The 41,973-nt window shown below is 71.2% G+C and carries 39 protein-coding genes and 2 pseudogenes (1 of these 41 cut by a window edge); 19 read left to right on the forward strand and 22 right to left on the reverse strand.

Features of this window, described 5'->3' with window-relative positions; all coding sequences use genetic code 11:
- Positions 1-173: the final stretch of a hypothetical protein gene (locus ACGFIV_RS26500; protein WP_358550357.1), read on the forward strand. Its footprint begins 211 nt before the window's first position; the window shows 173 of its 384 coding nt (coding positions 212-384); its start codon lies beyond the left edge, outside the window; the stop codon is at positions 171-173.
- Positions 174-274: 101 nt separating this feature from the next.
- On the opposite strand, the pseudogene ACGFIV_RS26505 reads toward ACGFIV_RS26500, so the two are convergent.
- Positions 275-1,135: pseudogene (locus ACGFIV_RS26505) on the reverse strand (DMT family transporter); the annotation flags it as partial.
- Positions 1,136-1,257: 122 nt separating this feature from the next.
- Between ACGFIV_RS26505 and ACGFIV_RS26510 the strand changes: the two are divergent.
- Positions 1,258-2,625: a magnesium transporter MgtE N-terminal domain-containing protein gene (locus ACGFIV_RS26510; protein ID WP_358550359.1), complete on the forward strand. Its 1,368-nt coding sequence runs from the start codon at positions 1,258-1,260 to the stop codon at positions 2,623-2,625.
- On the forward strand, positions 2,615-3,106 hold the full coding sequence (locus tag ACGFIV_RS26515; RefSeq protein WP_358550361.1) for a DUF1003 domain-containing protein: 492 nt from the start codon (positions 2,615-2,617) through the stop codon (positions 3,104-3,106). Before ACGFIV_RS26510 ends, ACGFIV_RS26515 begins: the two co-directional genes overlap by 11 nt.
- Here ACGFIV_RS26515 and ACGFIV_RS26520 read toward each other — a convergent pair.
- Positions 3,091-3,540 (reverse strand): MarR family transcriptional regulator, encoded by a 450-nt coding sequence (locus ACGFIV_RS26520; RefSeq protein WP_358550419.1) that lies wholly within the window; start codon positions 3,538-3,540, stop codon positions 3,091-3,093. The genes ACGFIV_RS26515 and ACGFIV_RS26520 overlap by 16 nt on opposite strands.
- A gap of 122 nt (positions 3,541-3,662) precedes the next feature.
- Here ACGFIV_RS26520 and ACGFIV_RS26525 point away from each other — a divergent pair, with 122 nt between their 5' ends.
- On the forward strand, positions 3,663-4,802 hold the full coding sequence (locus ACGFIV_RS26525; protein WP_392838050.1) for an Mrp/NBP35 family ATP-binding protein: 1,140 nt from the start codon (positions 3,663-3,665) through the stop codon (positions 4,800-4,802).
- A gap of 118 nt (positions 4,803-4,920) precedes the next feature.
- Here the strand turns inward: ACGFIV_RS26525 and ACGFIV_RS26530 are convergent, their stop codons facing one another.
- The 4 genes from ACGFIV_RS26530 to sigE all read right to left on the reverse strand — a co-directional run bounded on the left by ACGFIV_RS26530 (position 4,921) and on the right by sigE (position 8,377).
- A complete protein-coding gene (locus ACGFIV_RS26530) occupies positions 4,921-5,292 on the reverse strand; it encodes a sec-independent translocase (RefSeq protein ID WP_358550365.1) in 372 nt (123 codons plus the stop codon).
- Positions 5,293-5,412: 120 nt separating this feature from the next.
- On the reverse strand, positions 5,413-7,029 hold the full coding sequence (locus tag ACGFIV_RS26535) for a S1C family serine protease (protein WP_392838051.1): 1,617 nt from the start codon (positions 7,027-7,029) through the stop codon (positions 5,413-5,415).
- Between the two features lie 164 nt (positions 7,030-7,193).
- On the reverse strand, positions 7,194-7,721 hold the full coding sequence (locus tag ACGFIV_RS26540; RefSeq protein ID WP_358550369.1) for an anti-sigma factor: 528 nt from the start codon (positions 7,719-7,721) through the stop codon (positions 7,194-7,196).
- Positions 7,718-8,377, reverse strand: coding sequence for an RNA polymerase sigma factor SigE (gene sigE, locus ACGFIV_RS26545; protein WP_358550371.1), 660 nt, complete (start codon positions 8,375-8,377; stop codon positions 7,718-7,720). Before sigE ends, ACGFIV_RS26540 begins: the two co-directional genes overlap by 4 nt.
- Before the next feature lie 189 nt (positions 8,378-8,566).
- Here sigE and ACGFIV_RS26550 point away from each other — a divergent pair, with 189 nt between their 5' ends.
- Positions 8,567-9,217: an O-methyltransferase gene (locus tag ACGFIV_RS26550; RefSeq protein ID WP_358550373.1), complete on the forward strand. Its 651-nt coding sequence runs from the start codon at positions 8,567-8,569 to the stop codon at positions 9,215-9,217.
- 65 nt (positions 9,218-9,282) lie between these two features.
- Here the strand turns inward: ACGFIV_RS26550 and ACGFIV_RS26555 are convergent, their stop codons facing one another.
- Positions 9,283-10,725, reverse strand: coding sequence for a leucyl aminopeptidase (locus ACGFIV_RS26555; RefSeq protein WP_392838052.1), 1,443 nt, complete (start codon positions 10,723-10,725; stop codon positions 9,283-9,285).
- 107 nt (positions 10,726-10,832) lie between these two features.
- Complete coding sequence (locus ACGFIV_RS26560; RefSeq protein WP_114033903.1) at positions 10,833-11,000, reverse strand: DUF3117 domain-containing protein; 168 nt, start codon at positions 10,998-11,000, stop codon at positions 10,833-10,835.
- Positions 11,001-11,180: 180 nt separating this feature from the next.
- Here ACGFIV_RS26560 and ACGFIV_RS26565 point away from each other — a divergent pair, with 180 nt between their 5' ends.
- Positions 11,181-11,969, forward strand: coding sequence for a PaaX family transcriptional regulator C-terminal domain-containing protein (locus ACGFIV_RS26565; RefSeq protein WP_358550377.1), 789 nt, complete (start codon positions 11,181-11,183; stop codon positions 11,967-11,969).
- A complete protein-coding gene (locus ACGFIV_RS26570) occupies positions 11,969-12,862 on the forward strand; it encodes an enoyl-CoA hydratase-related protein (protein WP_392838053.1) in 894 nt (297 codons plus the stop codon). Before ACGFIV_RS26565 ends, ACGFIV_RS26570 begins: the two co-directional genes overlap by 1 nt.
- 13 nt (positions 12,863-12,875) lie before the next feature.
- Here ACGFIV_RS26570 and ACGFIV_RS26575 read toward each other — a convergent pair whose 3' ends face one another.
- Both ACGFIV_RS26575 and ACGFIV_RS26580 read right to left on the reverse strand, forming a co-directional pair.
- Positions 12,876-13,433: a DNA-3-methyladenine glycosylase I gene (locus tag ACGFIV_RS26575; protein WP_358550381.1), complete on the reverse strand. Its 558-nt coding sequence runs from the start codon at positions 13,431-13,433 to the stop codon at positions 12,876-12,878.
- 48 nt (positions 13,434-13,481) lie between these two features.
- Positions 13,482-14,339 (reverse strand): hypothetical protein, encoded by an 858-nt coding sequence (locus ACGFIV_RS26580; protein WP_358550383.1) that lies wholly within the window; start codon positions 14,337-14,339, stop codon positions 13,482-13,484.
- 106 nt (positions 14,340-14,445) lie between these two features.
- Between ACGFIV_RS26580 and ACGFIV_RS26585 the strand changes: the two genes are divergently transcribed.
- On the forward strand, positions 14,446-14,730 hold the full coding sequence (locus ACGFIV_RS26585; RefSeq protein ID WP_358550385.1) for a hypothetical protein: 285 nt from the start codon (positions 14,446-14,448) through the stop codon (positions 14,728-14,730).
- Here ACGFIV_RS26585 and ACGFIV_RS26590 read toward each other — a convergent pair.
- The 3 genes from ACGFIV_RS26590 to ACGFIV_RS26600 all read right to left on the reverse strand — a co-directional run bounded on the left by ACGFIV_RS26590 (position 14,707) and on the right by ACGFIV_RS26600 (position 19,406).
- Complete coding sequence (locus tag ACGFIV_RS26590) at positions 14,707-15,294, reverse strand: TIGR00730 family Rossman fold protein (protein WP_358550421.1); 588 nt, start codon at positions 15,292-15,294, stop codon at positions 14,707-14,709. The two genes, ACGFIV_RS26585 and ACGFIV_RS26590, sit on opposite strands and share 24 nt — an antisense overlap.
- A 72-nt stretch (positions 15,295-15,366) precedes the next feature.
- Entirely contained in the window at positions 15,367-18,864 is a 3,498-nt protein-coding gene (locus ACGFIV_RS26595) for a BTAD domain-containing putative transcriptional regulator (protein WP_358550387.1), read from the reverse strand.
- A gap of 59 nt (positions 18,865-18,923) precedes the next feature.
- Entirely contained in the window at positions 18,924-19,406 is a 483-nt protein-coding gene (locus tag ACGFIV_RS26600) for a hypothetical protein (RefSeq protein ID WP_358550389.1), read from the reverse strand.
- Positions 19,407-19,571: 165 nt separating this feature from the next.
- Between ACGFIV_RS26600 and ACGFIV_RS26605 the strand changes: the two genes are divergently transcribed.
- Positions 19,572-20,972: an FAD-binding oxidoreductase gene (locus tag ACGFIV_RS26605; protein WP_392838054.1), complete on the forward strand. Its 1,401-nt coding sequence runs from the start codon at positions 19,572-19,574 to the stop codon at positions 20,970-20,972.
- 198 nt (positions 20,973-21,170) lie between these two features.
- On the opposite strand, the gene ACGFIV_RS26610 is transcribed toward ACGFIV_RS26605, so the two are convergent.
- A complete protein-coding gene (locus ACGFIV_RS26610; protein ID WP_358550424.1) occupies positions 21,171-21,440 on the reverse strand; it encodes a hypothetical protein in 270 nt (89 codons plus the stop codon).
- Between ACGFIV_RS26610 and ACGFIV_RS26615 the strand changes: the two are divergent.
- Together ACGFIV_RS26615 and ACGFIV_RS26620 are read left to right on the forward strand one after the other, a co-directional pair.
- Positions 21,345-21,728, forward strand: a pseudogene (locus ACGFIV_RS26615) (AMP-binding protein); the annotation flags it as partial. The gene ACGFIV_RS26610 and the pseudogene ACGFIV_RS26615 overlap by 96 nt on opposite strands.
- A 247-nt stretch (positions 21,729-21,975) precedes the next feature.
- A complete protein-coding gene (locus ACGFIV_RS26620; RefSeq protein ID WP_358550392.1) occupies positions 21,976-23,220 on the forward strand; it encodes a cytochrome P450 in 1,245 nt (414 codons plus the stop codon).
- Between the two features lie 71 nt (positions 23,221-23,291).
- Here the strand turns inward: ACGFIV_RS26620 and ACGFIV_RS26625 are convergent, their stop codons facing one another.
- The 3 genes from ACGFIV_RS26625 to ACGFIV_RS26635 all read right to left on the reverse strand — a co-directional run bounded on the left by ACGFIV_RS26625 (position 23,292) and on the right by ACGFIV_RS26635 (position 26,255).
- Positions 23,292-24,080, reverse strand: a complete 789-nt coding sequence (locus ACGFIV_RS26625; RefSeq protein WP_358550393.1) for a TIGR00730 family Rossman fold protein — start codon at positions 24,078-24,080, stop codon at positions 23,292-23,294.
- 272 nt (positions 24,081-24,352) lie between these two features.
- Positions 24,353-25,426 carry a succinyl-diaminopimelate desuccinylase gene (dapE, locus tag ACGFIV_RS26630; protein ID WP_358550395.1) on the reverse strand — a complete coding sequence of 358 codons (1,074 nt, stop codon included), beginning with the start codon at positions 25,424-25,426 and terminating at the stop codon, positions 24,353-24,355.
- Entirely contained in the window at positions 25,419-26,255 is an 837-nt protein-coding gene (locus ACGFIV_RS26635; RefSeq protein WP_358550397.1) for a 2,3,4,5-tetrahydropyridine-2,6-dicarboxylate N-succinyltransferase, read from the reverse strand. Before ACGFIV_RS26635 ends, dapE begins: the two co-directional genes overlap by 8 nt.
- Before the next feature lie 107 nt (positions 26,256-26,362).
- Here ACGFIV_RS26635 and ACGFIV_RS26640 point away from each other — a divergent pair, with 107 nt between their 5' ends.
- Positions 26,363-27,142, forward strand: a complete 780-nt coding sequence (locus ACGFIV_RS26640; RefSeq protein ID WP_358550399.1) for a hypothetical protein — start codon at positions 26,363-26,365, stop codon at positions 27,140-27,142.
- Positions 27,143-27,210: 68 nt separating this feature from the next.
- On the opposite strand, the gene ACGFIV_RS26645 is transcribed toward ACGFIV_RS26640, so the two are convergent.
- From ACGFIV_RS26645 to fdxA, 3 genes are all read right to left on the reverse strand, one after another.
- The gene (locus tag ACGFIV_RS26645) at positions 27,211-27,870 is read right to left on the reverse strand and encodes a DUF4178 domain-containing protein (protein WP_358550401.1); all 660 of its coding nucleotides are present in this window, start codon (positions 27,868-27,870) and stop codon (positions 27,211-27,213) included.
- Positions 27,871-27,881: 11 nt separating this feature from the next.
- Positions 27,882-28,961: a succinyldiaminopimelate transaminase gene (dapC, locus tag ACGFIV_RS26650; protein WP_358550403.1), complete on the reverse strand. Its 1,080-nt coding sequence runs from the start codon at positions 28,959-28,961 to the stop codon at positions 27,882-27,884.
- Between the two features lie 122 nt (positions 28,962-29,083).
- A complete protein-coding gene (gene fdxA, locus ACGFIV_RS26655; RefSeq protein ID WP_358550405.1) occupies positions 29,084-29,410 on the reverse strand; it encodes a ferredoxin in 327 nt (108 codons plus the stop codon).
- A gap of 174 nt (positions 29,411-29,584) precedes the next feature.
- Here fdxA and ACGFIV_RS26660 point away from each other — a divergent pair, with 174 nt between their 5' ends.
- From ACGFIV_RS26660 to cysS, 7 genes are all read left to right on the forward strand, one after another.
- Positions 29,585-29,737, forward strand: a complete 153-nt coding sequence (locus ACGFIV_RS26660) for a hypothetical protein (RefSeq protein WP_358550407.1) — start codon at positions 29,585-29,587, stop codon at positions 29,735-29,737.
- Between the two features lie 104 nt (positions 29,738-29,841).
- On the forward strand, positions 29,842-30,924 hold the full coding sequence (locus ACGFIV_RS26665) for an ABC transporter substrate-binding protein (RefSeq protein ID WP_358550409.1): 1,083 nt from the start codon (positions 29,842-29,844) through the stop codon (positions 30,922-30,924).
- Between the two features lie 140 nt (positions 30,925-31,064).
- Positions 31,065-31,847 (forward strand): class I SAM-dependent methyltransferase, encoded by a 783-nt coding sequence (locus ACGFIV_RS26670; protein WP_358550411.1) that lies wholly within the window; start codon positions 31,065-31,067, stop codon positions 31,845-31,847.
- Positions 31,848-31,916: 69 nt separating this feature from the next.
- Positions 31,917-34,370: a hypothetical protein gene (locus ACGFIV_RS26675; protein WP_392838055.1), complete on the forward strand. Its 2,454-nt coding sequence runs from the start codon at positions 31,917-31,919 to the stop codon at positions 34,368-34,370.
- 11 nt (positions 34,371-34,381) lie between these two features.
- Complete coding sequence (locus ACGFIV_RS26680) at positions 34,382-36,451, forward strand: UvrD-helicase domain-containing protein (protein WP_358550415.1); 2,070 nt, start codon at positions 34,382-34,384, stop codon at positions 36,449-36,451.
- Positions 36,452-36,520: 69 nt separating this feature from the next.
- Positions 36,521-38,380, forward strand: a complete 1,860-nt coding sequence (locus tag ACGFIV_RS26685; protein WP_392838056.1) for a sigma factor-like helix-turn-helix DNA-binding protein — start codon at positions 36,521-36,523, stop codon at positions 38,378-38,380.
- Positions 38,381-38,450: 70 nt separating this feature from the next.
- Positions 38,451-39,839, forward strand: coding sequence for a cysteine--tRNA ligase (gene cysS, locus ACGFIV_RS26690; RefSeq protein ID WP_358561549.1), 1,389 nt, complete (start codon positions 38,451-38,453; stop codon positions 39,837-39,839).
- A gap of 236 nt (positions 39,840-40,075) precedes the next feature.
- On the opposite strand, the gene ACGFIV_RS26695 is transcribed toward cysS, so the two are convergent.
- Complete coding sequence (locus tag ACGFIV_RS26695) at positions 40,076-41,344, reverse strand: hypothetical protein (protein WP_392838057.1); 1,269 nt, start codon at positions 41,342-41,344, stop codon at positions 40,076-40,078.
- A gap of 345 nt (positions 41,345-41,689) precedes the next feature.
- Complete coding sequence (locus ACGFIV_RS26700) at positions 41,690-41,833, reverse strand: hypothetical protein (protein ID WP_392838058.1); 144 nt, start codon at positions 41,831-41,833, stop codon at positions 41,690-41,692.
- Positions 41,834-41,973 lie beyond the last annotated feature (140 nt).

Below are 41,973 nucleotides of genomic sequence, written 5' to 3' on the forward strand. Positions count from 1 at the left end.
CCTTCGACGCCCATGTTCACCTGGTCGATCAGGCGTCCTTGTCGGAGGCCGAGTCCGGGGCCGTGGCGGCCCTGGCGAAGGAGCGGCTCAACGCGGTCGACGCGGCGGGGCTTGCGGCCCGCTGGGCCTCCGGGTCCTCGATCGTGCGGCTGACGCCAGAAGCGGCCGTCTGATCCACCACCCCCCCGACCGTACGACCGGCCTGAGCGGCTGGCCCGGCTTCCCCGACCGTACGGCCGGCGCCCGAAGTGGCGGTCTGAGCCAGTAGCGCCCCTACCAGTACGACGGCGCCGCCGGTGATCTGGGCCGTGCCGAGGTGCTCGCCGAGAAGGAACCAGGCGATCACCGCGCCCGTGACGACCTCCAGGGACGCCACAGTGGCCCCGACCGCCGCCGACAGCTTCCGGACCGCGATGACCCCGGTGATGTAGCCAAGCACGGTGGAGATCGCGATGAGCCACAGGGCGGCGGCGATCACGGGCAGGGTGTGCCCACCGAGCGTCACGCTCGTCCCGAAGGCCCCCCAGGGGATGTCCCAGGGCCGGGAGATCGGCACGAGGACCACGGCGGCGCCCGCGAGCCCCCAGGCGATGAGGCCGAGCGGGTCGACGTCGCCCCCGAAGCCGTCGCTCATGAGGAAGTAGCCCGCGGAGCAGGCCGCGGCGAGGAGGGCCAGGATCAGCCCGATGCCGTCCAGGCTCATCCCGTGCCAGACCTCGACGACGACGGCGAGCCCGACCAGAACGATCACCGCCCCCGCGTACGCCGAGCGCGGCAGCCGTACCTGCCTGACGAGCCGCACCCAGAACACGACGAGCACCGGCGAGGAGTACTCCAGCAGGAGCACCACCCCGACGGGGAGCCGCGAGATGGCCAGGAAGAACAGCGCCTGGACCCCCGCCACCGCGATCAGCGCGTACGCGGCGAAGAACCCTCGCCTGCCCGGAGGGACGCGCAAAGCCTTCGGCCGGAACGCGGCGAGGACCACGATGAGCAGGACGGCCGCGCCCGCCATCCTCACCCACACCGCCTGCAGGGGCGTCAGACCGCCCGCGCCGACGAACTTCGCCATGGACCCGGAGAAACCGAAGCACCAGGCCGACCCGACCGCCACAGCCAGCGCCGCGCGCCTCATCTGCCACCATCCCCGTAATTACCGTTAGATGGTTTTGATGCTGTCATAGGGCGAATGGTGAGATCAAGGCGCGACCGTACGTTGAGACGGCTTTTAGGGCAGTCCCACGCGGCGCACCCACTATGACCTCGTACGCTGCGATAGTGAGGATCTTCGTCGCTCGGCTGGCCGGAACTCCGGTCTTCGACCCCGCCGGCGACCAGATCGGGCGGATCCGGGACGTCGTGGTCGCCATCCGCGCCCAAGATCCGCCCCGCGTACACGGCCTGGTCGTCGAGGTCCAGCCGCGACGGCGCGTGTTCCTGCCCATCACCCGGCTGCAGAACATCGAGGCCGACGCCGTCGTCTTCACGGGCAGCATCAACCTGCGGCGCTTCGAGAAGCACGCGACCGAGTCCCTGGCCATCGGAGAGCTGCTCGACCTGACCGTGGAGGTCGGCGGCGAGAGGGTCACCGTGCTCGACCTCGCCATGGAGCGCAGCAAGAGCGGCGAGTGGCTGATCACCAAGGTCGCGGTGATGCGCGGCGGTGCCGCGCGCGGGCTCCGCCGCAGGCGCGGCGAGACGCTGGTCGTGAACTGGTCGGAGGTCGGCGGGTTCGGCGCCGTGCAGAAGGACCAGGGGGCCGCGAATTTGCTGGCCGCCTTCGAGGAGACGCGCCCCGCCGACCTCGCCAACGCCCTGCGCCACCTGCCCGACAAGCGCCGGGCGGAGGTCGCCGCCGCGCTGGACGACGACCGGCTCGCCGACGTGCTTGAGGAACTGCCCGAACGCGACCAGATCGGCATCCTGAGCCGCCTGGACGCCGAGCGCGCCGCCGACGTGCTCGCTGCCATGGACCCCGACGACGCCGCCGACCTGCTTCAGGACCTGCCGCCCGGACAGGCCGAGGCGCTGCTGACGCGCATGGAGCCCCGCGAGGCCGCGCCCGTCCGGCGCCTGCTGACGTACGCCGAGAACACCGCGGGCGGCATGATGACCAGCGAGCCCGTGGTGCTGCCGCCCCACGCGACGATCGCCGAGGCCCTCGCCGAGATCCGCCGTCAGGACATCACCCCGGCGGTCGCCGCGCAGGTGTACGTCACCCGGCCTCCGGTCGAGACGCCCACCGGCAAGTACCTGGGCGTGGCCCACTTCCAGCGGCTGCTGCGCGAACCGCCCTCCACGCTGGTGGGCGGCGCGATCGACAACACGATCGACCCGATCCGCCCGGACCTGTCCCTCCACGGCGTCACGTCGTACCTCGCCACCTACAACCTGGTGGCCGCCCCGGTGGTGGACGAGCTCGGACGGCTCGTCGGGGCCGTCACGGTGGACGACGTGCTCGACCACCTGCTGCCCCCCGACTGGCGCGAGCGCGACGAGCAGACACCGGGGCCCAACGGACCGGACGACCGCACGCCCGAACCCGTACGGCCGGACGACCGCACGCCCGAATCCAGGCGGCCGGACCCGGACGAGGGCACGCCCGGGGTGACCGGTGGCGGTTAATCGGCTGGACCAGCCCCGGGAGCTCCGCCGCATCATCCGCCCGCACTACGACCCAGAAGCGTTCGGACGCCTGTCCGAGCAGATCGCGCGCTTCCTGGGCACGGCGCGCTTCCTGGTCTACATGACCGGGTTCATCGCGGTCTGGGTGACCTGGAACGCGCTGGCGCCCAGGAGCCTCGCCTGGGACCCCTACCCGTTCATCTTCCTCACGCTGATCCTGTCCCTTCAGGCCTCGTACGCCGCTCCGCTGATCCTTCTCGCGCAGAACCGCCAGGCCGACCGCGACCGCGTGCAGAGCGAGCAGGACAGGATGACCACCGAGCGCAACCAGACCGAGGTCGAGTACCTCACGCGGGAGATCGCCGGGCTGCGCCTTGCCCTCGGCGACCTGGCCACCCGCGACTACATCAGGGGCGAGCTGGAGCGTCTGCTGGACGAAATACGCGAGTCCCCCCCAGAGCGGGGTCAGGCCGACACCTGAGGGAAGAACTTCGTGAGCATGTCGGCGCACTGCCGCAGCTCCTCCTCGTCGAGCAGGTCGAGGAACTGCCCCCGTACGGCGCGAAGGTAGGTGGGGGTGGCCTCGGAGAGACGTTGGTCACCCGCTTTGGTGAGCACGGCGAACAGACCCCGCGCGTCGCTGGCGCAGGCCTCGCGCTCGACCAGCCCGTCGCGCTGGAGGCGGTCGATGAGCCGCGTCAGCCCGCTGCGGGACAGCAGCACCCGCTCGGCCAGATCGTTCATGCGCAGCCTGCGCCCCGCGGTCTCGGAGAGCTGGAGCAGCACGTCGTAGGCGGCCGGCGCCAGATCGTGCCGGCTCAGCAGCTCGCCCTCAAGACTCCGGGTTATGTGGACCTGGGCCCGCTGGACCTTGCGCCAGACGATGAGCTGCTGCGGGGTGATCTCCGCCGTCATGGACGTCACGCGGTCATCCTAGAAGGTTGCATAAGCGCGTACACCTCCCTCTTAGGCTCTCTTGGCCCCTACCAGAGGGTGCGGAGTTCGTCGGATCGGTCCTGGGTTCGTAGCATGGATCCATGGCACCAACCCCTGAATTGGTGACGGCCGCGTTGGCGACGGTCAACGACCCGGAGATCCGCCGGCCGATCACCGACCTTGACATGGTCAAGAGCGTCGATATCTCCCCGGACGGGGTGGTGCGAGTCGGGGTCTACTTGACCGTCGCGGGCTGCCCCATGCGCGACACCATCACCCGCGAGGTGACCGCCGCCGTCTCCAAGGTCGACGGTGTCACCGGCGTCCAAGTTGATCTCGACGTCATGAGCACCGAGCAGCGCAAGACCCTGCAGACCAAGCTGCGCGGCAACCGGGGGCCCGAGAAGGAGATCCCGTTCGCCAAGCCGGGCTCGCTGACCCGGGTCTTCGCCGTCGCGAGCGGCAAAGGCGGGGTCGGCAAGTCGTCGGTCACCGTCAACCTCGCGGCCTCGATGGCGGCCTCGGGTCTCAAGGTCGGCGTCCTGGACGCGGACATCTACGGCCACTCCGTCCCCCGCATGCTCGGAGTGGGCGACCGTCCGACCAAGGTCGAGGACATGATCATGCCGCCGGTGGCGCATGACATCAAGGTGATCTCGGTCGGCATGTTCAAGCCCCCGGGCAACAGCCCGGTGGTCTGGCGCGGGCCGATGCTCGACCGGGCGCTGCACCAGTTCCTCGCCGACGTCTACTGGGGTGACCTCGACGTCCTCCTCATGGACCTGCCCCCGGGCACGGGCGACATCGCGATCTCGGTGGCGCAGCGCATGCCCGGCGCGGAGATCCTCGTCGTGACCACCCCGCAGCAGGCCGCGGCGGAGGTCGCGGAGCGGGCCGGGTCCATCGCCACGCAGACCCACCAGCAGATCGCCGGCGTCATCGAGAACATGGCCTGGCTCCCCTGCCCGCACTGCGACGAGCGCATCGCGGTCTTCGGGGAGGGCGGTGGCCAGACCGTCGCCGACGGGCTGACCCGCACCCTCGGGTCCCGTGTCCCGCTGCTCGGCCAGATCCCGATCGACCTGCGCCTGCGCGAGGGGGGCGACAACGGCAAGCCGCTCGTGCTCACCGACCCCGACTCTCCGGCCGCGACCGAGCTCCGGCGGATCGCCGAAAGCCTGAGCAAGAAGTCGGGGAGCATCAAGGGCCTCCAGCTCGGGCTGTCCCCTTCCGGCCGCTGAAGCCCCGCAAGGGGGCTCCCAGGGCGCCGCACACGAAATACCACAGCACAGGGCACTCCACGTGAAAGAGGGCCGTCCCAGTGAAGGGACGGCCCTCTTTCACATGTTCTCGAAAGGCTCAGGTCGCCTCGGAGTCGTACGGCGGGATCTCGCCGTACCCCAGCTCGCCGGCGCCCGCCGTCGCATAGGAGCCGACGGGGGAATAGGAGTCCGGGGAGTTCTCGGCGGCCGGCCGGTTCCAGTCGTCCTCCAGATCCTGCAGGAGGTGCTTCCTGACGAAGTTCTTCGGATGCAGGTCGGTGGGGTCGAAGTTGGCGAACTCGGGACCGAGGTTGTCCTGGAGGTCGGCCTTGGCGTTGTTGGCCATCTGACGGACCTGACGCAGCATGCCACCCGCCTGCTTGGCGGCCTGGGGAAGCTTCTCAGGCCCGAAGACGAGCAGGGCGATGACCACGAGTGCCAAGACCTCAGGCCAGCCGAGTCCGAACACGTGATCTCCTACGCTCTCCTACGCCGACGCCTGCCGTTGACCGGGACCGTCCAACAGCGACCTGGCTACCTCTCAGACTAATACGCCGGTCCGGCAATGGGCACCAAACAGGACACCCGATCACGACGGCTGCGGCGTCGGGACCGGAACCGCGTCGATGATCACGGTGGCGGTCTTCTCCTGTCCACCACGCTGGTACTTGACGGTCACCTTGTCGCCGGGCGCCTTGCTCCTGATCGTGACGATCAGCTCGGACGGCTGGGTCATGGGCGTGCCGTCGATCTCCAGGATGACGTCGCCCGCCTTCAGGCCCGCCTTGTCGGCCGGGCCACCGGGGATCACCGGCTCCTGCCCCTGCTGCGTGGCGGTGGCGATGCGGACCCCGTCGCCCTGGTAGTTCTCGTCGAGCTGGACGCCGATGCGGGACTTCTTGGCCGAACCGGTGGTGACCAGCTCCTCGGCGATCCGCCGCACGTGGTTGACCGGGATGGAGAAGCCCAGCCCGATGCTGCCGCTCTGCGCGCCGAACGAGCTGTTGCCGAGCGTCGCGATGGCGGAGTTGACGCCGATCACCTCGCCGGCGGCGTTCACGAGCGGGCCGCCCGAGTTGCCCGGGTTGATCGCCGCGTCTGTCTGGATGGCGTTGATGAACGAGGACTCGGACCCGCTCTCGCCGCCCGCGGTCACCGGACGGTTGAGCGAGCTGACGATGCCCGTCGTCACGGTGCCGGTGAGCCCGAGGGGCGAGCCGATCGCGATGACGGGATCGCCCACCACGACCCGGTCGGAGTTGCCCAGGACGATCTCGGGGGCGCCGAAGGTCTGGTCGGGCTTGACCACCGCGATGTCGGAGCTCGGGTCACGCCCGACGATCTTGCCGTTGGTCGTCTTCTTGGTGCTGAAAGTCACCTTGATGTTGCCGGTCTGCGCCGCCGCGGCCACCACGTGGTTGTTGGTGACGATGTAGCCGCCCTTGATCAGGAAGCCGGAGCCGGTGCCCGCCTCGCTGTTGCCCTTGACGTCGAGCGAGACCACGCTCGGGAGGACCCGTGAGGCGACGCCCGCCACCGAGTCGGGCGCGCGGTTGACGATCGCGCCCGTCGGCGTGCCGAGGCTGTAGGTGGGGTCGACGCCCGAGCCGTTGCGGGTGAGGAGGTAGGTGCCGACGCTTCCGGCCGTGGAGGCCACGAGGGCGATCACGACGGCGAGGGCCGCGAGGATCCCGGTCTTCGGCGCCCGCGCGCCCGCCTGCTCCGTGCGGGGGGCGCCGGGGGGCGGGGCCCAGCCAGGACCCATGCCGAAGGGGTTGATCGGAGGGGGCGGAGTCGGCCCGTATGGGCCGACGGGCGAGGGAGGGAGGGGCCCGCCGGACGGGTTGCCCCAGCCGAACATCCCCTCGTCGCCACCGTGGCGCGGCGCGTCGGACGCGAACGGGATCGGCCCGGTGCTGTCGCTGCCGAAGGGGTCGCGCCCCGCGTCAGCGGCGGGGGCGAAGGGGTCACGGCCCGCACCGCCCGCGGGGGTGAAGGGATCGTGCCGTCCACCGCTCGCCGCGAAGGGGTTGGGCCCGGTGAACGCGTCGGGCCCGCTGGCGGGCCACCCCTCGGAGGCGGGCAGGAACTCTGGTCTGACGCGCATCCCGCTGGAGCCGGTGGACCCCGACGCCGAGCCTTCCCAGGAATGCTGGGAGGGATCGGCCACGTCCCCTGAGTCGAAGGTACGTGTCTCGTCGGTCATCGAACGCTCACTCCCGAGGCCAGTCAACGTGGGCTACGCCAGATTCTCGCTCGGACCCCATACGAGCGCCGTAAGCCCACGGCGCCCGACAGGGTCCATCCGATCGTATGCCCGCGTCGCCGTGAACGGCACGGACGGGGGGAGTGACGGGCCGTGTCCCCGGGTCAGGGTTGCCGGGAGGTGGAGCCCGCGCGCCCCGGCAGCACCGAACCGGCCGGAGTGGTGGTGCGGTGCTGGTTGGCGAACATCTCGACCGGCGGAGCCGACGGCCTGCTGTCGGAGCCTCCCACCATGAACAGCGTGCCGAGCGCGACGGCGGCCGACGCGACGCCGACCGCCACATAACCCGCCCGGCGGTTGCCCCCCGAGCGTCCCGGCCCCGAGAACCCGCCGCTGCGCCGCGGCCTGTTGTCGATCGGGGCGCTGGTCAGAGAATAGGTCGGGTTCGGAAACGGACGCACCCGCGGCGGGAGCGGCCCGCCTGGCTCGGACATCCGCAGAAGGGACATCGTGAGATCCGCCGGGACGGCGGGCGGGTCGAGTGATCGAAGACGGCTTTTGAGCGCCCTGATCGCGTCGAGCTCGGCGCGGCAGTCCGCGCAGAACGTCAGATGCGCCAGAGCACGTTCTCGCTCGGCGTGACCAAGCTCACCGTCAATGAGCGCGGAAGCGCGCTCTCCGAGATGGCTCATGCTCCCTCCCTGCTAACGGTCGGGGGGAGTTCGTCGCGACGGGGTGCCCGGTGTTCGAGTGCCTCCCGCAACTGGCTGCGACCGCGATGGATGCGGCTGCGCACGGTGCCCAGCTTGACGCCTAGCGTCGCCGCGATCTCCTCATAGGACAGGCCCTCGATGTCGCACAGCACCACGGCCGCGCGGAACTCGGGCTGGAGCGCGTCGAGGGCCGCCTGGATGTCGGGCTCCAGCTGGGAGTCGTCGAACACCTGGGCCGGTGACGGCTCACGCCCGCGCAGACGCTCGGCGGCGTCGTCGCCGAGCCCCTCGAACCGGATGCGCTGCCTGCGCCGCGCCATGTCCAGGAAGAGGTTCGTGGTGATGCGGTGAAGCCATCCCTCGAAGGTGCCCGGGGTGTAGCTGGACAGCGAACGGAACACCCGGACGAAGACCTCCTGAGTGAGGTCCTCGGCGTCGTGGATGTTGCCGGTGAGCCTGTAGGCCAGCCGGTAGACGCGCGCCGAATGGTCGCGGACGACCTCCTCCCATGTCGGGGGTGTCCAGCCCCCATCGGGCAGCCGGGGGTCTCCCCCCGGGAACGCGCTATCGGGAGTATCAGCCTGGTGGTAGTCGTCCACCAGCACTCCTCTCTCCGGGACCACCGCTACAGCCATAGTGCCTGCTTTCGCCCCTTCCTGCGTACCCACGAACCAACGAGGCCGGACTGTGTTCTTTGACGCCCTTGAACAAAGGTCGTTCAAAGCGTGCAACGTACCCGTTGTGGCGTGAGTTCCCGTTCGGCCCCGACTCCCCTAGGCTGCGACCAATACGTGCGTACGGCGAAAGCGGGGAGGGAGAGGCCGATGGCCCCGACGCCGACTGATCCGGTGGAGGCCACGCTGGCCTACGCGGAGGAGTTCCATCCCGAAGACGAGGTGCTGCGCGCCGCGAGGCGGCGTGGCATCGAGGTCGGGGCCGTTCCCATCCTGCCCGGCGGCGGCGCGGCGCTGTGCTTCATGGCGACCGCGATCAGCGCGAGGTCCGTGGTCGAGGTCGGCACCGGATGCGGTGTCTCGGGACTGTGGCTGCTGCGCGGCATGCGTCCGGACGGCACGCTGACCAGCGTCGACGCCGAGCCCGAGCACCAGCGGCTGGCCCGCCAGACCTTCGCCGAGGCGGGGTTCTCCGGCAGCAAGATCCGCCTGATCGGCGGGCGTGCCCTGGACGTGCTCCCCCGGCTCGCCGACGGCGGCTACGACCTGGTGTTCTGCGACGCCGCCAAGCAGGAGTACGGCGACTACCTGGCCGAGGCCGTACGCCTGCTGCGGCTGGGGGGCATCGTCGCCTTCGACAACGCGCTGTGGCACAACCGGGTGGCCGACCCGGCGCAGCGCGATCCCGACACCGTCGCGATCCGCGAGCTGGGCAAGCTGATCAAGGCGGACGAGCGGCTGCGTGCCCTGATGATGCCCCTGGGCGACGGGCTGCTCGCCGCCATAAAGATCGCGAACTAGCCGTGATCGGTGGCCGGCCGTGATCGCGAACTAGCCGTGGTCGAAAGCTTGACGCCGCCCGGGAACTACGAGGACGCCCCCCGCCCGAGCCACTCCAGCAGGAGGCGGGCGCCGAACCCGGTGGCGCCCTTGGTCAGGATGCCGTCGTCGGTGGTGCTTCTGGACACTCCCGCGATGTCGAGGTGGGCCCATCGCCGCCCGCCGGTGAACTCCCGCAGGAACAGGGCCGCGGTGACGGCGCCCGCGCCGTACTTGCCCTCGGCGTCGACGTTCGACAGGTCGGCCACCGGGGAGTCGAGCGCCGGGCGGTAGTCCTCGATCAGTGGCATCCGCCACAGGGGGTCGCCGGACGCCTTGCCGGCCTCCAGCAGCTCCTTGACCAGATCGTCGCTTGGGGAGAAGACCGCGCCGATGTCGCGCCCGAGGGCGATGCCGATGGCCCCGGTCAGCGTGGCGAGGTCGACCACGGTGTCGGGGTCGAGGACCTGGTGCGCGTACGCCAGGGCGTCGGCGAGCACCAGCCTGCCCTCGGCGTCGGTGTTGAGCACCTCGACGGTGCGGCCGCCGTAGTGGGTGATCACGTCGCCGGGGCGCTGGGCCGAGCCTGAGGGCATGTTCTCGGCGGCGGCGATCAGGCCGGTGACCCGGGTGCGCACGCCCAGGTCGCGAAGCGCGCCGAGGACGGCGATCACCACCGCGCCGCCCGCCATGTCGGTCTTCATGAACTTCATGCCGTCGGTGGGCTTGAGGGACAGGCCGCCGCTGTCGAAGGTGATGCCCTTGCCCACCAGCACGACGTGGGTGCCGTCGGCGTCGCCGGGCTCGTACGACAGCTGGATGAGCCGGGGCGGGCTCGCCGAACCCTGGCCGACCGCGAGGATGCCCCCGAAGCCCTCCGAGGAGAGCTCGTCGGGCGCCCAGACCCTGGAGGTCAGACCCGAACGCTCGGCGACCTCGACGGCCCGCTCGGCCAGCCAGGCGGGGGTCTTCTCGGAGGACGGCATGTTGGACAGATCGCGGGCGAGGGCCGTGGCGCGGGCCACCACCTCGGCGCGGGCGACGGCCGGCCTGGCCTCCTCTGGACCGGAGAAGCGGATCTCCTCGACGGCCCTGGCGCGGCTCGCGCCGATCCTCATGGTGTACGAGGCGAGCAGGGCGCCTTCGGCCAGGGCCGACCACCCCGGCTCTCCTACGTCACGCGGGAGGGTGACGTCGATCGAGCGACGCCCCTTGGCACGGCGCGCGACGGCGGCGCCCGCCTTTCGCAGCGCGCGAGGCGTGCCGTCGCCGATGCCGTAGAGGAGCACCCGACGCACGGTGTTCCCGCGGGCCACAGGCACCTCGACGACCTCGCCGGGCTCACCCTTGGACTCGTGCTGGGCCAGCAGCGCCGGGACCGGTACGGGAAGCTCCACGTCCGCGGAGAGATCGCTACGGAAGGGGACGGCGAGCAGGTCGGCGTCCTGCGCCGGGGGGTCGATGAATCGCAGCGCGGTCTCAATGGGCATGGTGGTCCTCCCCTGCCTGGAAGTGCGACAGCCCCGGCATGGGGGCGCGCGGCCCGGCCGCCGGGGCCGTCAAGTCGCCTGTGTCGGTGGGTTGTGTCAGGGGTATGTCAGCCGACGACGTTCTTCAGAGCGTCGCCAAGGGCTCTGGCCTCGTCTGGTGAGAGCTCGACGACGAGTCGCCCGCCACCCTCGAGAGGGACCCGCATGACAATGCCCCGTCCTTCCTTGGTGACCTCCAGCGGACCGTCGCCGGTCCGCGGCTTCATCGCCGCCATGCGTGTATCCCTTCCTGCCTCGGCCTGCGCGATGCCGGCTCGCGCCTGTCCGCGCCCGGCCGCCCGCCGCTTTCACGTCTTCTGTGACGTCCCATTATCCCGCCTCGCGAGCGCGCATGGGTAACGATCTCCTCCCAGAATGCGTTGTCCGGGGCCCTTGCGCCGATCAAACTGGTCTATGTGAACGCCCGCGCCGCGCTTTTCGACCTCTACGGAGACCACCTGCGCATCCGTGCGGGAAGGGCGTCCGTGGCCGCTCTGGTCCGGCTGCTCGCCCCGCTGGACATCGCCCCGCCGGCCGTCCGCACCGCGATCTCCCGCATGGTGCGGCAGGACTGGCTCGTCCCTGTGCGGCTCTCTCAGGGGCCCGGGTACGCGCTGACGCCCAAGAGCGTCCGGCGCCTTGACGAGACCGCCGTGCGCATCTACCGCACCGCCTCGGACCCGTGGGCGGGGCGCTGGCACGTGCTCGTCCTCCAGCCCGTACGGGAGCGGGCGACGCGTGAGCGGCTCCGTGCCGACCTGTCCTTCCTCGGTTACGCTCCCTTGTCAGAAACCACCTGGATCGGGCCGAGGGCCTCACCGGAGCTGGACACCCTGCTCGACGACCAGCGGGTGTCCGCCGACCGGTTCGAGAGCACCCTCGACGGCGACCCCCTTGAGCTCGTCACCCGCGCGTGGGACCTGCGCGCCATAGCCCGCGCCTACGAGGAGTGGATGGAGCAGGCGGCCGGCCTGGTCGGCTCGCTGCCCCGGGACGCCCCCGACGACCAGGTCTTCGCCGTCCGTAGCAAACTGGTCCACGGGTGGCGGAACTTCCTGTTCCGCGACCCGGGCCTTCCGCCGGAGCTCCTGCCCCCGGCCTGGCCCGGTGACCAGGCCCGCGCCTACTTCGAGCAGGAGGCGGCCCGGCTGCTGCCGGCGGCGTCCGCCTTCGTCGACCACAACCTGGACAAGGGAGTCCACTGATGGATCAGCGACCCGACCTCCCCTCCACCGCGCCCGAGAGCGCGCCGACCGGCACGAGAGCGCCGGCCCCGAGGCCGGCGTCCTCCTCGCCGAACACGGACGAGCACGGGCACGAGCACGTCCTGTACTCCGTCGAGGACGGCGTCGCGACGATCACACTGAACCGCCCTGACGCCATGAACGCGCTGACGATCTTGATGAAGGCCGCCCTGCTGGAGGCGCTGGAGCGGGCCCGCGACGACGCCGGCGCGAGGGCGGTGCTGCTGACGGGCGCGGGGCGCGGCTTCTGCGCCGGTCAGGACCTGCGCGAGCACGCCGGCAACCTCGAAGCGGGCGTGGGCCTCGACAACACCGTCCGGGCCCACTACAACCCGATCATCCTGACGATCACGGGCATGGGCAAGCCGGTGATCGCCGCCGTCAACGGCATCGCCGCCGGTGCGGGCGCCTCGCTGGCCTTCGCCTGCGACTTCCGGGTCGCGGCCGACGGCGCGAAGTTCGCCATGGCCTTCAGCGGCATCGGCCTCGCCCCCGACTCGGGAGCCTCCTGGACGCTCCCGAGGCTCGTCGGCCCGGCCAGGGCGCGCGAGCTGCTGGTGCTGGGCGAGCCCGTGGGGGCCGCGAGGGCGCTGGAGCTCGGCATGGTGACCTCCGTCGTGCCCGCCGGGGAGCTGACCGCCCGCGCCCGCGAGCTGGCCGTACGGCTCGCGCAGGGGCCCACGGTGGCCTACGGGGCGATCAAGCAGGCGCTCGACTTCTCGGCCGCGCACTCCCTGGAGGACTCCCTGGATGTGGAGGCCGATCTCCAGGACGCCTGCGCCAAGTCGGAGGACCACCACAACGCCACCCGGGCCTTCCTCGCCAAGGAGCGCCCGGTCTTTTCCGGCCGCTGACCCACGGCGGGCGTCAGGCGACGCTGTCGCGCACCCAGCATTCGGCCACGTGGTCGTTGACCAGGCCGATCGCCTGCATCAGGGCGTAGGCCGTGGTCGGGCCGACGAAGCGGAAGCCGTGGCGCTTCAGCTCCTTGGCCAGGGCCTTGGACGCCGCCGACGTCGCGGGCACGTCGGCGAGCGTCTTCGGCATGGGCGCGGCCGGGTCGGCGTACCGCCAGACCAGCTCGGAGACGCCTCCGGGAAGCTCGGCGGCGGCGCGGGCGTTGGCGATCGCCGCCTCGATCTTGGCCCGGTTGCGGACGATGCCGGCGTCGGCCAGCAGCCGCTCGACATCGGGCTCGCCGAACGCGGCGACGGCGGGGATGGAGAAGCCGGCGAAGGCCGCGCGGAAGTTCTCGCGCTTGCGCAGGATCGTCAGCCAGGACAGGCCCGACTGGAACGCCTCCAGGGTCAGCCGCTCGAACACCAGGTCGTCGCCGCGTACGGGCCGCCCCCACTCTTCGTCGTGGTAGCGGATGTAGTCGGGCGCGGTGGTCACCCAGCCGCAACGCACAAGCTCAGGGGTCACAGCCCCCGAGGTTACAAGCTCGCGGGCGAAGGCTCACAGGCCGAGGGGTCAGCGGGCCTCTTCCGCCTCGGTGCGGCCGCCCGTCGCGACGCCGCCCCCGTTGGACGCCGAGTGCTTCCCGGGCGGGCTCTTGGGCTCCCCGAAAGCGGTCCCGCTCGCGGGCTCCTCGGACGCGCTCTCGGCCTTGCCGGAGGAGCTCGCTTCCTTGGCATCCGAGGGGAGTTCCCGGGAGGGCTCCTTGGACCCTTCCGAGGGGAGTTCTCCGGAGGGCTCCTTGGACCCATCCGGGGCGAGCTCCGGTGAGGGGTCCGATTCCTTCGCGGAGTCGGCGTCCTCGGGCTTTTCCTTCGCGGAGTCGGTGTCCTCGGGCTCGCCCGGCGTCCCGGGCGGGTCGGTGTCCTCGCCGGGAACCTGGACCAGGCCGGGGGCCGGGGTGATGGCGTCGAAGAGGTTCTGGTGCGCGCCCGCCGCCGTTCCCTCCCCTCCTGCGACGCCGGGCGGGTGCTCCGCCGTCGCGAAAGGACCCGCGGCGAGCTCCTGCTCCGTCGCGGGCTCCGACGGATCGGGCGCCCAGGACGGCCGCGCGTACGACTCCTGGCGAGCCTGGAGGCGACCCGCGAGCAGCTCGGCGACGCGCTGCTCCAGCACGGCGATGTGGGTGTCACGCTCGCCGATGGCCGTCGCGGCCCGCTGCAACGTCTCGTCGACGCTCGGGGTGTGGTACCCGACGAGGCTCACCGGCAGCTGCAGCGCCATGAAGTCGACGGCGGTCAGCTGCCCGGGCTCGGGAAGGTCGAGGGGCGGCACATCGGGGGCGAACTCCGTCAGCTCGCCACCGCGCCCCTGCGAGACCATCACCACGCAAAACAGCACGGCGAGCGCGGCGACGGCGAGTAGGACCAGCACATACGAATCGTGCCACATCGGTGCCTTTGAGCGCGCCCACTTGCCCCGGTGCCTTGATCCGCCCGCGCATTGGAACGTACGCGGAAGCATGTGGCACCATCGGCGCATGACGCCCGTACTCGTTACCGGCCCCGACGGGCCCCTGGACGCCTCCTGGGTGGAGGCGGGCTCGGCCTCCGAGGTCGAGCGGCACGCCCGCGCGGGCCGTACGGTCGTGGTGACCCTTTCGGGGGACGAGAACACGCAGCTCGCGACGGCGGCGGTGTTCGCCTGGCTCGGGGCCCGCGTGTTCCGCACCGACCACCAGGAGCAGGTGCGGCTGGCGATCGACATGACCGAGTCGCTGGCCGGGCGGCGGCCCCCGGAGCTAGCTCGGCGCGGCCTCGCCTAGCTCCTCGGCGTGGGGGGTCAGGGGACGGCCCGGCCTCTCCAGGTGGTGCAGCGCCTCCTCGACCGTGGTGGTCCAGGAGATCGCGTCGAAGACGTTGGGGCGGGTGAACCCCTCGTCGTACATGCCGTCGACGAGCCGGCGGAGCGGGGAGTACAGGCCCCACGGGTCCAGGATCACCAGCGGCTTGTCATGCAGGCCGAGCGTGCGCGAGGTCCAGATCTCGAAGAGCTCCTCCAGCGTGCCGATGCCGCCGGGCAGGACCAGGAACGCGTCCGACCTGGCGTCCATGACGCCCTTGCGCTCGCGCATGTCGGTCGTGATGATCAGCTCGTCGGAGTCGGTGTCCGCGATCTCCAGGTCGACCAGCGCCTGAGGCATCACGCCGACCGTGCGGCCTCCGGCCTCCCGCGCGGCACGGGCCACCGCGCCCATGCAGGACACCACGGCGCCGCCGCTGACGAGGGTGTGCCCGCGCCGGCCCAGCTCCGTGCCGACCTCGGTGGCGAGGTCGATGTACTTGCCGTCGATCTTCTGGCTGGAGGCACAGAACACACAGATCGCCATATCCACGCCGGTAACCCTACACAGACCTTCTCGTCCGGAAAGGGGCGGCGACTGATCATTCGTCCCCCCGCTTCAGCCGCCGCGCAGTTCGCGGAGGAGGGCGGCGCCGCGGTTCTCCAGGTGCCGCAGGCCGAGGCGCCGGTGCGTGTCCCGGTCCGCCTCCGCGTGGTGGAGCGCGCCGGCGGTGTCGCCCGTCGCGCGCTTCAGCCTGGCGACGACGTCGTGCAGGGCGCCCCACGAGACGCAGCCCGTGCCGAGCGTCACCAGCTCGCCGGCGATGGGCTCCAGCTCGGCCAGCAGGCAGTAGGGGTCGGGACGGCTGATCCTGGTGGCGACGAGGCCCCACTGCCAGGTCACGAACTGCCATGACCAGTCCCGCTCCGCCTTGACGCCCCAGCGGTCGATCAGCCGGTGCGCCAGCGCCTCCTCCCCGGCCTCGACCGCGGCGAGCACGGCGGTCGGCCGCAGCAGCCGGTTGGAGTCGTCGGCGCCGGCGTCGACCAGTCCCCGTACGTGCGCGCCCTGCCGTCCCCGGCACCAGTCGGAGAAGAACGCGTAGATCAGCTTGAGGGGGTCGGCCCCCCACAGGCTGGTGCGGCGGTAGCTGCCGGTGCCCATCGCGGCCAGCCGGTCGGCCTCCGGCCAGTCGCCGCCGAGCATGGCCCGGCCCACCGCGGCGAAGGTCACCTGCGCCTCGATCTCGGGCATCCGGACCTCGGCGGTCATCCGCAGGCAGCGCGCCAGCTCGGCGTCGTAGTCGGCGAGCATGCCGGCCCGCAGGAGCGCGGGCATCCGGTGCAGGCGGGCGATGATCTCGGTGACGCGGGGCAGGCCCGGGAGCGTGAGGATCTCCTCTGCCGCCCGGTGGTGCTCCTCGTCGTGCTCGGGCGTCCACGCGGTGATGACGAAGTTGTTGAGCGTGCGTGCCAGCAGCCTCGGGTCGCCGATCCCGCGCGCCAGCTCGACGGCCTCCGCCGCGTGCCGCCGCCCCTCGTCGCGGCGTTCTCCGTAGTACAGCTCCACCCCGAGCGTGCCGAGCAGTTCGGCGCGCCGGAACGCCAGCTCGGGGGCCAGCCTGGCGAGCTGGTCCTCCAGCACGCCCACCATGCCCTGGTCCACGACTCCGTAGGAACGCCAGTTCCACAGCGTGACCCCGCCGAACACCGTCGCGGCCTCGATCACGGCGGCGTCGTCGCCCAGGCGGCCGGCCAGCGTCACGGTCTCGTCCAGTGCGACGCGGGCCCCGAGCACGTTCCCGGTCACCCGGCGCGCGCGGCCGAGCTCGATCAGGAGCGTGCAGCGGGTCGAGGCGGAGTCCGGCGCGGACGGGTCGAGCGAGGCGAGCGCCTGCTCCCAGAACATGACCGCCTCGTCGTAGGCGAGCCGGTCGGCGGCCTGCCTGGCCGCCTGGGCCGCGTACGACGTCGCCTTCTCCGAGTAGCCGACCCGCGCGGCCATCCCGAAGTGGTGGGCCAGCACCGGCAGCCGCGAGGCAAGGTCCCCCCGGGCCAGGGTCTCGATCGCCTCGCCGACCCTGCCGTGGAGCTGCGCCCGCTGCAGCCGGCTCAGCCTGGCGTACAGCGCCTCCCTGACCAGGGCGTGCGAGAAGCGGTAGTCCCACCCGCCGTCGACCTCGATGAGGAGCCCGGTGGCGACCGCGGGCTCAAGCAGCATCATCAGCCGTGCGCCGCCGATGCCCGTGGCGGTCTCCAGCACGGCCGAGTCGACGTCCCTGCCGATCACCGCGGCGGCCCGCAGCAGGGTCTGGGAGTCCTCGGGCAGGCGCGACACGCGCTGGGTGATGACGTCGCTGACGCCGTCGGGCACCGCCAGCGCGACCACGTCCTCCACGGCCACCTGGTCGAGAGAGTGGACGCTGGCCAGCAGGCGCAGCAGCTCGCCGAGGAAGAACGGGTTCCCGCCGGTGCGGTCGCGCAGGGCGTCCGCGAGTTCCGGGCTGGCGGCCGCCTGGTCGACGTCGTCCAGGTAGTCGGCGATCTGCTCGGAGGTGAGCGCGGTGACGCCCATCCTCTCGGTACCGCGCTGCCGGGTCAGCTCACCGAGGGCGTCGGCCAGCGGCTCCGGGGCCCTGCCGGACTCCGGGCGCATGGTCGCGAGCACGAGCAGCGGCATCCGGTGCAGATCCCCGCCGAGGAAAGTCAGCAGTTTCAGGGACGCGGCGTCCGCCCAGTGGACGTCGTCCATGAGGATCAGCGCGGGCGATGTGGCCGTCAGCTGCCCGAGCGTCTTGCCCACGGCGTCGTAGAGCAGGAACCGCGCCGTGTCCGGGTCGCCCGTGTCGGCCGCACGGTCGACGCCCGAAAGCGAGGCGACGACCTTCGACGGCTCACCGGAGCCCGTGCCGTCCAGCTCCTGGAGCGCCTGGAGCCACGGCCAGAACGCGGGGACGCCGCTGCCCTCGGCGCACCGGCTCCAGGCCACGGTGATGCCCCGCTCGGCGGCGAGCCCCGCGGCCGCCTCGGCCAGCCGGGTCTTTCCGATGCCCGACTCGCCGCTGACCAGGAGCACCCCGCCGGTCCCGCGCCCGAGGTCGTCCAGCCGCTCCCTGATGCGGCGCAGATAGGGTTCGCGGCCGACGAGCCTCGGCGGGCGCCGGCCGCCCGCACCCGGCTCCGGTTCCCCGGCCGCGGGCGCCGGGGGCGTGGGGCCCTCCTCCTGCCCTGCCCCCCGGGTCCGGCCGGCAGGGGAAACGCGGACGGCGGACGCGACGGCCGGGGCCGCCGCGGACGGCCAGGTGCCGGCGAGCGTCTCGTCCTGTTCGAGGATCGCCCGTTCGAGGCGGCGCAGCTCCGGGCTCGGGACCAGCCCGAGCTCCTCGCCGAGCATGACGCGGCAGCGCTGGTAGCTGGACAGCGCCTCGGCTTGCCGGTGCCCGACGTACAGGGCGCGCATGAGCAGCGCCCACAGTCCCTCCCGGTAGGGGTCGTGCTGCAGCAGGCGCTCGGCCTCGACGGCCGCCTCGGCGTGCCGTCCCATGGCCAGCCACGCCTCCGCCCGGACCGTCAGCGCCGACAGCCGGACCTCGGCGAGCCGGGCCGCGGTCGCCCGTGCGAAGGCGTCGTCAGGGAAGTCGGCGAGCGGCTCACCCCGCCAGGAGCTCAGCGCCGGGTCGAGGACGCGATCGACGTCCTCCGGCCTGCCCTCCGCGAGGGCGGCGTGCGCCGCCTCGGCGGCCCGGGTGAAGCGGTTGGCGTCGAGCTGGTCGGAGGCGATGTCGAGCAGGTAGCCCGGCTCCCGGGTGCGCAGGACGCGGGCGGGGGAACGGGGGCTGCGCCAGGGTTCGAGGACCCTGCGCAGTTGTGAGATGTACGCCTGGAGCGTGCCGGTGGCGCTGGACGGAAGCTCGTTCGTCCACAGCCGGTCGATGAGCTGGTCGAGGGGGACGACGTGCGGCGCGCTCAGCGTGAGCAGCGCCAGCACGGCACGCTGCTTGCGGGAACCGAGGTCGAGGACCGTTCCAGCTCCGTCCACGACCTCCAGCGGTCCGAGAATCCGGAAGTCCAGATCGTGTGCGGCGCTCGCGTCGTCCGGCACGCCGGTTCTGCTCACTCTGACGGCTCCGTCCATCTCGATCGCCGGGCTCCGGATGACGCCTAGGGCCGTCTCCATCACAGCTCGCGGATGAGCCAGGTGACCGCCAGGGGCCCGATGCCTGGCTCATCGTACTGACAAGGCGTACGTTCGTCGCCGGTGAAACCTGACGAGCGCAGCAGCGCTGGCAGGTCACCGGCTCCCGGCTCCGCGCGGTAGCACACCTGCCGGACCCCGGCCGCGCGCAGTTCGGTCAGCAGTTCCCCGAGCAGCCGGCGCTCCAGCCCGAGCCCCCGGTACGGCCCGATGACGGTCAGTGCCCTCAGACGCGCCCGGTGGGCGGCCGGATCGGTCTCTACCAGGGCCGCGGCGAGCGGCGGCGCGGCGGCGGGACCGGCCAGATCCGACAGCACGTACACGCGGCAGCGGACGGCCGAAGCCTCGCGCAGGGCTGCGGTGAGGACGGGGGCGAGGATCTGCCCACCGGCCGTGCCCGTGTGCGCCGGCACCTCGCGCAGAAGCAGGGTACTGGGCGGCCGGAACTCGGATGGCGACGACATGCCCGCAGGATCTCGCCCGCGGCTAGGAGGCGTCTTGGGCGTCGCTAGTATCCCGGCCCGCCGTCCACCGGCCGGGTCAGGGACGGCACAAGTCGTCCGCCAGAGAATTCCAAACGCCATGCGAGACAACTGGAGCGTCAACCTCTCGTCATCAGGAGATGATCAATGAGTACCGCCCGCCCGTCAGCGGACCACCTCGGCATCGACCTCTCGGGGCTGCGCAGCCAGATCTCCGGACCCGTACTGTCCCCGGGCGAGAACGGCTTCGAGCAGGAGGTTTCCGGATTCAACCTCGCCGTCCGGCACCACCCCGCCCTCGTCGTCGCCGCCACCTGTGAGGACGACGTCGCGGCGGCGGTCCGGTTCGCGGCCGTCCGCGGGCTGCCCGTCGCCGTCCAAGCCACTGGCCACGGCGCCGTGCAGGCGGCCGACGGGGCGCTGCTGATCACCACGTCGAGGATGCGCGAGCTCGACGTCAACCCCTTGGCCCGTACGGCCCGGATCGGCGCCGGCTGCACCTGGACCGAGGTGGTCGCGGCGGCGTCGGCGTACGACCTCGCCCCGCTCTGCGGCTCGGCGACCTCCGTCGGTGTGGTCGGCTTCACCCTCGGCGGCGGCGTCGGCCCGATCGCCAGGACCTTCGGTTTCGCCGCCGACCACGTGCGGGAGATCACCGTGGTGACGGCGGACGGCATCGTGCGCACGGTCGACGCGGGGCGCGAGCCCGACCTGTTCTGGGCGCTGCGCGGAGGCAAGGGAAGCTTCGGCGTGGTGACCTCGATCACCGTCGACCTGTTCCCTGTGACCACCCTGTACGCCGGCGGGCTCTACTACGCCGCTGACGACGCGGCCCGGGTCCTGCACGCCTACCGGACCTGGACCGGCACGCTGCCGGAGTCCTCCACCACCTCTGTGGCGCTGCTCCGGCTGCCGCCGCTGCCCGAGCTGCCGCCGCAGCTGCGAGGACGGTTCGTCGTCCACCTGCGCTTCGCCCACCTCGGAGACGCCCAGGAGGCTGAGGGCTTGCTGGCCCCCATGCGCGCCGTGGCCGAGCCCGTGCTCGACACCATCGGGCACCTCCCCTACACCGCGATCGACTCCATCCACAACGACCCGGTCGCCCCGATGCCGGTCTACGAGCGCGGCGGCTCGCTCCGCGAGCTGACCGAGGACACGGTGGAGGCGCTGCTGGCCGTCGCCGGTCCCTCGGCGGAGATCCCGCTGGCCGTCGTGGAACTGCGGCAGCTCGGCGGCGCGCTGGCCCGCGCGCCCAAGGAGCCGAACGCCGTCGGCGGGCGCGACGCCGCCTTCTCCCTGCTGGTCATCGGCGCACCGGTCCCCGAGCTGATGGAGATGGTCGTGCCGGCGAGCGTCCAGGCGGTGATCGGCGCCCTCGCCCCCTGGTCGGCGAGCAGCACGCTGATCAACTTCCAGGGCGGCGACCTCTCTCCGGAGCGGATCTCCCGGGCCTGGCCGGAGCCGGTGCTGCGCAAACTGGTGGAGCTGAAGGGGTTGTACGACCCGGCGGGCCTCTTCCGCTTCGGCCACGTGGTGCCGCGCGGCTGAGCCCGGTCTCGCCGGGGCGGTACGGAGACCTTTCCGTGCCGGACCTTTCCGCGACCGTGCCGCGCATGCGGGCGGCGACCGGCACCCCACCTGCCGGTCGCCGCCCGCGCAGTTGGATCACAAGTCGCTCCAAGACGGCTACAAGTCCCCTGTTTCACGCTTTGGCAAATTAGGCGGGGCCTTACAAACTCTCGTCACCTACGTGATCTTGGTGGGAAAGAGGACGAAGTGACCGTTGATGCGACACGCGTCGAATTGCGGACGGCGTGGCAGGGGGAGACCGCAACGGCGACCGACGACTTCGGCTTGCCAGGTCGCGTCCACGAGGCGATAGCGCACCAGAGTCGTCGTACTCCGGACCGCGTCGCCGTCGTGGCGGGTACCAGCCGACTCACCTACGCCGATCTGGACCGCAGAGCCGACGACGTCGCAGGCGCCCTTGCCGCAAAGGGCGTCGGACGCGGCCACCTGGTCGGAGTCTGCCTGGATCGCGATGAGTGGCTGGTGCCCGCGCTGGTGGGGGTGTGGAAGGCGGGAGCGGCCTATGTGCCGCTGGACCCCGCCTACCCGGCCGAGCGGCTGCGGTTCATGGCCGAGGACTCCGCCTTCTCCACAGTGATCACCTCGGCCGCGCTGCGCCGGACGGCCATCCTGACCGGGGCCGAGACCATCCTCGTCGACGACGTCGCGCCGGGCGACGGGGCGCCCTATGTGCCCGGAGATCCGAGCGACGCGGCGTATGTCATCTACACCTCCGGATCCACCGGAACGCCCAAGGGCGTGGTGGTGGAACACCGCAACACCCTGAACCTGCTGCGCTGCCGGCCGGGCCCGTGGTGGCCATCCTCTCCGGCGGCAACGCGGCGGTCTCTCCCGATGCCGGCGACATCAAGGAGCTCACGCTCAGCCAGGGCTCGTCCATGTACTGACCCACCCGCCCGCCGCCAGGCGGGCGGCCCATACTGCCTGTCACCTACCCACCTATCACGATGTCTGGAGACTCATGGACACCTGCCCCCACCGTTTAGACCCCGCCGGCAAGGACATCCACGCCGAAGCCCGGCTCCTCCGCGCCCAGGGCCCCGCGACGCGGGTGGAACTTCCTGGTGCAGTGGTGGCGTGGGCGGTGACCGATCCCGCCCTGATCAAGAGACTGCTCAGCGACCCCCGGGTGTCCAAGGACGCCCACCAGCACTGGCCGGCCTTCATCAAGGGTGAGATCCCGGAGAACTGGCCACTGCGCCCCTGGGTGGAGGTCCGCAGCGCGCTCACCGCCTACGGCGACGAGCACACCCGCCTACGCCGCCTGCTGTCCGCCGCCTTCACTCCCCGCCGGACCGCCGCGCTGAAGCCGACGATCGAGAAGATCACCGACGATCTCCTCGCGCGACTCGCCGCCTCCCCCGCCGACAGCGCCGTCGACCTGCGCGATCAGTTCGCCTATCTGCTGCCCCTTCTGGTCATCAGTGAACTGTTCGGCGTCCCCGAAGAGGCACACGACGGGTTCCGCCGCACCGTCGGCGGCCTGTTCGCCACCAACCTCACCGAGGAACAGGCCGCGGCCAACGCCCGCGAGATCTACATGATGCTCGCCGAGCTCATCGCCGCCAAGCGTCAGGCTCCCGGCGACGACCTCACCAGCGCCCTGATCGCGGCCCGCGACGACCAGGACGGCTCGAACCTGTCCGAACAGGAAGTCCTCGACACGCTTCTCCTGTTCATCGGCGCCGGGCACGAGACGACGGTCAATCTCCTGGACCACGCGATCGTGAACCTGCTCAGCCACCCCGACCAGCTCGCCCTGGTCCGCACCGGCCAGGCCACCTGGGACGACGTGATCGACGAGACCCTCCGCAAGGAGGCACCGGTCGCCAACCTGATCATGCGCTTCGCCGTTGAAGACATCAACGACACAGCCAGTGGGGTGGTGTTCCACGCCGGTGACGCCATAGTGATCGGATACGCCGCCGCCGGCCAGGACCCTGACCTGCACGGCCAGGACGCGGACCGGTTCGACATCCAGCGTCCCACCCGGCACCGCCATCTGTCGTTCGGGCACGGCACCCACTTCTGCCTCGGAGCGCCCCTGGCCCGCCTGGAAGCGGAGATCGCCCTGCCCGCGCTGTTCGACCGCTTCCCCGGCCTCGCTCTCGCCAGTCCAGTGGACCAACTCCGTCCCCTGGAGTCCTTCATGTCCAACGGACACCGCGAGCTACCCGTCCTTCTCGGCCAGGCGGCCGCCAGCTGACCCTCTAGACCCGCTCAGATACCCGGCAGCGGCCTCTCCAGCCGCTGCCGGGGGCCGGGCCGACCGTGGAGTCAGGTTGCCTCGGCCCCTGCGGTGGCGGCCCGGACACGGGATTCGACGGCCGCCTGCTGATGGCCGGCCACGATGTGGCGGACGGCCTCGTCCGGATCGTCCGTGACGTGGAACAGCTTCGGATCATCCTCGGAGATCATGCCTCTGACCAGCAGGGTGTCTTTGATCCAGTCGATGAGCGGCTTCCAGAACTCTGTTCCCACGAGGACGATCGGGAACGTGGTGATCTTCCCCGTCTGGACGAGCGTGATGGCCTCGAAGAGCTCGTCGAGAGTCCCGAAGCCGCCAGGCATGACCACGAAGGCCTGCGAATACTTCACGAACATGGTCTTGCGGACGAAGAAGTAGCGGAACTCTATGCCGAGGTCCACATAGTCGTTCAGCTTCTGCTCGAAGGGCAGCTCGATGCCGAGCCCCACCGAGACGCCGCCGGCCTGGCGCGCCCCCTTGTTCGCCGCCTCCATGCATCCGGGCCCGCCGCCGGTGATGACGGCGTACCCGGCCTCGGCCAGAGCCTTGCCGACCTGCTCGCCCAGCGCGTAGTCGGGGCTGTCGGCGGGAGTGCGCGCGGACCCGAAGACGGTGACGGCGGGCGGCAGCTCGGCGAGCTGCCCGAACCCCTCCACGAACTCGGCCTGGATGCGCAGCACCCTCCAGGGGTCCATGTGCAGCCACTCGGTGGATCCGCGCTGGTCGAGGAGTCTCTCGTCATAGGTGGTGTCGGGGAGGAACTTCCCCCGGACCAGAGACGGTCCCTGACGGCGTTCCTCGCGAGGTGCTTTGTTCATGCGAATCACGCTAACCGCCCGCGCGAGCGCGTAAGCCGCACCGGATGGGAAGGTCTCACCCAGGCCCCAAAGAATCTTGAAAAATCTGCTCGGAGCAGGGGAACCGTTTCTTCGCGAGGTCGCGTCTAAGAGCCGAGGGTGCTGCTCGGGACTGAAAGTGGCTTTCCCCGCCAAATGGCCGGCGAGGAAAGCCACTTTCTTTTGCGCGGACGCCTTACGGCCCGCTCCGCGAAGCGGCGCGGCCCCGATTCCGTACGGTCAGTGCCCCACGGTCACGGAGCGCCGAGCCAGGCCAGCATCCTGCGCTCGCATTCGGCGATCGCGGAGAGCGACACGTACTCGCCCCGCTGGTGCGCCATGTTCGGGTCGCCGGGACCGTAGTTCACCGCGGGGACGCCGAGCTCGGAGAAGAGCGAGACGTCGGTCCAGCCCAGCTTCGCCCGGGGAGTCCCGCCGATGGCCTGCGCGAACGCGGCGGCCACGGGATGGGTCAGCCCGGGGCGCGCGCCGGACGCTCCGTCGGTGAACCGCACCTCGTACCCGTCGAAGACCTCGCGCACGTGTGCCTGGGCCTGGTCGAGCGAGCGGTCGGGGGCGAAGCGGTAGTTGACCGTCACCACGCACTCGTCGGGGATGACGTTGCCCGCGACCCCTCCGGCGATGCCGACGGCGTTCAGCCCCTCGTGGTAGCCGAGGCCGTCCACGACCGGCTCCCGCGCCTCGTAGGTGTTCAGGCGGTCCAGGATGGGCGCCACGGCATGGATGGCGTTGACGCCGTACCAGGAGCGGGCGCTGTGGGCCCGCCTGCCCTCGGTGACGACCTGCGCCCGCAGGGTGCCCTGGCAGCCGCCCTCGATCTCGCCGCCGGTGGGCTCCATCAGCACGGCGAAGTCGCCCGCCAGGAGCTCGCGACGGGTGCGGGCGAGCCGCGCCAGCCCGTTGCGCGCGGCCTCGATCTCCTCGCAGTCGTAGAAGACGTACGTGACGTCCCTGCTGGGGCTCGGCACCCCGGCGGCCAGCTTCAGCGCGACGGCGACGCCGCTCTTCATGTCGGAGGTGCCGCAGCCGTACAGCAGGTCGCCCTCGACGCGCGAGGGGAGGTTCCCGGCGAGGGGCACGGTGTCGAGGTGGCCCGCGACGACCACCCGCTCGGAGCGCCCGAGATCCGTGCGCGCCACGACGGCCTCACCGTCGCGCACGACGGTGAGGTGCGGCAGCGGGGCCAGGGCCGCCTCGACCGCGTCGGCCAGAGCCTTCTCGCCGCCGCTGACCGACTCGATGTCGACCAGCGCGGCCGTGAGCGCCCGTACGTCACCGGAGAGGTCGAGCGGCGCCGTCTCAGGCATTGAGGCCATGCTGGCGCAGTACGTCGTTCAGCTCGGCCTTGTCGTGTCGCCGGCCGGCCGCGAGCCGCTTGAGCACAAGGACGCACGGGAGCCCGAAAGTGCCGCCGGGGAACTCCTTGGGGCGCGTGCCGCCGACCGCGACGCACCAGTCGGGGACGTGGCCCCGGCTGATCTCCTCGCCGGTCTGGACGTCGATGACGGGCATGGACGAGGTCAGGATCGTGCCGGCGCCCACCACGGCGCCCTTGCCGACCCGCGCGCCCTCGACGATCATCGAGCGGCTGCCGATCAGCGCCTCGTCCTCGACGACGACCGGGACGGCGTTCGGGGGCTCAAGGACGCCGCCGATGCCGACACCGCCCGACAGGTGGACGTTCCTGCCGATCTGGGCACAGGAGCCGACCGTGGCCCAGGTGTCCACCATCGTGCCGCTGTCGACATACGCCCCGATGTTGGTGAAGGACGGCATCAGCACGACGCCCGAGGCGAGGTAGGCCCCCCAGCGGGCGATGGCGCCCGGCACCACGCGCACGCCTTCAAGGGAGGTCTTCAGCGGGATGCGGTCGTTGTGGTGGAAGTCGCCGACCTGGCTCCTGACCATGCCGAGGACCCGGAAGCTGAGCAGGATGGCGCGCTTGGCCCGCTCGTCCACGATCACGTCACCGGAGGAGTGGTCGACGAAGGCGACCCTGGCCTTTCCGGTGTCCAGCATGTCGACGGCGGCGACGATCACGCCACGTGCTTCGGCGTCATCGGGGGACAGCTCGGCGCGCCGCTCCCACAGCTCGTCCACGGTGGCCGACAAGGGGCTTTCGAAGGTCTCGCTCATGCAAGGGGAGCTTAGTGCCGCACGGGGACCTCGGCTGGGCCGGTAGGTTCTTGTGCGTGGCACGGCGATTCTCACGAGCGGTTCTGACGATTACGGGCATCGTCGTCGTGCTTGGCGTAGCGATATTTTTCGGGATTTATCAGCTGCTGAACAAGGCCAAGCCGCTCGCTCTGGGTGAGCACTGCGAGGTGAAGACCACCCTCGGCACGCTCGACCTGGAGATCGAGCAGGCGCAGGTCGCGGCCACGATCGCCGCCGTGGCCACGCGCCGCGGGCTGCCCGAACGGGCCGTCGAGATCGCGTACGTCACGGCCATCCAGGAGTCCAAACTGCTGAACCTCCCGTTCGGCGACCGCGACTCGGTGGGGGTGTTCCAGCAGCGCCCCTCGCAGGGCTGGGGCACCGTCGAGCAGCTCCAGGACCCGGTGTACGCGACACAGAAGTTCTTCTCGGCGCTGGTCAAGGTCAAGCGCTACCAGAAACTGCCGCTGCACGAGGCGGCCCAGGCCGTGCAGCGGTCCGCCGACGGCTCCGCGTACGCCCAGCACGAGGCGGACGCCAAGATCCTCGCGGGGGCGTTCACCGGGCGCGTCCCGAAGGCCGTCCACTGCTGGTACCCGCTCCCCGACAAGCCCGTGCCGACCCAGACCGCCAAGGCGCGCAAGGAGCTGAGCAGGGCCCTCGGGGACACCACCAGCGACGGCAACCAGATCAGCGCGGCGACGCAGCGCAGGGGCTGGCTGATCGCCGCCTGGTCGGTCGCCCACGCCCAGAAGTACGGCCTGCACCAGGTTCGCTACGCCGGCGTCGCGTGGAAGTCGGCGACCGGCCACGACGGCTGGCTGACCGACGCCAAGTCCTCAGCGGGCAAGGTCGAGATCGCCTGACGCTCCGCGCGGCCGGAGCAGCGGCTGGAGCATGCGCTCCGCGGGCCTGAAACTTGCCCTCCGCGCGTCTAGAGCATGCGCTCGACGTTGATCGAGCCGGGCGAGAGGGGCTGCGCGTAGGCGGCGGTCCAGGCCTGGCCCTGCACCCGGTCGAAGCTCAGCAGCCGCCCGTCGGCGGCGCGGTAGTCGGCGAAGTCGACCAGCCCCCGCTCGGGATAGCCGGTCGTGCCCTCGGAGCGGAAGGCGGCGGTCCCACGGTCGATCGGGAAGAACTCGACGTTCTCCATGATCAGCATGCTCTTCGCGGGCACCATGCCCTGGGTCGGGACCGGCGTCCACAGGTAGACCTCAAGGTGCGGCGGGTCGTCCGGAGTCGCCCCCTGGCGCTCCTCGACCGACAGCCACAGGTAGTGGCGCACCCCCTCTTCCAGGAGGTACTCGATCCACTGGTCGCCCTGCCACGACAGGTGCAGGGCGCCGAGGACGCGCGAGCGCGACCCCTGACGGTCGATGGTGTCCCCGACCTTGATCGTCCTCGGATCGAGGTAGTCGGGGTCCAGGACGACCGGGCGGGCCAGCGCCGGGTGCGACGAACTCGGCTCGGGTGCCGGCTCAGGGGGTCTGGGAGCCGGTCGAGCCGTCTTCTCGGGCCGTCGCGTGCCGAGAAAAGCTCCCAGCACCACGACGAAGATGGCTGCGCTCACTGCGAGCACGACCGCAACGGTCATGCCGCGGGATCCTACTGGAGGCGGAGCACCGCCGCATTGACCCGTTCGTCAGTTGCTGTCATGGCGATCCGGATATGTGATGAACCGGCGTGTCCGTAAAAGTCGCCCGGCGCAACCAAAATGCCGATTTCAGCAAGGGCTTGAACCTGCTCCCAGCAGTTACGGTCGTCGGTCGCCCACAAATAGAGGCCCGCGGTCGAGTGCTCGACACGCCACCCGGCCTTTTCGAGCGCCGGGCGCAGCAGGGCGCGTCGCGCGGCGTACAGATCGCGCTGCGCGTCGGCGTGCTCGTCGTCGTCGAGGACGGCGGTCATCGCGGCCTGGACGGGCGCGGGCACGATCATGCCGGCGTGCTTGCGCACCTCGAGCAGCCGCCCGACGAGCGCGGGATCGCCCGCGACGAACGCCGCGCGGTAGCCGGCGAGGTTGGACCTCTTGGACAGCGAGTGGACCGCGAGCAGGCCCTCGTGGGAGCCGCCGCAGACATCGGGATGCAGGATCGAGATCGGCCGCTCCTCCCAGCCCAGCTCGATGTAGCACTCGTCGGAGGCCACGACGGCGCCCCGCTCGCGCGCCCATGCGACGACCTTGCGCAGGTGCTCGGCGGGCAGCACGCGGCCGGTGGGGTTCGACGGGGAGTTCACCCAGACCAGCGGCACGCGCTCGGGGCCGAGACCCAGCAGGCCGTCGGTGGCGTACGGCGTCGCCCCGGCGATGCGGGCGCCGACGTCGTAGGTGGGGTACGCCAGGGCGGGGATCACCACGCGGTCGCCCGCGCCCACGCCGAGCAGGGTGGGCAGCCAGGCGACCAGCTCCTTGGAGCCGATGGTCGGCAGGACGCCGGCGGGGTCGACCGTGACGCCGTGGCGGCGGGCGAGCCAGCCCGCGGCGGCGCGGCGGAGCCGCTCGGTGCCGTAAGTGAGGGGGTACCCGGGGCTGTCGGCCGCGCCGGCGAGCGCCTCCTGCGCCACGGCGGGCACCGAGTCGACGGGGGTGCCGACCGACAGGTCGACGATGCCGCCAGGGTGCGCGAGCGCGCGCTCCTTGTAGGGCACCAGACGGTCCCACGGAAAGTCAGGCAGCCCGATCACCGAGAAACCCCCCAGAAGTCCAGCGCGATCATGGATGTCGGCGGCCGGTCATGTCACCGGCGGTACCGCGACCAGAGGCCACGGTACCCGGCGGCACCTCATGACCACGGGCAGGCCGAAGGTCAGTGCTCCTCTGCCTGCGGCGGAAGGGCCGCCACGATCGGGTGGTCCTTGGCGATCTTCCCGACCTTGGAAGCTCCGCCGGGCGAGCCCAGCTCGTCGAAGAACTCCACATTCGCCTTGTAGAAGTCCTTCCACTGGTCGGGCGTGTCGTCCTCATAGAAGATCGCCTCGACCGGGCAGACGGGCTCGCACGCGCCGCAGTCCACACACTCGTCTGGGTGGATGTAGAGCATGCGGTTGCCCTCGTAGATGCAATCGACGGGGCATTCTTCGATGCACGCCTTGTCCAGGACATCCACGCAAGGCTGCGCGATGACGTAGGTCACCTCGGGCTCCTTCTTCTCCGCGCCTTCGCACGACTCGACCGCGGGTTGCTAGACCTAGTATTGCCGTGCTGGCCACATGTCTGAAACGGGAGGGGGGGAAAGCGGATGACAACGCACTTTGGCGGAAGACTGCTCATCTCCGTTTCCCCATCAGATGTCGGCAGCAGGGTAACGGTGCGACGCAGGGAACCCGAGGGATTCCGCGACACGGTGGGCGTCCTCGAGTCCTGGCACGAGGGTCTGCTCAAGGTCCGCAAGCGCGACGGCACGCTGGTCGGCATCCCCGAGGAGAAGGTCGTCGCGGCGAAGGTCGTCCCCGAGCGCTGAGCCGGCCCCTTTGGCGTCGTAAGCCCTGAGCTGTACCCCAACGCTGCCCCAAGTGTCCGCGTGCCTCCTCGACGCGAGAGGGCGTGACGTTGAGTATTCGTCTCGTGACATCACGTGCCGCAGCCGCAGTAGCGCTCCTCGCCACAGCCGTGGCCGGGTGCTCGTCAGCGACCACCACCGACAAGAAGCTCCCTCCGGTCAACCCGAAGGCCGCCAGTCTCGCCGAAGGGTTCGGCTCGATGGAACGGCTGGTCGAGGCCGCGAGGAAAGAGGGCTCCCTGAACCTCACCGGGGTCCCCCGCGACTGGGTGAACTACGGTGCCATCATGGACCGCTTCACCGGCGAGTACGGGCTGCGGATCAACGTGGCGGAGCCCGGCGCGAGCAGCCAGCGCGAGATCGACCTGGCGAAGGCCGCGCCGCCCGCCCAGGCGCCGGACGTCTTCGACCTCGGCATGGACGTCGCCATCGCCAACGCGCAGAAGTTCTCCCCCTACAAGGTGGCCGCCTGGCAGGACATCCCCGACGGCGTCAAGGACCTCAAGGGGCACTGGTACGCCGGGTACGGCGGCTACATGTCGATCGGGTACGACCCGCGCAAGGTGAGCGCCCCGTCGCGCTTCTCCGACCTGCTCAGGCCCGGATACGCCGTGGCCCTGCCGGGCGATCCGCTGCAGACCGCGGCGGCGTTCAACGGCGTGATGGCGGCCTCGCTCCAGGCGGGCAAGCCGCAGGCCCAGCGGGGCCTCGAATTCTTCACCAAGCTCAAGAAGTCGGGCGCCTTCAGCCTGCCCTCCCGGGCCAACACCCTCGTCGACTGGGACTACGTGAACGCCGCCAAGGCCGCCCAGACCGCCGGAGACGACAAGCCCGCCTGGAAGGTCGTGATCCCGGCGAACGCGGCGCTCGCGTCGTACTACGTCCAGGCGATCAACAAGAAGGCGCCGCATCCCGCCGCGGCCCGGCTCTGGCAGGAGTTCCTCTACAGCGACGAGGTCCAGAACCTCTTCCTCAAGGGATTCGCCCGCCCGGCGCGCATGGAGGCGCTGGACATGAAGGGCAAGCTCGACAAGCAGGCCGCGGCCAAGCTGCCCGCCGTGTCCGGCACCCCGGTCGTGCTCACGATCCCCCAGGCCGACGAGGCCAAGACCTACCTGAAGGACAACTGGGCCAAGTCCATGAGCTGACCCTGGTGATCCGTCCCCCATCCCCGGATCGACGCGGCCGGTGAGGGGGAAGCACCCGGACAGATGTGTCGCAAGGGCATCTTGGCTCTAAAGTGTCTGTACTTACGGACACGGGAAGCGATGTCTGAGAATGCGAGCTGATGGCCTTGCGATACGACACGCCGAGCTTGATGCGGTGGAACGCACGCGCCTATGACAGCTCGTTCGGCTACGTCTCGGCGCACGGAGCGCCGCTGATCGAGCTGCTGGACCCCCAGCCCGGCGAGCGCATCCTCGACCTGGGCTGCGGCACCGGCGTGCTCACCGCCGACATCGCCGCCAGGGGCACCACCGTGCTCGGCATGGACGGCTCCGCCGCGATGATCGAGGTCGCGGTCGCCCACCACCCGGGCCTGGACTTCATGGTCGGCGACGGCGCCAACTTCGGCGTCGGCCGGCCGTACGACGCGGTCTTCTCCAACGCCGCGCTGCACTGGATGGGCCGCGACCCCGACGCGGTGATCCGGTGCGTGCGCACGGCGCTGACCCCCGGAGGCCGGTTCGTGGCGGAGCTGGGCGGCGCCGGCAACTGCGCGGCGCTCACCTCCGCGATGCTCACGGCCTGGCGGGAGTACGGACTGCCCGAACCCGAGCTGCCGTGGTACTTCCCCAGCCCGGCCGAGTACGCCGTCCGCCTGGAGAAGGGCGGGTTCACCGTACGGCTGCTCGAATACTTCGACCGCCCGACGCCGCTCGACGAGTGCCCCAACGGCGCCGCCGACTGGGTACGGATGTTCGCCGGATCCCTGCTCGACGGAGTGCCGCCCGCAACGGTGGAGCCGCTGCTGAGAAGGGTCAACGAGCTGGCGGCTCCCGCCCTGCGCCGCGAATCGGGCTGGGTGGCCGACTACGTGAGGCTGCGATTCGCCGCTGTGCGAGCCTAACCGCCGCCTACGATCGAGCGATTTGCCAGACTATGGTCTGGTCAACGGAATCACCGGAGAGGAAACGGGATGAACTTCTGCCTGAGTGATCTCGTGCCTCCGCTTCGGTGGAGTGACGCGACAGGGTTCTCGCAGCTACGCGAGGTGCCGAGCCTGCCGGACGCCTGGTGGCGGGCCGTGCCCCTCAGCAGGGTCTTCGCCGTGCTCGGCCCCGAGGCCCTGGGCGAGCTCCTCACGGAGCTGGCGATGGAGCACTGGCCGGCCGCCGCCGTGGGCGACATCCTGCCCGCCCTGCACGTCATGGACCCCGAGGAGGCCGACGAGCCGCAGGTCTCCATCGCGCTCGACCGAGTGGGCTCGTGGTTCGGCCTGCTGTCGCTGACCGGCCGCGAGCTGACCGACCAGCCGTTCATCCGTGCCAGGCCGGTCCTGACCGCCCTGTTCACCGCGGTCTTCGTACGGCTGACGCCCACCGGCGAGCAGAGTCAGGACGACCAGGCGGCCCGGACGTCCCCGCCGGCCGAGAAGCCCGGGGAGACCCCCTCAACGCCCGCGGAGACACCCGCGGAGACGCCCGTCCCCGCCTCCGAGACGCCCGTACCGGCCTCGGAGACGCCCACCCCGGTCTCCCAACCCGCGCCGCCCTCGGAAGCGCTCGTGGCCGTCTCCGCGCCCGCCTCCGCGCCCCCGCGGGCCGAACCGCTTCCCGTACGGACCGCGCCCCCGCTGCCGAAGAGGCAGAAGGCGTCGATCGACCGCGTCGACCCCCTAGGGCTCGCCGCGGCCCGCATGGCGGAGGCCGCCCTGGAGCAGCACGCCTCCAGGGAGTTCCCCGGCGACGGCCCCCGGGACTCCGCGCCGTCCCGTCCCTCGATGTTCACCCCGCCCCCGCGCGCCGAACGGCCCTTCGCCGCCCCGAGCGCACCCGCGTACGCCCCCGACGTCCCCTCGTACGCCCCTGACGGCCCCTCGTACGCCCCCGACGTCCCCTCCTTCGGCACGGACGGTCCCGGGTTCGGCGGGGACGAGCCGGGGTTCACCCCCACGCCCCGGCCTTTCGTGCCCGAGCCCGAGCCGTTCGACGCCGAGCCCGCCCCGTTCGCGCAGAACGACCCGTTCGGCCCGGACTCCGGGCCCTTCGGCCCCGCCGGTGCCCCCCTCGACCCCGACCCCTTCGGCGCCAAGCCCCCCTCGGCCGCGGACGCCCCGGAAGGCTCCGGGGAAGACGACGGAGCCCCCGGAGGCCCCGAGGACACCCAGGATCGCGACATCCCGGGCGAGGGCGAACCGCCGCGCGAGGCGGAAGGTCCGGCCGCGCCCGAGGGCAGCGGGACCCCGACGGGCACGAACACCGACGAGCTGGGCACCGGGCGCACCGAGAGGGACATCCCCGCGATCATCGACGCGGCGTTCGCCGACCTGGACGACAAGACCTGGGCGGTGGCCCAGAACCACGTCTTCGCCGACTCCCCCGCCGCCCCCGAGGAACTGGCCAAGCTGTTCGCCGTCACCCCCGAGGACATCGTGGCCCTGGAGGGCGAGCTCCGCGGCAGGCTGGCCGACTGGCTCGACAGCGCGGACGCCGCGCCGTACACCCAGCACCTGGAGAAGCTCCCCGGCACGCTCGGCGTGGCCGCGCCCAAGTCGCGCCTGATGACCGCCGCCGACTGGCACACCAGGGAACTACGCTCGCTCGACGTCCCTGCCTGGCAGTTCGTGCTGGCCACCCTGCCCGGTTACACGGTCCAGGACGACTGGCTGGTGTCGGGCGACATCGCGGAGCTACGCGAGCAGACCTGCGCCCTGATCCTCAACGCCGACCGCCCGCCGACGGTGGCCCGCGCCCTCGAACTGGTGTCGACCCTGGGCATCCACCCCGAGGTGGCCAAGGAGTGGCTGGAGAACGTCCCGCAGCTGCGCATCCAGAGCACCAAGAAGCCCGGCAAGGCCGAAGAGGAGAGACCGGGCGACCCCGAGGGGCGCCACTCGGTCCCGACCGGCCAGCTCAAGGACGTGTCGATGACCCGAAGGTGCTTCCGGCACCCGGACGGCCTCTGGTGGCTGCGGGTCGACGTCGCGCCCGAGCAGCTCACCGGTGGTGAGTGCCCGCTGCCGAGCGGGTTCGCCGCCTACCTCGGGCTCTCCCCCGGCGAAAGCCACACGGTGACGAGCGCCGCCGGAGAGGTGACGCTGAGCTGGCAGGCCCGTCCGGTCATCGAGTCGCTGGGACAGCTTCTCCACGACATGGGCGCGCAGCCCGGAGCCCACCTGTTCCTCACCGTCGCCGAGGAGGACAAGGTCCTGCGGACCAGGCTGGTGCCCCCCTCGACCGGCGACCTCGAAAAGGGCGAGGTGGCGCTGCGGCTGGCCGGCCACACCACCAACGGCGGCCCCGAGTCGCTCGAAGAGACCATCCGGGTGCTCGCGACCCGCATCGGCATGACCGGGCCAGTGGGACTGCCCGACCTGATGAACCGGCTCCGAGAACGCGGGGACCGCGACCTGCTGTCCCTGATGGTCTGACGGGAGCCGCAGTGCCCCGGCTCGCGATCGCCCCCGAGGTCCCCCAGGACCTCGACGCGCTTCCCCGGCCCGTACGCCGGGACGCCGTGATCTCCCTGCGCCGGTTCCTGCAGAACACCACGTCCGCTCCTCACCCCGAGCGGGTGCGCAACACCAGGGACCCGCGCGTCGCGACGCTGCGGCTCGCCGACCGCCACCGCGGGGTGGTGGTGCGGCAGCGCGACGTGTACTGGATGCTCACCGTGCTGCCGGACGCCGAGGCCTGGTCGTACGCCCAGCGGCACCGCTTCGCCGTCAACGCGGCCATCGGGGTCGCCGAGATCTGGAACGCCGAGGCCCTCGAACGGGTCGAGCCCGCGCTGCGCCGCTCCGCCGCCTCGACCGAGTGGCGGCTGTTCGCGCACGTCCGCGACAGCGAACTGCTCGGGCTCGGCATCGACACCGAGGTGCTCCCCCTGGTGCGGCTGATCACCACGGCCGCCAACCTCGACGCGCTCGAACCGCTGCTCCCCGAGAGCCAGTTCGCCCCGCTGGCGGTGCTGGGCGAGGGCGGCTCCGTCGCCGAGGCGTGGCGGGCGCTGGACACGCGCGTGGCCGTGCCGGCGACGGCCGTGGACGTCACCGACCTCACCGCCGCCCTCGAACGCACGCCCGACCGGGCCGCCTTCGTCCCCGACCCGAGCGTGCTCGACCGGGTGCTCACCACCCCGCACTGGTGCACGTTCCTCTACCCGACCCAGCACCGCCTGGCCCACCAGGACAGCTACGGCGTGCCGGTGCTCGTCACCGGCGGCGCGGGGACCGGCAAGACCCTGGTGGCGCTCCACCGCGCCGCCCACCTCGCACGCGCGGGCGCGGGCCGGGTCCTGCTCGTGACGTTCTCCCAGGGCGTGGCCGCCGACGTGGCCGCGAAGCTCGACCTGCTGGTGGACGACGAGGAGATCCGCGAGCGCGTCGAGGTCGGCAACGTGGAGCGCCTCGCCCACCGAATCGTCGCCGAGGCCGAGGGACGGCCTCCGCTGCTGGTGGGCGCGCCCGACCTCGCCACGCTGTGGCAGGAGGCCTCGGAGGTCTCGGGAGACCTGCACAGCCCGGCGTTCCTGCTGCGCGAGTGGGAACAGGTGATCCTCGCGCAGAACCTCTGCACCGTGCAGGAATACCTGGCCGCGCGACGTCCCGGCCGCAGCGTGGAGCTCGAAGTCGAGGAGCGCACCGCGGTCTGGAAGGCCATCGAGCACGTCACTGGACGGCTGCGCGCCTCCGGCCGGCGCACGCTGCTCCAGCTCGCCTCCGAGGCCTCCACGCTGCTCGGCCGTACCACGGGCGACCTGCTCGGCGACGACGCGCCGGGGCTCGAACCGTACCGGCACATCGTGGTGGACGAGGCGCAGGACCTGCACCCGGCGCAGTGGCGGCTCCTGCGCGCCGCCGTGCCGCCCGCCCCGAACGACCTGTTCATCGTCGGCGACCCCCACCAGCGGGTCTTCGACACCCGGGTGGCGCTCAGCGCGCTCGGAATCAAGGCCGAGAGCCACCGCCTCACCGTCTCCCACCGCCTGCCGCAGGAGATCCTCTCGTGGGGCGTACGGCTGCGCGGCGGGGGCCCGGCCGACGGCCTGGTCGACGGCATCATCGAACTGGTGGGCTTCCGCGCGACGCATCCGGGCACCCGCCCGCTCGTACGGGAGTACACCTCCCACGAGGCGGAGCTGGCCGGCCTGGTCACCGTCGTCCAGGAATGGATCCACGACGGGGTGCCACCCGAGGAGATCGCCGTCGCGACCCGCCACGGCGACCTGGTCAAGGACGCCAAGGCGGCGCTCGCGAACGCCGAGGCGCCGGTGCGGGTCACCACGCTCCACGGCCTGAAGGGCCTGGAGTTCCGCCGGGTCGCCCTCATCGGGGTGGCCGACGGCATCGTGCCCTCGGCCGACGCGCTCACCCCGGCCGCCGAGGATCCGACGGCGCGCGCCCACGACCTGCAGCGGGAACGGGGGCTGCTCTACATGGCCTGTACACGGGCCGCCGAGCGGCTTTACGTGTCCTACTCCGGCCGGGCAAGTCCCTTTCTGCCCCCATGACCCAATAACCTGAACTGCGGATAAGACCGAGTCTCATCCCGACCCAAGCCCCATGCCGGTTGGACCCCCATGAATTTGAGCCTTAGCGACATCGTGCCTCCCCTGCGCTGGACAGCGCCCAGCCAGGTCGAGCCGATCGCGAGCGACACCCGTCTCCCGGACGCGTGGTGGCAGGCACTCCCCCTGGACCGCGCCTGCCTGATCGTCGGAACCGCTCAGGTGGCGGCGCGACTGGCCGACCTCTCCATGGCCTGCTGGGGGCACCTACCACTCGGCGACATCCTGCCCCTGATCCGGCTGACCGACCCCGAGCAGAGCCTGCGCGTCCCGGAGACCCGGGAGGCCGTCCACGCGCTGTTCACGAGCGTCCTGTCGCGGCTGCTGGCCTCCGAGGCCCAGCCCGGCCGCGAGGCGGCGTCCGTGCCCGCCCAGCCGGCCAAGCCCGACCGGCCGATCCCCGAGCTGATCGACGAGATCTTCGCCGCGCTCGACGACCGGCAGCGGGCCATCGCCAAGGACCGGGTCTACGCCGAGCGCCGGGTGACGCTCGACGAGCTGGCGCAGCGGTTCTCTGTGACCCGCGAGCGCATCCGGCAGATCGAGCGCGACCTTCGCGACCACGTCCAGGCCCGGCTCGCGGCCCCCGAGGCCACCCCGCTGGCCGCCCACCTCGCCTGGCTGCGGGGACGGCTGGGCTCGGCCGTGCCCGCGGACGACCTCGCCGCCGCGGTGCCCTGGCACCGCGCGGAGCTGGCGACGCTGGGCGTGCCGACGTGGCGGTTCGTCCGCACCCTGCTCACCGGGTACGACCAGGTCGACGGCTGGCTGGTGGCCGGGGGCGCCGACGAGCTGAAGGAGAAGACCCGTCAGCTGTTCACCGACGGGCCGGTGAAGCTGCCCGAGGCGGTCACGATGGTCGCCCAGCTCGGGGTGCGCGAGGACGTCGCCGAGCGCTGGCTCGCCTCCGTCCCGCACCTGCGCATCCTTGAGGGGCACGTCGTCCCGTGGCCGCGCAGCGTCAACGAGAAGGCCGAGGCCGTGCTGGCCGTCGCCGAGGGGCCGCTGAGCCCCGAGGAGATCCAGACCCGCATCGGCGAGGACTACAGCCTCGTCGGCATCCGCAACCAGCTCACCGCCGACGAGCGCTTCCTGCGGGTCGACAGGAACCGGTACGGGCTGTCGCGCTGGGGCGGCGAGGAGTACATCGGTATCCGGGAGATGATCGTCCGCGAGATCGAGAGGGCGGGCGGCGAGGCCTCGGTGAACACCGTCGTCGCGAACCTGACCACGCGCTATGAGGTCAGCGAGAGCTCGGTGCGCGCGTACGCGGGCGGGCCGGGGTTCGAGCGCACCCAGCGCGGATGGATCCGCGTCGCCGCGCCCGAGCAGGCCGAGCCGTACCAACCGCGCCGCGACGTGTCGATGACCCGCAGGTCCTTCCGCAGCAGGGACGGGCGCTGGTGGCACCGTGTCGACGTCAACGCCGAGCACCTGAGGGGCTCGGGGTCGCCGCTCCCCACGGGCTTCGCCGCCCACCTGGGGATGGCCCCCGGCGGGCAGCTGACCACCTCCACCCCGTCCGGCGACGTCGTGATCAGCTGGCACAACCAGCCGACGATGGGCTCGATAAGGCCCGTCCTGGCCGACTACAACGCCGGCGAGGGCGACTCGATCTTCATGACGGTGTCGGACGGCGGCGAGCTGCTGACCCGCTACCTGCCGCAGGCCGCACAGGGGCTGCCGCCGGTCAACATGGCGCTGCACCTGATCGGGTACACCGCCCCTGTGGCCTCGGAGGCGGAGGCCCTGCGGCTCATCGGGGCCCGCATCGGCCTGGCGGACGGCGCCTCGCGCGAGGAGGTCCTGACCCGCCTGCGCGAGCGCGGCGACCGCGACATCCTGGCCTTCCTCGACCCCGAGGCGGCGTGACCCCGGCGCCGGTCGCGAGTGATCCCCGTGGCCCTGACGGGCCGTGATCCCATGGCCTAAGCTCGGTTTCATGTTGCGGCTGTATGACACCAGGTCCAGGCAGCTCGAAGAGATCGTCCCCGCGAACGCGCGCGTCCTGCGCATGTACACCTGCGGGCCGACCGTCTACCGGTACGCCCACGTGGGCAACCTCAGGTCGTACCTGCTGTCCGACCTGATCCGCCGGGTGCTGGAGCAGAGCCGGGTGCGGTCGGTGGTCTGCCAGAACATCACCGACGTGGGTCACCTGGTCGACGACGAGGAGATCGACGCCTCGGGCGAGGACAAGGTCCTCCAGCAGGCCCGCCGCGAGGGGCGCTCGGCCATGGAGATCGCCCGGTTCTACGAGGACGCCTTCCGCCGCGACACCTCGGCGCTCAACATGCGCACCCCCGAGCACACCCCACGTGCCACCGAGACGATCGACCTGATGATCGAGCTGATCGCCAAGCTCATCGAGAAGGGTCACGCCTACGCCGTGGACGACGGCTCGGTCTTCTTCGATGCCCAGAGTTTCCCAACTTACGGTGAAATTTCGGGAAATCGGCTCGACGCGCTGAAGCCCGGCCACCGGGTCGAGGGCGTGGACCCTCGCAAGCGCTTCCACGCCGACTGGGCGCTGTGGAAGGGCTCCGACCGCGACATGACCTGGGAGACGCCCTGGGGCAGGGGGTTCCCCGGCTGGCACATCGAGTGCTCGGCCATGTCCCTGCGCTTCCTCGGCGAGCACATCGACATCCACACCGGCGGCAAGGACCTGCGCTTCCCCCACCACGAGGACGAGCGCGCCCAGTCGAACGCCTCGGTCGGGCACGACGTCGTCAAACACTGGGTCCACGGCGAGCACGTGCTGTTCGACGGCCGCAAGATGGCCAAGTCCACCGGCAACGTCGTGCTCCTGTCCGACGTCGTGGCCGCCGGGCTCGACCCCCTGGCCGTGCGGCTCGCGCTCCTGGAACACCGCTACCGCCAGCAGATGAACCTCACCTGGGACACCCTCCACGCGGCCGACCGCACCCTGCGCCGCTGGCGCCAGCGCGTCGCCGAGTGGGCCGAGTCCCCGAGCCGGCCGATCGCCGCCGCGTACGCCGACCGCGCCCAGGCCGCCTTCGACGACGATCTGGACACCCCCGCGGCCCTGCGCGTCGTGCGCGAGCTGGAGCGTGACGAGACGGTGGACCCCGGCTCCCGCCTTGAGACGTTCCTGCACCTCGACCAGGTGCTGGGCCTGGACCTCTCCATCGACATCGGCAAGCCTCCCGTCGTCGCGGTCCTCCCGCCCGGCGCGGCCGAGCTGCTGGAGGCCCGCGCGAAGGCCCGCGAGACCAGAGACTGGCCCGCCTCCGACCGCCTCCGCGACGAGCTGGCCGCGCTGGGCGTCAAGGTCACCGACACCGCACAGGGACAGACCTGGTCCTGACCCGGGCCACCACCGCATGGCTCATCCCCGTGGGGACATCATAAGGAATGGATCGGCCTCGATGATTCGGAGTGGCCATCCGTTCAGATGCCGTACCCGTTCAGATGCCGTACCCGTTCAAATGCCGTACCCGGAAATACCCTCCTGGACGAGTCACCTCGGAGGCCGGCCAGACGATTCAACGAGAAATGGGGCCGGTGGGTGAACACCGGCCCCACGGTTCTCACCTGTCCGGCTCAGCCGAGGACGATCGCGATTCCTGGGAACGCGTCGGTCGCGTTGCTCCATGGGGAGTAGTACATCCGCCAGGCGCACGTCCGGCCGCTGGTGACGTAGCCGGTACACGTTACGGCGGTGCCGCCGTCGATGGCGGTGTTGACACCCGCCGCGAAGACCTGGGCGGTGTTCGCGGGGTTGACGACCTCGACCGAGCCGCCGCTGTCACCTTGCCCGACGGCGTTGGTGTGCGCGGACTGCTCCGCCCGTACCGTTCCGGTGATCAGGTAGCCGACGTTGATGGTGACGCCGACCTGCTGGACCTGGATGCTGCAGTTGGTCCCCGAGTAGGCGCCGGAGGTGCACACCCACAGGCCGACATAGGAGCTGGAGGTGCCGACCACCGGGTTGGCGAACTCGGGAGAGGTGGAGCCGACGTTGTTGTTGAAGACATAGCCCTGCGAGGCGGCCTGGATCAGCAGCACGTCGCGGGTGTTGTCGTCCTGCGTGATGCCTCCGATGACTTCACCGGTCGGATCGGTGGCCGTGTTGCCGATCGCTCCGCAGTGCCCGGCGGACAGCACCCTGTTCACCCCGCCGTAGGTGACGGCGAAGCCCGTCGAGCAGCCGCCGCCGGGGCTGTTCCACGCGCCGCCACCCCACCACGGCGGGGAGTCGTTCCACCGGGTCGTCAGAATGGGGCGGACGCCGGCCTCCACGGTGACCGGTACCGCCGAATCGGTGATCCCTGAACGAGTCGCGTTGAGGTCGGCGCCCGTGACGGCCAGGCCCGAGCCGTCGGGCTTCGCGGCGATCGAAGTGATCACATCGCTGGACCTGCGGATGAGGCGAGCCATCTCCCGCTCCAGCTCACGTGCCGAGTACTGCGCAGGAAGGAGACTGATCGGGACGTCACGGCGCAGTTCGCCGACCAGCCCGGCGATCCGCTTGGGGGTGCCGCCCTTCCAGTAGACGCGAAGTTCGTGGTTCTCCGGGGCGGCGATGACGCCGGCGTAGCCGCTGCCGCCCTGTTCCTTGGCGGCCGCGGTGATGCGGTCGGCGGCTTTGACGAGTTTCTCCTGGGTGGCCAGAAGCTCTTTCCAGGACGCGAAGCCACCCGGGACCTTCCCGGGCTGCTCGATGGCCTGTGTGCGGGGGTTCTTGACCGGATCCGGCGCGGTGGCGGCCTGAGCGCTGCCCATCCCGACGGTGACCAGGGTGATTCCCAGTGCTACCGCGAGGCTACGGGTGAGTTTTGGGGCTTTTTTGGCGCTGGGGGGCGTTTTCACCAGGGTGCTCCTCTGTGCTCACTTTGCGGTGATGCACCCCGGTATTTCATGTATGTGATAGGCCATCAATGTCTTGACTGTCATTCAAACTATTGGTAATGACGGTAGTTGACAGACAGATATCAGGATTGTGGTTTCGCGCCTAATCGGGGGTTACCCGGAATTCCCGTCCGCCACCTGCGGATTGATTTGACGGTCCGGAATCACGGCAAACGGACGTCACCCGATCTACTGTCCGCTTTCGGACACGCGGAGAGAGCGGCCGACCATTTCACGGAAGGGATCATGGCGTGCGCTTCCGCGCACGCCGAAAAGACCCGTCGTCGTCCAGCGGACTCCGCCTGTTCAGCCGGTGAGTGTGCGGGTCTCGCCCACGGCGAGGTCCCAGAGGTCCGCGCGGTCGCGGCCGGAGGCGATCCAGGCCGCGCGGGTCTCCTGCACGGGGGCCATCAGCGGCTCGCCCGAGAGCACGAACGTCCCCCAGTGCATGGTCGCCATCCGCCGTGGGGGGGGGGGGGGGGCCCCCCCCCCCCCCCCCGGGGGCGGCCCCGCGGGGGGGGCCCCCCCCCCCCCCCCCCCCCCCCACCCCCCCCCCCCCCCCCCCCACCCACCCCCCCACCCCCCCCCCC

It is taken from the genome of Sphaerisporangium sp. NPDC049003, from assembly GCF_043197795.1.
Taxonomy (GTDB): domain Bacteria; phylum Actinomycetota; class Actinomycetes; order Streptosporangiales; family Streptosporangiaceae; genus Sphaerisporangium.

What these genes read in the sequence shown, in the direction of transcription:
- ACGFIV_RS26510 (WP_358550359.1), top strand. Translation starts at nt 1,258, where the DNA reads ATGACCTCGTACGCTGCGATAGTGAGGATCTTCGTCGCTCGGCTGGCC.
- ACGFIV_RS26520 (WP_358550419.1), bottom strand. Translation starts at nt 3,540, where the DNA reads ATGACGGCGGAGATCACCCCGCAGCAGCTCATCGTCTGGCGCAAGGTC.
- ACGFIV_RS26525 (WP_392838050.1), top strand. Translation starts at nt 3,663, where the DNA reads ATGGCACCAACCCCTGAATTGGTGACGGCCGCGTTGGCGACGGTCAAC.
- ACGFIV_RS26535 (WP_392838051.1), bottom strand. Translation starts at nt 7,029, where the DNA reads ATGACCGACGAGACACGTACCTTCGACTCAGGGGACGTGGCCGATCCC.
- ACGFIV_RS26540 (WP_358550369.1), bottom strand. Translation starts at nt 7,721, where the DNA reads ATGAGCCATCTCGGAGAGCGCGCTTCCGCGCTCATTGACGGTGAGCTT.
- sigE (WP_358550371.1), bottom strand. Translation starts at nt 8,377, where the DNA reads ATGGCTGTAGCGGTGGTCCCGGAGAGAGGAGTGCTGGTGGACGACTAC.
- ACGFIV_RS26550 (WP_358550373.1), top strand. Translation starts at nt 8,567, where the DNA reads ATGGCCCCGACGCCGACTGATCCGGTGGAGGCCACGCTGGCCTACGCG.
- ACGFIV_RS26555 (WP_392838052.1), bottom strand. Translation starts at nt 10,725, where the DNA reads ATGCCCATTGAGACCGCGCTGCGATTCATCGACCCCCCGGCGCAGGAC.
- ACGFIV_RS26560 (WP_114033903.1), bottom strand. Translation starts at nt 11,000, where the DNA reads ATGGCGGCGATGAAGCCGCGGACCGGCGACGGTCCGCTGGAGGTCACC.
- ACGFIV_RS26570 (WP_392838053.1), top strand. Translation starts at nt 11,969, where the DNA reads ATGGATCAGCGACCCGACCTCCCCTCCACCGCGCCCGAGAGCGCGCCG.
- ACGFIV_RS26585 (WP_358550385.1), top strand. Translation starts at nt 14,446, where the DNA reads ATGACGCCCGTACTCGTTACCGGCCCCGACGGGCCCCTGGACGCCTCC.
- ACGFIV_RS26590 (WP_358550421.1), bottom strand. Translation starts at nt 15,294, where the DNA reads ATGGCGATCTGTGTGTTCTGTGCCTCCAGCCAGAAGATCGACGGCAAG.
- ACGFIV_RS26600 (WP_358550389.1), bottom strand. Translation starts at nt 19,406, where the DNA reads ATGTCGTCGCCATCCGAGTTCCGGCCGCCCAGTACCCTGCTTCTGCGC.
- ACGFIV_RS26605 (WP_392838054.1), top strand. Translation starts at nt 19,572, where the DNA reads ATGAGTACCGCCCGCCCGTCAGCGGACCACCTCGGCATCGACCTCTCG.
- ACGFIV_RS26620 (WP_358550392.1), top strand. Translation starts at nt 21,976, where the DNA reads ATGGACACCTGCCCCCACCGTTTAGACCCCGCCGGCAAGGACATCCAC.
- ACGFIV_RS26625 (WP_358550393.1), bottom strand. Translation starts at nt 24,080, where the DNA reads ATGAACAAAGCACCTCGCGAGGAACGCCGTCAGGGACCGTCTCTGGTC.
- dapE (WP_358550395.1), bottom strand. Translation starts at nt 25,426, where the DNA reads ATGCCTGAGACGGCGCCGCTCGACCTCTCCGGTGACGTACGGGCGCTC.
- ACGFIV_RS26635 (WP_358550397.1), bottom strand. Translation starts at nt 26,255, where the DNA reads ATGAGCGAGACCTTCGAAAGCCCCTTGTCGGCCACCGTGGACGAGCTG.
- ACGFIV_RS26645 (WP_358550401.1), bottom strand. Translation starts at nt 27,870, where the DNA reads ATGACCGTTGCGGTCGTGCTCGCAGTGAGCGCAGCCATCTTCGTCGTG.
- ACGFIV_RS26670 (WP_358550411.1), top strand. Translation starts at nt 31,065, where the DNA reads ATGGCCTTGCGATACGACACGCCGAGCTTGATGCGGTGGAACGCACGC.
- ACGFIV_RS26675 (WP_392838055.1), top strand. Translation starts at nt 31,917, where the DNA reads ATGAACTTCTGCCTGAGTGATCTCGTGCCTCCGCTTCGGTGGAGTGAC.
- ACGFIV_RS26685 (WP_392838056.1), top strand. Translation starts at nt 36,521, where the DNA reads ATGAATTTGAGCCTTAGCGACATCGTGCCTCCCCTGCGCTGGACAGCG.
- cysS (WP_358561549.1), top strand. Translation starts at nt 38,451, where the DNA reads ATGTTGCGGCTGTATGACACCAGGTCCAGGCAGCTCGAAGAGATCGTC.
- ACGFIV_RS26700 (WP_392838058.1), bottom strand. Translation starts at nt 41,833, where the DNA reads ATGCACTGGGGGACGTTCGTGCTCTCGGGCGAGCCGCTGATGGCCCCC.